The following is a 57671-nucleotide window of genomic DNA, read 5'->3' on the forward strand; positions in this document are numbered from 1 at the left end:
GGGCGGAGTCGGCCGACCCGGCGCTGAAAGTTTCGGCGTTCCGCAACCCCGGCGGCCCGACGGTCGTCGAGGTGCTCAACACCGGCTCGGAGGCCGTCACGTGGCACGGCGTACGCGGCAGGGCGGCCGCCTACGTCACCGACGGCACGCACGCGCTCGACCCCCTGCCCGTCGCCGGCCGGAGCGTGACGCTCCTGCCGCGCGCCCTCACCACGATCGTGATCGGAGATCACCGATGAGAGCACTCGCCCTCGCCCTGGTCCTGCTGCTGGCCCTGCCGGGCACGGCGTACGCCCAGGGCGGGCACGACCCGCGCGACCTGCGTGACCTGGCGCGTAAGAACGGCATCAGAATCGGCTCCGCGGTGGACGTGGCCGCGCTGCGGGCCGAGCCGGACTACCGGGCCGCGCTCAACCGCGAGTTCGACCACGTCACCGCCGAGAACGCGATGAAGTGGGAGTCGGTCGAGCCGGAGCGCGGCGTCCACACCTGGGACGACGCCGACGCGGTGGTGCGCAACGCCCGCCGCCACGGCCAGAAGGTACGCGGCCACACGCTGGTCTGGCACAACCAGCTCCCGGCCTGGCTGACGGCGGGCGTCGAGGACGGCTCGATCGGCGCGGCCGAGCTGCGGGAGATCCTGCGCGAGCACGTCACCGCGCAGGTCCGCCGCTACCGGGGCCAGATCCGGGCCTGGGACGTGGTCAACGAGGCGTTCGAGGACGACGGCACGATGCGGCAGAGCATCTGGCTCAAGCATCTGGGCCCGGGCTACATCGCCGACGCCTTCCGGTGGGCGCACCGGGCCGACCCGCACGCCAGGCTCTACCTGAACGACTACAACCTGGAGTGGAGCGTCCCCAAGATCGAGGCGACGCTGGCGCTGGTCAAGGAGCTGAAGGCGCAGCGGGTGCCGATCCACGGGATGGGCTTCCAGGGCCATCTGGGCATCCAGTACGGCTACCCGGGCGACTGGGCGAACGTGATGGGCCGCTTCGCCGAGCTCGGCCTGGAGATCGCGATCACCGAGCTGGACGTGCGGATGGAGCTGCCGGTGACGGCGGAGAAGCTGGCCACGCAGGCCGAGTATTACACCCGCGCGCTCACCGACTGCCTGAGCGTGCGGGCGTGCGAGGAGGTCACGGTGTGGGGCTTCACCGACCGGCACTCGTGGGTCCCCGAGTGGTTCGACGGGGAGGGCGCCCCGTGCCTGATGGACGAGAGCCTGGCCGGGAAGCCCGCCTACGACGCCCTGCTGGCGCTGGGGAAGGTCAGCGGCCGGTGAACTTGGGGGTGGACTTCTCGGCGAACGCGGACATGCCGATCTTGGCGTCGTCGGTCGCGAACAGGCCGGAGAACTGCAGCCGCTCGATCTCCAGGCCGGTGTCGAGGTCCACCTCCAGCCCCTGGTCGACGGCCTGCTTGGCGGCCCGCAGCGCGACGGTGGGGCCGCCGGTGAAGGTCGCGGCCCACTCGCGGGCGGCGCGGTAGACGTCGGCGTCGGGGACGACCCGGTCGACGAGGCCGATGGCCAGCGCCTCGGCCGCCGGGACGTGCCGGCCGCTGAAGATGAGGTCCTTGGCGCGGGCGGGGCCGACCAGGCGGGGCAGCCGCTGGGTGCCGCCGGCGCCGGGGATGATGCCGAGCTGGATCTCCGGCTGGCCGAGCTTGGCCGACTCGCCGGCCACCCGGAAGTCGGCGCACAGCGCCAGCTCGCAGCCGCCGCCGAGCGCGTAGCCGGTGATGGCGGCGATGACGGGCTTGCCGATGCGGGCCACGGCGGTGAAGCAGTCCTGGAGGGTGCGGGAGTGGGCGGCCATGTCGGCGTAGGACATGCCGGCCATCTCCTTGATGTCGGCCCCGGCGGCGAAGACGCGCTCGCCTCCGTAGAGGATGACGGCGTGCGCGTCGGGGTCGGCGTCGGCGATGCGCGCGGCCTCGGCGATCTCGCGCTGGACCTGGCCGTTGAGCGCGTTCATCTTGGGACGGTCAAGCGTGATCGTGGCGATCTGGTCGGCCACCTCGACACTCACGAAATCAGCCATGAGCCGACCCTACTAGTTAACGTCTGAAAAATTCCTTCGCAAAACTCTCGCCGAAGAAGGAAAATGTTGAGACGCTGACGGGGTTACAGCACCCCCCAGTCAAGGAGCGGTACATGCGCAGAGCGCTGGCGATCGCCGCGGTCGCCATTCTGCCCTTAGTCAACCTCACCGGCGCCCGCGCCGCCGCCGAACCGGACGACCGGCAGGCCGCCTTCGCGGCCGCGGCCGAGGAGTTCAAGGTTCCGCAGAGCGTGCTGCTGGGCGTCTCCTATCTGGAGTCACGCTGGGACGCCCACGCCGGCCAGCCCAGCAACGACGCCGGCTTCGGGCCCATGCACCTGACCGACGCGGCCGCGTACACCGGGACGAACCACCACCACGAGGAGGGCGCGGAGGACGCGCGCGGCGACGAGAGCAGGCCGCTGGTCGTCCCCGAGCACCAGACGGCGCCGGTGGAGATCCCCGCGTCGCTGCGCACGATGGAGAAGGCCGCCGAGCTCACCGGCGAGAGCCACGAGCGGCTCCGCACCGACCCGGCGGCCAACATCCGCGGCGGCGCGGCGCTGCTGGCCGAGTACCAGAAGGCGCTCGGCGCGCCGCTCAGCGACAATCCCGGCGAATGGTACGGCGCGGTCGCCCGGTACTCGGGGGCCGAGGAGGCCGAGGCCGCCAAGTTCTTCGCCGACGAGGTCTTCGCCACCATCGAGCAGGGCGAGCAGCGCGTCACCGACGACGGCCACCGGGTGAAGCTCGACCCGGTCCCCGGCCTGGACAAGGTCGAGAAGTGGCTGGAGAAGCTCGGCCTGCGCCCGCCGCGCCGCGACGGCGTCGAGTGCCCGCCCACGATCTCGTGCGAGTGGATCCCGGCCGCCTACGCCGAGCTGCCGCCCGACGACTACGGCAACCACGACCTGTCGAACCGGCCGCACAACCAGAAGGTCGACTACATCGTCATTCATGACATGGAGGGCTACTTCGGCCCGTCGATCGGCCTGGTCCAGCGGGCCACCTACGGCGCGAGCTGGCACTACTCGCTGCGCTCCTCCGACGGCCACATCGCCCAGCACATCAAGACCAAGGACGTCGGCTGGCAGGCGGGCAACTGGTACATCAACGCCAAGTCGATCGGCCTGGAGCACGAGGGCTTCCTCGCCGAGGGCAGCACCTGGTACACCGAGGCGATGTACCGCACGTCCGCCAAGCTCGTCCGCTACCTGGCGTTCAAGCACGGCGTGCCGCTCGACCGAGCGCACATCATCGGCCACGACAACGTGCCCGGCACGCTGCCGACCACCGTCCGCGGCATGCACGAGGACCCGGGGCCGTTCTGGGACTGGGCGCACTACTTCAAGCTGCTCGGCAAGCCGCTGCACCCGTTCGGCGGCCCCAACTCGGGCAGCGTCATGATCAGGCCCGACTTCGCCACGAACAAGCCGTACTTCTACGGCTGCGACCGCAAGAACCCCGAGGCCGCCTGCCCGCCGCTGCCCGCCGGCACGGTCTGGCTGCGCACCGAGCCGCGCGCCGACGCGCCGCTGATCAAGGACATCGGCAAGCACCCCACGGGCGAGTCGCTCTACAGCGTGTACGACCACAGCGCGCGGGCCAGCACCGGCCAGCGCTTCGCCGTCGCCGACCGGCAGGGCGACTGGACGGCCATCTGGTATCTCGGCCAGAAGGCGTGGTTCCACAACCCGGCCGCCGCGCCGACCGCCATCCCGTCGATGGGCCTCGTCGTGACGCCCAAGCCGGGCCTGGCCACGGTCCCGGTGTACGGCAGGGCGTACCCGGAGAAAGAGGCCTACCCCGAGGGCATCCCGTACCAGGCGGTGACGCCGCTGCAGTACACGTTCTCGGCGGGCGAGAAGTACACGCTGTCAGGCACGGCGGCGGCCGAGTACTACCGGGCCGTCACCTTCGACCCGGCCGGCCACACCGTGGTCCGCGGCAAGACGAAGTATCTGCAGATCCAGTTCGGGCACCGGGTGATGTTCGTCAAGGCTGACGACGTGCGGGTGACGCTCGCTTAGTGAACTCCTCGACGGCGCGCCTGGTGCTCGCGAGAGCCTCCTGTGAGGAGTCGAACGTGCGCTGGGCGACGCCGACGAAGACGCAGTCGACGACGAGGAGCTGGCTGATGCGGCTGGCCAGCGCGCCGGGCCTGAACTCGGTCTCGCGCCCGGCCGAGATCAGCACGTGCTCGGCCAGCTCCGCGATGGACGAGCGGGGGTTGTTGGTGATCGCGACCGTGGTCGCGCCCGCCTCCCCCGCCCTCGTCAGCGGCTCGATCACGTCGGGCGTCTCGCCCGAGGTGCTGATGCCGATCGCCACGTCGCCTTCCCGGAGCAGCACCGCGCTGGTCAGCGCCAGGTGGGCGTCCTGGAAGGCGTGGCTGGACAGGCCGATCCGCATCAGCTTCTGCGCCATGTCCTCGGCGACCAGGCCGGAGGCGCTCACCCCGTAGGCGTCGATCCGGCGGGCCCCGGCGATGGCGTCGACCACCAGGCCGAGCCGCTCGGAGGTGAGCTGGGCGACAGTGTCGTTGATCGCCTCGGTCTCGGCCCGCGCGACCTTCAGGATGACCTCCGACAGCGGGTCGTCGGGCGCGAGGTCACCGGGGACGAGCCGGTCGGGCTGGGCGGCGGCCGCCGCCAGGGCCAGGCGGAGCTGCGGGTAGCCGGCGAAGCCGAGCAGCCGGGCGGTGCGCACGATCGTCGCCTCGCTGGTGCCGGAGGCGGCCGACAGCTCGGTGATCGTGCTGCGCGCGACCGTCGCCGGATCCTCCAGGATCAGCCTGGCGACGGTGCGCGCGGCCGGGGTCAGGGACGGCAGCACGCCGCGGACCGTCGCCACCAGTGTGTCTGCCCGCAGGCCGTTCCCGCTGTCGTCCACAGTGCAGATTATGCCGCTGGTTCAGCACATTTCTACCGGGAGCCGCCCTACCGCAACGTCCCGTTGGTCATCCCGGCGGGCTCCTCCGGAACGGCGACCAGCCCCAGCTCCGCGCTGGCGGCCACCAGCGGGTGGTGGGGCACGACGCGCACCGTGTAGCCGAACGCGCCGGTGCGGTCGAGCGGGACCACGCCGGTGTAGTGGGCGCGGCCGTCGTCGTCGACGCCGTCGGCGGAAAGCGCCAGGTAGGCGGGGTGCAGCAGCTCGTCGTGCGGGCCGACCCGGCCGTAGGCGGCCTCCACGCGGACGTCGCCCGGCTCCAGGTCGCCCAGCGCGACCGTGGCGCGCAGCTCCAGCGACGCGCCGACCTCCGGCGTGTCACCCACGCCGGACGCCTCCACGTGCTCCACCCGCACGCCGGGCCAGCCCTTGGTCACCTTGAGCCGCCAGGCCGCGAACGCCTTGGCCGGCGCGTAGTGATCGGCGGACAGCTCGCGGGCGGCCCGCGCGGCCGGGGTGTAGAGGTCGACCACGTAGTCGCGCAGCATCCGCCCGGCGAGCACCTTGGGGCCGAGCGAGGTCAGCGTGTGCTTGACCATCTCCATCCACCGGCGTGGCAGCCCGTCGCCCGCCCGGTCGTAGAACCGGTCGGACACCTCGTGCTCGATCAGGTCGTAGAGGGCCGCCGCCTCCAGCTCGTCGCGCCGGTCGGGGTCGCTGACGCCGTCGGCCGTGGGGATCGCCCAGCCGTTGGTGCCGTCGTACCACTCGTCCCACCAGCCGTCGCGGATGGACAGGTTGAGGCCGCCGTTGAGCGCAGACTTCATGCCGGACGTGCCGGACGCCTCCAGCGGGCGCAGCGGGTTGTTGAGCCACACGTCGCAGCCCTGGGTCAGCAGCTGGCCCAGCGCCATGTCGTAGTCCGGCAGGAACACGATGCGGTGGCGCACCTCGGGCCGGTCGGCGAACTTGACGATCTGCTGGATCAGCTTCTTGCCGCCCTCGTCGGCCGGGTGCGCCTTGCCGGCGATCACGATCTGCACCGGCTTGTCGGGGTGGAGCAGCAGCTCGGTGAGCCGTTCGGCGTCGCGCAGCATGAGCGTGAGCCGCTTGTAGGACGGCACCCGGCGGGCGAACCCGATCGTCAGCACGTCGGGGTCGAGCACGTCGTCGATCCAGCCGAGCTCGGCAGGCGAGGCGCCGCGGTCGCGCCACGAGGCGCGCAGCCGCTCCCTGGCCCCTTCGACCAGGCGGCGGCGCAGCGTGCCCCGGATGTGCCAGATCTCCGCGTCGGAGATCTTCTGCACGCCCTCCCAGCCGCGCGCCCGCTCCAGCAGCGACGGCAGCTCGCGCCCGGCCAGCTCCATGAACTCGCGGCCCACCCAGGTCGGCGCGTGCACGCCGTTGGTGATCGAGCCGATCGGCACCTCGTCGACGTCGAAGCCGGGCCACAGGTTCTTGAACATCTCCCGGCTGACCTCGCCGTGCAGCTCGGAGACGCCGTTGACGCGCTGGGCCAGCCGCATGCCCATGACGGCCATGTTGAACCGGCTCGGGTCGGCCTCGGCGCCGAGCGCCAGGATGCGCTCGACGGGCACGGTCGGCCAGGCGTTGTCGCCGCCGAAGTGGCGGGCGATCATGTCGACGGGGAACCGGTCGATGCCCGCCGGGACCGGCGTGTGCGTGGTGAACACCGTGCCGGCCCGTACGGCCTCCAGCGCCTCGTCGAACGAGAGCCGCGCCTCGGTCAGCTCGCGGATGCGCTCCACGCCGAGGAAGCCGGCGTGGCCCTCGTTGGTGTGGAAGACCTCGGGGTCGGGGTGCCCGGTGATGCGGCAGTAGGCGCGGATGGCCCGCACGCCGCCCACGCCCAGCAGCAGCTCCTGCATCAGGCGGTGGTCGGTGCCGCCGCCGTAGAGGCGGTCGGTGATGTCGCGGGCGGCGCTGTCGTTCTCGGCCACGTCGGAGTCGAGCAGCAGCAGCGGCACCCGGCCGACCTGCGCCACCCACACCTGCGCGTGCAGCACCCGGCCGGCGGGCAGGCCGACGCGGACCTTGACCGGCGTGCCGTCGGCCTCCTTGAGCTGGCTCAGCGGCAGCCCGCCCGCGTCGAGCGACGGGTAGTGCTCCAGCTGCCAGCCCTCGGGCGAGAGCGACTGGGTGAAGTAGCCGTGGCGGTAGAGCAGCCCGACGGCCAGGATCGGCACGCCGAGGTCGCTGGCCGCCTTCAGGTGGTCGCCGGCCAGGATGCCGAGGCCGCCGGAGTACTGCGGCAGGGCGGCGGCGATCCCGTATTCAGGCGAGAAGTAGGCGATCGCCCGCGCGGCGTCGGGCAGGGTCTGGTACCAGCGGGGCGCGGTCATGTATTCGCGCAGGTCGTCGGCGGCGTCGGCGAGCCGGCGCTGGAAGCGGCGGTCGGCGGCCAGCTCGGCCAGCCGTTCGTGGCCGACGGCGCCCAGCAGCGCGACGGGATCGTGGCCGACCTGCTCCCAGAGTGCGGCGTCGACCTCGGCGAAGAGGTCCATCGTCTCCGGGTGCCACGACCAGCGCAGGTTGTGGACGAGCTCGCCGAGTGCGGCCAGCTCCGCGGGCAGGACGGTCCGGACGGTGAACCGGCGGATAGCTCTCACAATTTCGAACCCTATGGGCTAGGAGGGACCTCTGAGTCCTTCACCGGGAGGGAGGAACTTCAAACCCCTTCCAGGAGGAAGCATGAAGAGGGACTATTGGGGCAACTTCTTCCAATGTCAGTTCTCCCGGGGACACTCGGGGGTTCTATCCACTGCTGCCCGCAATTCCCATGCAAGGATCGTTCCTGCCACGGAAAGCCTCCGGCGGTACCGAGTGTGCCGTCGCAACCTTTGAATGCGATGATCGGACGAATTCCCATCACGGACATCTCCCCCGTCGTCGACTGCGGGCAGTGGCCCGCCAAGGCGGTCGCCGGCGAGACCTTCGAGGTCTCGGCGACCGTCTTCAGGGAAGGCCATGACGCCGTGGCCGCCGGGGTGGTGCTCACCTCGCCCGACGGCCGCCGCGAGCGGCTGAGACGGATGCGCGAGCTCGCCCCGGGCACCGACCGGTGGGCGGCCGACGTCTGCCTGCCCGCCGAGGGCGAGTGGCTGTTCCGCGTGGAGGCGTGGAGCGATCCCATCGCCACCTGGCTGCACGACGCGGAGATCAAGATCCCGCGTGGCATGGACACCGACCTGATGTGCGAGGAGGGCGCCCGGCTCTTCGAGCGCGCCGCCAGGGCGGTGCGCCAGGCCGACTGCCCGGGGCCGAACGGGACGGGCCACCCGGCGGTCCAGGCCCGCACGACCGGCACGGCCGCCCCGGGAACCACTGCGGGGACCATTGCAGGAACCACCGCGGGGGCCACCGCCGGGAACGGGGGCGCCAACGGCCGCAACGGGGCCAACGGCGGCAACGGGAGCAACGGGGGCAACGGCGACGGGGCCTGTGGGCACCGGGCCGCGCTGCTCGCGATCGCCTCGACGCTGCGCAACGAGGAGCTGGACCCGCGGGCCCGGCTGTCGATCGCGCAGTTGCCGGAGACGGCCGCGCTGCTGGCCGCCCACCCGCTGCGCGACCTGGTGACCAGGGCGAAGCAGCACCGGATCAGGGTGGACCGGCGCCGGGCGCTGTACGGGTCCTGGTACGAGTTCTTCCCGCGCTCCGAGGGCGCCGTGGTGAGCGACTCCGGCATCACCAAGTCCGGAAATTTCCAAACTGCCGCCAAGCGCCTGCCCGCCATCGCCAAGATGGGCTTCGACGTCGTCTATCTGCCGCCGATCCACCCGATCGGCCACACGTTCCGCAAGGGCCGCAACAACACGCTCAGCCCGGAGCCCGACGAGCCCGGCTCGCCGTGGGCGATCGGCTCGGAGGACGGCGGCCACGACGCGATCCACCCTGATCTGGGCACCATCGGCGATTTCGACGCGTTCGTCGCCAAGACCCGCGAGCTGGGCATGGAGATCGCGCTCGACTTCGCCCTGCAGTGCTCCCCGGACCACCCGTGGGTCAAGGAGCACCCCGAGTGGTTCACGATCCGGGCGGACGGGACGATCGCCTACGCCGAGAACCCGCCGAAGAAGTACCAGGACATCTACCCGCTGAACTTCGACAAGGACCCCGAGGGCATCTACGCCGAGGTCAAGCGGGTGCTGCGGCACTGGATGGACCACGGCGTGCGGATCTTCCGGGTGGACAACCCGCACACCAAGCCGGTGGCGTTCTGGGAGCGGCTGATGGCCGACGTGCACGCCACGGACCCCGACGTGCTCTTCCTGGCCGAGGCGTTCACCCGGCCGGCGATGCTGCAGACGCTGGCCAAGGTCGGCTTCCACCAGTCCTACACGTACTACACGTGGAAGAACTCCAAGTCCGACGTCGAGTCCTACCTGTCGGAGCTGGCCCACCAGACCTCGCGCTTCCTGCGGCCCAACCTGTTCGTCAACACGCCGGACATCCTGCACGAGTACCTGCAGCACGGCGGGCTGCCGGCGTTCAAGATCCGGGCCGTGCTCGCCGCGCTGGCCTCGCCGACGTGGGGCGTCTATTCGGGGTACGAACTCACGGAAAATGTCCCAGTACGCCCCGGTAGCGAGGAATACCTGGATAGTGAGAAATATCAGTACAGGCCGCGCGACTGGGCCACGGCCGAACGCGAGGGCCGCAGTCTTGCGCCTTTCATCACACAGCTGAATTTGTTCCGAAGAGCCCATCCGGCGCTCCAGGAATTGCGTAATCTACGGTTCCACATGGTCGACCAACCGGACATCATCTGCTTTTCCAAACGACTCCCGGGCGCCTATGACACGGCCACACGAAGGCACGGGCTGGGCGACGTCGTTCTGGCGGTGATCAATCTGGATCCGCACCACACCCATGAGGCCACGGTCGAACTCGACCTGCCCGCGATCGGTCTCGACTGGAACGCCGAGTTCGTCGTCGACGACGACCTGTCGGGCGAGTCGTACCGCTGGCGGCAGCGCAACTACGTGCGCCTCGACCCTCACATCCAGCCAGCCCACATTCTGACCGTACGGGCCTCGCCACGGTAGAACTGAATTCAGCGGGGAGTCTTCAACGTGTGTGAAAGCGCCTCCCTCATGAGCAACCCTGGGGGTCGCTCATGAGCTCCACACCCATTCCCAACTCCTTCGACGAGGAGAAGCCGCGCGATCCGCAATGGTACAAGCGCGCGGTGTTCTATGAGGTGCTGATCAGGGGTTTCGCCGATTCCAACGGCGACGGCACCGGCGACATCAAGGGCCTGATCGGCAAGCTCGACTATCTCCAGTGGCTCGGCGTCGACTGCCTGTGGCTGTTGCCGCTGTACGAGTCGCCGCTGCGCGACGGCGGTTATGACATCGCCGACTTCATGAAGATCCTGCCCGAGTTCGGGGATCTGGGAGACTTCGTGAAACTGGTCGACGAGGCGCACAAACGCGGCATGCGGGTCATCGCGGACCTCGTGATGAACCACACCAGCGACGCCCATCCCTGGTTCCAGGCTTCCCGCCACGACCCGGAGGGCCCGTTCGGCGACTTCTACGTCTGGTCGGACTCCGACAGCGCCTACTCCGACGCCCGCATCATCTTCATCGACACCGAGACCTCCAACTGGACCTACGACCCGGTGCGCGGCCAGTACTACTGGCACCGCTTCTTCCACCACCAGCCGGACCTCAACTACGAGAACCCGGACGTGCAGGACGCGATGCTGGAGGTGCTGCGCTTCTGGCTCGACCTGGGCATCGACGGCTTCCGCCTGGACGCGGTGCCCTACCTGTTCGAGGAGGAGGGCACCAACTGCGAGAACCTGCCGCGCACGCACGAATACCTCAAGCGGGTGCGCGCCGAGGTGGACCGGCTCTACCCGGACCGGGTGCTGCTGGCCGAGGCCAACCAGTGGCCGTCGGACGTGGTCGAGTACTTCGGCGACCCGGTCGGCGGCGGCGACGAGTGCCACATGGCCTTCCACTTCCCGCTGATGCCGCGCATCTTCATGGCCGTGCGCCGCGAGTCCCGCTATCCCATCTCCGAGATCCTGGCCCAGACGCCGAAGATCCCGGAGAACTGCCAGTGGGGGATCTTCCTGCGGAACCATGACGAGCTGACCCTCGAGATGGTGACCGACGAGGAACGCGACTACATGTACGCCGAGTACGCCAAGGACCCGCGCATGCGCGCCAACGTCGGCATCCGCCGCCGCCTGGCGCCGCTGCTGGAGAACGACCGCAACCAGATCGAGCTGTTCACGGCCCTGCTCCTGTCGCTGCCCGGCTCACCCGTCCTCTACTACGGCGACGAGATCGGCATGGGCGACAACATCTGGCTGGGCGACCGCGACGGCGTCCGCACGCCCATGCAGTGGGACCCCGACCGCAACGCGGGCTTCTCCGACTGCGACCCCGGCCGCCTCTACCTGCCGGTCATCATGGACCCGATCTACGGCTACCAGGGGCTCAACGTCGAGGCGCAGCAGAAGAACGCGGGCTCGCTGCTGCACTGGACCCGGCGCATGATCGAGATCCGCAAGCGCCACCCGGTCTTCGGCCTGGGCGAGTTCGCCGAGCTCAACTCCTCCAACCCGAGCGTGCTGGCGTTCGTCCGCGAGCTGGGCGACGACCGCATGCTCTGCGTGAACAACCTGTCCCGCTTCCCGCAGCCGGTGGAGCTGGACCTGCGCAGATTCGTCGGCGTCTCCCCGGTGGAGACGATGGGCGGGGTGCCATTCCCGGCAATTGGCGAACTTCCGTATCTTTTGACGCTTCCTGGGCATGGGTTCTACTGGTTCACCCTCCCGCCGGCCATCACCCAGGAGGAGTAAGACGTGCTGGATGAGCTCCTTGCCGCATGGATCAGCAGACAGCGCTGGTTCGGTGGCAAGGGGCGCCCGATCGACTCCCTGTCGATCGAGTCGGACGTCGTCATCCAGTCCGGCGACCCCAGCCTGCGCCACCTGATCGTCTCCGTGTGGCAGGACGGCTCCCGCGAGCGCTACCAGCTCCTGCTCGGGCTGCGCACCGAGCTGCCCGACACGCTCAACCACGCCCTCATCGGCCCGTACGCGACGGGCGGCGCCGAATGGTCGGCCTACGACGCGGTCCACGACAACGAGCTGACCCACTGGATGTTGGAGTCGATGGCGGGCGGCACGGGCCAGGACGGCGTGCGGTTCCGCCACCTGCCCGGCGTCGAGATCGACACCTCGCCGCGCAGCCTCGTGCTGGGGGCCGAGCAGTCCAACACCTCGCTGGTCTTCGGCGACGCGTACATCTGCAAGCTGTTCCGGCGGCTCATCCCCGGCGTGAACCCCGAGCTGGAGGTCGTCACCGCGCTGGCCGAGCGCGGCGCGCCGCACGTCGCCCAGCCGTACGGGTGGATCGAGACCGACCTGGACGGCACGCCCACCACGCTGGCCATCATGCAGGAGTTCCTGTCGAACTCCACCGACGGCTGGGACCTGGCGCTGACCAGCGTGCGCGACCTGTACAACTCGCTGTCGGGGATGTCGGCCGCCGACGCGGGCGGCGACTTCGCGGCCGAGGCGACCAGGCTCGGCGCGGCCACCGCCGCCGTCCACCGCGAGCTGGCCGCCGCCTTCCCCACCGGCGTGGTCGAGATGCACGAGGTCAAGCGGATGGCCGAGGGCTTCAGGCGCAGGCTCGGCCGGGCGGTCGCCGAGGTGCCCGAGCTGCGCCCGTACGTCGGCGTGCTGGAGGCCGCCTACCACCAGGTCGAGGAGCTGACCACCGAGGTGCCCGTGCAGCGGGTGCACGGCGACTACCACCTCGGCCAGGTGATGCGCACCACCACCGACTGGGTGGTGCTCGACTTCGAGGGCGAGCCCGGCCAGCCGCTGGCCGAGCGCCGCGCCCTGTCCTCGCCGCTGCGCGACGTGGCCGGGATGCTGCGCTCCTTCGACTACGCCGCCCGCCACCTGCTCGCCGGGCACTCCGAGGCCGAGAGGCTGGAGCCCAAGGCCGAGGAGTGGTCCGCCCGCAACCGGTCGGCGTTCCTCGACGGCTACCTCCAGGGCGGCGGCCTCATCACGCCCGGCGACGCCGCCCTGCTGCGGGCCTTCGAGCTGTCGAAGGCCGTCTACGAGGTCGTCTACGAGGCCCGCAACCGCCCCGCCTGGATCTCCATCCCGCTGGCGGCCTTCCGCCACTGACCGGGCCGCGCGGCCGGTCAGTCGTGGGCCGGGGCGGGAGTGTCGGCGCTGAGGGCGGGCACGTGGCGGAGCGCGGTGGCCGCCATGATCGCCGCCGCGAGGACGACGGCGGCTCCCGCGCCCGCCGCGACCGCCAGTCCCGAGCCGAACGCCTCCCTGGCCGCGTCGGCGAGGGCGGCGGCGACGGGACCGGGCTGGCCGGACGCGACGGCGATCGCGCCGCCGAGGGTGTCACCGGCCGCCTCGGCCGCCTCCGGCGACACCCCGTCCGGCACGGTGAGCCGCGCCGTGTAGACGGCCGCCGCGATGCTGCCGAAGATCGCCAGGCCGAGCGCGCCGCCGAACTCCTGGGCCGTCTCCGACAGGGCCGCCGCCGAGCCCGACCGCTCCGGCGGGGCGGAGCCGACGACCATGTCGGTGCCGAGCACGAGCAGCGGCGACGCGCCGAGGAAGAACAGCGTCTGCCCGGTCACCAGCGGCGCGAGACCCGGCTGGGTGAGCAGGAGCAGGCCGCCCGCGCCCAGCACGAGCCCGGCGGCGGCCACGTACCCGGGCCTGATGCGGCGCGCCAGCGGCGGCGCGGCCACGAAGCCCGCGACGACCGCCAGCGTGGACGGCAGCGTCCACAGCCCGGCCTCCAGCGGCGAGAGCCCGAGGACGAGCTGCATGTACTGGCCGGCGAGCAGGCCCAGGCCGGGGCCGACCAGGATGACGAGCATGAGGCTGGCCAGCGAGCCGCTGAAGCGGCGGTCGGCGAACAGCTTGAGGTCCAGCAGCGGCGCGGGGATCGTGCGCTGCCGCCGGATGAAGACCACGGCCAGCGCCAGGCCGGCGGCGAGGGCGAGGATCGCGAGCGGGCCCGGCTCACCGGCGGCCAGCTCCTTGACGCCGTAGGTGGCGGCGAGGGCGGCCACGACCGACAGCACGACGCTCACCAGGTCGAGCCGGCCCGGGTCGGGGGCGCGGTACTCGGGCAGCAGCAGCGGCCCGGCCACGAGCAGCACGGCCATCACCGGCACGCCCAGCAGGAACGCCGACCCCCACCAGAAGTTCTCCAGCAGCGCGCCGCCGACCAGCGGCCCGATCACCATGCCGCCGCTGAACCCGATCATCCAGAAGCTGATCGCGGTGGTCCGCTGGGCCGGGTCGTGGAACATGTTCCGGATCAGCGACAGCGTGGACGGCATCAGCGTGGCCCCGGCGACGCCGAGCAGCGCCCGCGCGGCGATGAGCACCTCGGCGCTCGGCGCGTAGGCGGCCAGCGCGGAGGCCACGGCGAACGCGCCCGCGCCGATCAGCAGCAGCTTCCGGCGGCCGATGCGGTCGCCGATCGTGCCCATCGTGATCAGGAACCCGGCTATGAGGAACCCGTAGATGTCATTGATCCACAACAGTTGCGCGCCGGTCGGGCGCAGGTCCTCGCTCAGGGCCGGGGCGGCCAGGTGGAGCACGCTCACGTCAATGGACAGCAACAGGGTCGGCAGGATGAGGACGCCGAGTCCGATCCACTCCCGCCGGCCGGCACGTTCTATGTTCATGCATGGAACGTTAAGAACTCAATTGCGCTTGAGGTCAAGTTCTCCCGGATAAACCCAAGATTCCGCACTTTCGGTGATTGTCTCGGTGAAAGCGGGCAGTGGCTGGGTTGGACGGTCGTCGTAGGGCAGGGTTGGGAGCATGCCGATGAGGACAGAGCTCGACCGCCTCGCGGGCGGGGCGCACCATGATCCGCACTCGGTGCTGGGCGCGCACCCGGTTCCGGGCGGGGTCACGTTCCGGGCGCTGCGCCCGCTGGCCGAACGGGTCAGGGTGGTGCTGGACGACGGCACGGCCCACGACCTGAAACACCAGGCCCACGGCGTGTTCGAGACCACGGTCCAGGGGCTGGACAAGGTGCCCGCCTACACGCTGAGCGTCCAGTACCCGGGTCACGACCCGCACGAGACGCGCGACCCGTACCGCCACTGGCCGACGCTGGGCGAGGTGGACCTGCACCTGATCGGCGAGGGACGCCACGAACGGCTGTGGGAGGTGCTCGGCGCGCGCGTGATGGAGCACCAGGACGTACGCGGCACCGCGTTCGCCGTGTGGGCCCCCAACGCGCGCGGTATCCGCGTCGTCGGCGACTTCAACCACTGGGACGGCACCGCCTACCCGATGCGCTCGCTGGGCCGTTCGGGCGTGTGGGAGCTGTTCATCCCCGGCCTGGAAGCGGGCGAACGGTACAAGTACCAGATCCTGGGCGCCGACGGCGTGTGGCGCGACAAGGCCGACCCGATGGCCCGCCGCACCGAGGTGCCGCCGCAGACCGCCTCTGTCGTCGAGGAGTCGCTCTACACCTGGGAGGACGACGCCTGGATGGCCGCGCGCGGCGACAAGCAGGCGCGCAGCGGCCCGATGAGCATCTACGAGGTCCACCTGGGCTCGTGGCGGCCCGGCCTGTCCTACCTGGAGCTGGCCGACCAGCTCTCCGAGTACGTGGCCGACATGGGCTTCACCCACGTGGAGCTGCTGCCGGTGGCCGAGCACCCGTTCGGCGGCTCCTGGGGCTACCAGGTGACCTCCTACTACGCGCCGACGGCCCGCTTCGGCACGCCCGACGAGTTCCGCAGGTTCGTCGACCGGATGCACCAGCGCGGCATCGGCGTGCTGCTCGACTGGGTGCCCGCGCACTTCCCGATGGACGACTGGGCGCTGGCCCGCTTCGACGGCACGCCGCTGTACGAGCACGCCGACCCGGCCAGGGGCGAGCACCCCGACTGGGGCACGTACGTGTTCGACTTCGGCCGCAGGGAGGTGCGCAACTTCCTCGTGGCCAACGCCCTCTACTGGCTGAAGGAGTTCCACATCGACGGGCTGCGGGTGGACGCCGTGGCCTCGATGCTCTACCTGGACTACTCGCGGCGCGAGGGCGAGTGGACGCCGAACGTCTACGGCGGGCGCGAGAACCTGGACGCCGTCGAGTTCATCAAGGAGATGAACGCGGTCTGCTACCGGGAGGCGCCCGGCATCACGACCGTGGCCGAGGAGTCGACCGCGTGGCCGGGCGTGTCACGGCCGGCGCACCTGGGCGGGCTCGGGTTCGGCTTCAAGTGGAACATGGGCTGGATGCACGACACGCTGGAGTATCTCCGGCACGAGCCGGTCTTCCGGCAGTATCACCACCACCAGATGACGTTCTCCCTGATCTACGCCTATTCGGAGAACTACGTGCTGCCGCTCTCGCACGACGAGGTGGTGCACGGCAAGGGCTCGCTCATGGGCAAGATGCCCGGCGACGAGTGGCAGCGGTTCGCGCAGTTGCGGGCGCTGCTGGCGTTCATGTGGGCGCATCCGGGCAAGCAGCTGCTGTTCATGGGCGGGGAGTTCGGCCAGGGCTCGGAGTGGTCGGAGGAGCGCGGGCTCGACTGGTGGGTGCTGGAGTTCGACGGGCACCAGGGCGTGCAGCGGCTGGTGCGCGACCTCAACCGGCTCTACCGCGACACGCCCGCGCTGTGGGAGCAGGACTCGACGCCCGACGGGTTCCGGTGGATCGACGCCGACGACGCCCCGGGCAACACGTTCTCGTTCCTGCGCTACGCGGCCGACGGGTCCGCGGTGGCGTGCGTGGTCAACTTCAGCGGCGGGCCGCACGAGAGCTACCGGCTGGGCCTGCCGTACGGCGGGGAGTGGACGGAGGCGGTCAACACCGACGCCTACGAGTACTGGGGCAGCGGCGTCGGCAACATGGGCGCGATCGAGGCTGTCGAGGATCCCTGTCATGGGCTGCCCTACTCGACGACGTTGCGGGTTCCGCCGCTGGGAGCTGTCTGGTTGACGAAGCCCGCCTGAAAGTCTGGTGAGAAAGGGGCTCCGGCCCTATATCTGGGGGATAAATCGCCCTAAACTCCGAGATCATCCCTTCTCGGAGGACGCCGGTGCGATTTCGCCCCCTGATCGTGTGCTCGCTCGTGCTCGCGCTGCTGCCCGCGGCGCCCGCCCTCGCCGCCGATCCGACGGCCGCACCGGTCCCGACCGCCGCCCCCAGCCCCGCTCCCAGCCCCGCTCCGAGCACCCCTGAGGAGAAGGTCGAGGAAGGGTTAGGCGTCGACGGCGGCACCGTGCGGGCCATCGTCGAGCTCACCCAGCCGATCCCCGCCCCGATCTCCGAGATCGGCAACGCCGAGGTGCTGCTGCAGCCCGAACACCAGCCGTTCGTGGTCGTCGAGGGCACCGCCGAGGAGCTCGCCGCGCTCGCCGAGGACCCCAAGGTCACCTCGATCCGCCGCGACCGCGCCTACCCGCCGTCGCTCGTCTCCAGCCTCCCCCAGATCGGCGCCGACAAGGCGCACGCCGCCGGCTTCACCGGCAGCGGGCAGAACGTCGTCGTCCTGGACACCGGCATCGACCCCGATCACCAGGCCTTCGCCGGCCGCATCACCGCCGAGGCCTGCTTCTCCGCCGTCGACCAGGGCGTCAAGTCGCTCTGCCCGAACGGCCAGACCAGCCAGACCGGCCCCCGCGCCGCCGACGCCACGACCGCCAACTGCCTGGCGGGCGGCGTGAACCTGTGCGACCACGGCACCCACGTGGCCGGCATCGCCGCCGGCACCGGCGGCGTCGCGCCCGGCGCCGGGATCATCGCCGTCCAGGTGTTCAGCCGCGTCGAGGACATGGACGTGTGCGGCGAGCCCGTCTGCCTGCTGGCCTTCGAGTCGTCGCTGCGGCTGGCCATGGACCACGTGGCGTCGCTGACCGCCCCGATCGCCGCCGTCAACCTCAGCCTGGGCGGCATGCCGTCCGAGACCTCCTGCGACACCAGCGAGGAAGGCCAGGTCCTCAAGCCGAAGATCGACGCGCTGCTGGCCAAGGGCATCGCGACCGTGGTCGCCGCCGGCAACGAGTACTTCGAGGGCGCCTCCTACCCCGCCTGCATCACCTCCGCCGTGGCCGTGGGCGCCAACGACGACGGCGACGCCATCGCCGACTTCTCCAACCGGGGCGCACTGCTCGACCTGTTCGCGCCCGGCGTGGACATCGAGTCGGCGGTGCCGGGCAACCAGACGACCGTCTACAGCGGCACCTCGATGGCCACCCCGCACGTCGCCGGGGCGCTGGCCCTGATGAAGGCCGCCTCGCCGCAGACGCCCATGCCGGAGCTGATCGACAAGCTCAAGACGACCGGCAGGCCGTACGTCTACCAGGCCAACGGCGTCCAGGTGCGCACGCCGCGCCTGGACCTGGCGGCGGCGCTCGCCGGGGCGGCCCCGCAGCCGGAGATCAGCCAGAACCCGCCGGCGCTCCCCGGCGGCCCGGGTGACCCCGACTCGCCCGACCCCGGCACCGATCCCGAGCCGGAGCCGACCGGCAGCGGCCCGACGCCCCAGCCCGACCCGGTGGACCCGGACCCGACCCCGGTCCCGCTGCCGACCGTCACGGTCACGGTGACGATCACCGCCACCCCGAAGGCGCCCGCGACCGTCTGCACGCGCGGGACCTCGGCCAAGCCGATGACCACCAAGCAGTGGGCCGTGGAGGTCTACCGGGGCACCGGCTCGATCGACGACGCCACCCTGACCTGCTACCTCAAGCTCGCGCACAAGGCCAGCAAGGTCTTCCCCGAGCTGACCAAGGCGTCGTCGCTGGGCAAGGCGTACCGGGTGCTCAAGGCGAGCAGGACGGCCAAGCAGCGGCTCGACAGCGCCCTGCTCACCGGCTGGCTCAACTGGGCGCACGGGATGAACAACACCAAGGTCCTCAACTCCTCCGAGAAGGTGCGGCTCTCCGCGAAGTCCACGAGCACCGCGCTCAAGAAGGCGGCCGCGAACGTCCTCAAGACTCGTTAATCACTCGGGAAACCCCGACATCACGCGCCCCAGGTGCGGGCATCTGTCCCGCCGTGAGACGAATGCTCCTGGTGGCTGCGGCCACGACCTCGGCCTTGCTCGCCGCGACGGCCGCCGGGCAGGCCGACACCGGTGACCCGGTGATCAGCCCGGCGCTGATCGCCCAGCTCGACACGCACCAGAAGGTGCGCTCGATCGTCGAGGTCAAACCCGGGCAGAGCGTCACCGCCGTCGCCGGCGACGTCGAGAAGGGCTCCTCCTCCGCCCGGGTGCTGGAGTCCACCGAGTCGCCCACGTTCTTCGTCGCCGAACTCGACGCCGACGCGCTCGCCCTCCTCAGGAAGGACGCCCGGGTCAAGGCCGTGTACGAGGATGCGCTCAGCAAGCCGTTCCTGGCCGAGACCACCAAGGTGATCGGCGCCGACCGGGCCCACGCCGCCGGCTGGACCGGCAAGGGCGCCACCGTCGCCGTCCTCGACACCGGGATCGACCGCGACCACCCGTTCCTGGCCGGCCGGATCGTGGACGAGGCGTGCTTCTCCACCTCCGACGCGGCGAGCCAGGCCGTCTCCCTCTGCCCCAACGGGCAGGCCAACCAGACCGGGCCCGGAGCCGCCGACGCCGAGACCCGCCAGTGCCTGGACGGCGGCGCCAACCGGTGCGACCACGGCACCCACGTCGCCGGCATCGCCGCGGGCAAGCTCGTCGCGGGCGCCCCCGCCAACGGCGTCGCCCCCGAAGCGGGCACCCTGCCCATCCAGGTCTTCTCCCGCATCAACAGCGCCGTCGCCTGCGGCACCACCCGGGTGCCGTGCTTCCTGAGCTACACCTCCGACCAGAAACTCGCCCTCGAATACGTCGCCAGGGTCGCCAAGGAACGCAACGTGGCCGCCGTCAACATGAGCCTCGGCGGCGGCGGGCCGCACCGGCGGCACTGCGACGCCGACCCCGGCGCGGGCGCGCTCAAACCGCAGTTCGACCAGCTCATGGCCCTCGGCGCGGCCCCCGTCGTCGCCGCCGGCAACGACGGCTGGACCGACGCCGTCGCCTCCCCCGCCTGCGTCTCCACCGCCGTCACCGTCGGCGCCACCGACGACGCCGACCGCATGGCGCCCTTCTCCAACCGGGGAGTGCTGCTCGACCTGCTCGCCCCCGGCGCCGACGTCACCGCCTCCGTGCCCGACGACGCGTACGGGCTGATGAGCGGCACGTCCATGGCCGCGCCCCACGTCGCCGGCAGCTTCGCGCTGCTGAAGCAGGCGTACCCGAACCTGACCGCCGCCCAGGCGCTGCAACGGCTCCAGACCACCGGCCTGCGCATCGACACCACCGCCCGCGTCGACGCCGCGGCCGCCACCACCGGCACACCTCAAGTGTGAGCGCACGCCCGGCTCCTGCCGCTTAGGGTGGCTTTCATGGACGCAGGCAAGGCGATCAGCGAAACCGTCGGCAAGCTCCGTCAGCGGCGCACCGCGCCCTTGGTGCTGGAGCTGGACCTCACCGAAGGCGTGATCGAGGGGCCGCCCGCGGACCCCCTCGCCGCGGTGCTGTCCATGCGCAAGCCACGCCTGTCCGACGTGCTCGCCGGGCTCAAGCGCGCCCGGCAGGACTCCCGCGTCAAGGCCCTCATCGTGAAGATCGGCGGCAACCCGCTCGGCCTGGCCACCGTCCAGGAGCTGCGCCAGGCCGTCGTCCGCTTCCGCGCCTCCGGCAAGCTGACCGTGGCCTTCGGCGAGACGTTCGGCGAGTTCGGCAGCGGCACCGTGCCCTACTACCTGGCCAGCGCCTTCGAACGCGTCTACCTCCAGCCCAGCGGCGACGTCGGGCTCACCGGCATCGCCCTGGAACAACGGTTCGTCAAGGGCGCGCTCACCAAGCTCGGCGTCGGCTACGAGATGGGCCAGCGGCACGAGTACAAGACCGCCGCCAACACCTTCACCCACGACCACATGACCGAGCCGCACCGCGAGTCGGTCGGCCGGATCGTCGAATCCGTCACCGGCCAGCTCACCGCCGGCATCGCCGACGGCCGCCGCCTCGACCCCGCCAAGGTGCGCGAGCTGTTCGACCAGGGCCCGTTCATCGGCGCCGAAGCCCTCCAGGCCGGGCTGGTCGACGGCCTGGCCTACCGCGACGAGGTGTACGACGAGGTCAAGCGCGCCGCCGGCGACGAGGCCCACCTCCTGTACGTCTCCCGTTACGCCAAGGGCGCAGCCGTCCGCAAACTGCCCAACCCGACCGCCGACGGCATCGCGCTCATCCACGGCATGGGCCAGATCCGCACCGGCCGCTCCGGCCGCAGCCCGCTCGGCGGCAGCGGCGCCATGGGCTCCGACACGATCAGCGCCGCGCTGCGGGCCGCCCGGCGCGACGACCACGTCAAGGCCGTCGTGTTCCGCGTCGACAGCCCCGGCGGCTCGTACGTCGCCTCCGACACCGTCTGGCGCGAGGTCGTGCTCACCCGCAAGGTCAAGCCGATCATCGTCTCCATGGGCGACCTCGCCGCGTCCGGCGGCTACTTCGTCTCCATGGCCGCCGACGTCATCGTCGCCCAGCCCGGCACCCTTACCGGCTCCATCGGCGTCTTCGGCGGCAAGCCCGTACTGTCGGAGCTGCTCGAACGCATCGGCGTCACCTCCGAGACGGTCGCCGAAGGCGCCAACGCCGGCATGTTCTCCACCTCGCGCGGCTTCTCCCCCGAGCAGTGGGAACGGGTCAACGCCTGGCTCGACCGCATCTACGACGACTTCGTGGGCAAGGTCGCCGAAGGCCGCTCCCTCACCCGCGAACGGGCCCACGAACTCGCCCGCGGCCGCGTCTGGACCGGCGGCGACGCCCGCGACAACGGCCTCGTCGACGAGCTCGGCGGGCTGGAGGACGCACTGGCCCTGGCCAGGAAGCGGGCCGGGCTCACCGACGACGCGCCCGTACGCACCTACCCCCGGCTCAACCCGCTCGAGCGGCTGCGCGGGCCCGACTCCAGCGAGGACCGGGCGGCGGCGCTCACCCGGGTGCGGCTCGACGCCTGGGGGCCGCTGGCGCGGCTGTCGGCGGAGCTGGGGCTGCCCGCCGGGGGGCCGCTGTCGTTGCCGGGCTGGTACGTCATCCGCTGACGGCGAGGGCCTCACCGGTGGCGCGCTGCGCGCGTGGCCGGTTCGGGCCGTGTCTCCAGGGGGAGCCGAGCTCCCCCTGACCCCCTGGGCAAGGGGCCTCCGGCCCCCTGCACCCCCGAGCGTGAGGCGGTTTCCGCAGGCCCGGCAGTGCGCCGCCCGTCAGAGCGGGTTCCGCAGCCGTGGCCAAGGAGCGGCAAGGCATCCGGCGTCGAACCCACGGGCAACCGGACCTGGCAGATCAGCCCAGGGCCCGGTATCGCCCTCGGAGCCGGACCAGTGGGTGCAGGGACGGGGTGACGTACGAGACGGCGAGGACCTGGGCGATGAAGAGCGTGTGGTCACCCGCCGGCACCACCTGGACGGTCTCGGCCTCCAGGGCGGCGACGCCGTCCTCCAGCACCAGGGCGTCCGAGTGCGGTCCGCGGTGGTGGGGCGCGCCGGCGACGAGGTGGCGGGCGCTGGGCCTACCGGGGGCGGCGAAGCGGCTGGCCATGGCGGCCTGGCCGGAGGAGAGCAGGGAGCACGCCCAGCGGTCCTGGCGGCACAGCACCTCGCTGAGGTAGCCGCCGCTGGACAGGCTGATCAGGACGAGCGGCGGCGCCAGGGAGACCGACAGCAGCGCCGAGATCGTCACGCCCAGGTCGTCGCGGCCGTCGCGGACGGTGACGACCGCGACGCCGCCGGCGAGCTGGGCCATGGCCTCGGTGAACTCGCTCACGGCGAGGGCCTCAGGGGAGAGGCCCCCGCCGGGCGGGTCAGCCGAGGCCGTTCGCGCTCAGCCATTCCTTGGCCACCGTGGCGGGCTCGTCCTTGTTGACGGCGATCTTCTGCATCATGTCCAGCAGCGAGTCGGTCGTCAGCTTGGCGGAGATCGCGTTGAGGGTGGTGCGCACCGTGTCGGTGGCTCCGGCCTTGTTCAGGAGCGGGGTCACGTTCTGGGCGGGGAAGATGTTCTTGGTGTCCTGGAGCGGCACCAGGTTGTTGGCGGTGATCTTCGGGTCGGTGGAGAACACGTTGCCGACCTGGATGGAGCCGTCCTTGATGGCGTCGGCCGTGGCCGGGCCGGTGGGCTTCCACTGCTTGAACTCGATGCCGTAGACCTCCTTGAAGGGGGCCTCCCAGCGCTTCTTGAACTCCGGCGGACCGCCCACGATCATGTCCTTCGACACCTTGGCCAGGTCTTCCATCGTGTTGACGGACTGCTTGGACTGGGTGTCCTTGCTGATCGACAGCGTGTCCTTGTCCTCGGCCGGGGAGGACTCGAGCACTTCGAGCTCGGCGGGGAGCTTCTCCTTCAGCGCGGCGTTGACCTCTTCGGTGGTCGCGGCCTTGTTCTGCTGGTCGATGAAGGCCAGCAGGTTGCCGTTGTACTCGGGCACCAGCGTCAGGCCGCCGCTCTTGACCTGGTCGTAGACGACCTCGCGGCTGCCGATGCGGGGCTTCTCCTCGACCGTCACGCCCTTGGCCTCCAGCGCCTGGGCGTAGATGGAGCCGAGCAGCACGCTCTCGTCGAAGTCGAAGGAGCCGATCACGACGGTCCCCCCGCCGCCGCCGGTGGCGGAGCCCGTGGGCGCCGCGCTCGTGGTGTCGAGCGGGTTGCCCCCGCCGCCGCCACCACCGCAGGCCGTCAAGGTGAGCGCCGCGGACAGGACGACCGCCGCGGTGCTGAACATGCGTCTCATTAAAATGTCCCCTTCTTGCGGGAGGTAGTACGAAAAATCAACGTGTCTTCAGTCGTTGGCTCACCCCCGGGGAGACCGTCACCCTCTGCGCGAGGGTGAACGCGATCTGCACCACGAGCGCGAACAGCACAATCAACACTGAACCCCCGACGACGCTCGCGTAATCCTTCGTCGCGAACCCGTCGATCACGAACCTGCCCAGACCGCCCAGCCCCGTGTAGGCGGCGACGGTCGTGGTGGCGACCACCTGGATCGCCGAGAGCCTGAGCCCGAGGAGGATGAGCGGCAGCGCGACCGGCACCAGCACCCGCCCGAGCACCTGGCCGCCGCGCAGCCCCATCCCGTACGCCGCGTCGCGCAGCTCGGGGTCCACTCCCCTGATGCCCTCGAACGTGTTGACCAGGATCGGCGGCACGGCCAGCAGCACCAGCGGGATGATCACCGGCCAGATCGACGCGGTGCCGAGCAGCAGCACGAACAGCACCAGCAGGCCGAGCGTCGGCAGCGCCCTGGCCAGGTTGGCCGAGACGACCACGAGCACCCCGCCCCGGCCGGTGTGGCCGATGAGCAGCCCGATCGGCACCGCGACCAGCATCGCCAGCGCGAGCGCCAGGGCCGAGAACTCCAGGTGTTCGAGCAGCCGTACGGGGATGCCGTCGAAGCCCGTCCACCGGGCGGGGTCGCCGAAGAAGTCGATCAGCCAGTTCACGACGCCCCCCTCGCCCGCACCCACGGGGTGAGCAGCCGCTGGGCCAGGAGCAGCAGCCCGTCGGCGATGAGCGCCAGCGCCACGATGAGCACGATGCCGACGACGACCGGCGGCAGGAACGGGTTCTGGTAGGCCCGGGTGAACAGCATGCCGAGACCGCCCTCACCGATCAGCGCGCCCACGCTCACCAGGCTGATGCTGGAGACCGCGACGACCCGCAGCCCGGCGATCACCACGGGCGCGGCGATGGGCAGCTCGACCTGCACCAGCCGGCGCAGCGGCGTGAAGCCCATGGCCACCGCCGACTGGCGGACGTGCGGAGGCACCGAGCCGATGCCGTCGACCACGGCCGGGATGAGCACGGCCATGGCGTAGAAGGTCAGCGGGACGATCACGGTGATCGGTGACAGCCCGGTGACCGAGATCAGCAGCATGAACAGCGGCAGCGACGGCAGCGCGTAGATCACGTTGAAGATGCCGGCCGTCGGCTGGTAGAGCCACCGCCATCGGACGCTGGCCAGCCCCAGCGGCAGGGCCAGCGCGAGCCCCAGCACGATCGGCACCAGCGACATGAGCAGGTGGTCGCCGAGCAGGTCCCTGATGCTGCCGACCCGCCCGGTGTCCCAGTTGCGCGCGATCCACTCCCAGAGTGAGGGCGGGCCGTCACCCATGGGCGGCCTCCGCCAGCGCCTCGTCCAGCGCCTCCCTCGTGGCCACGCCGACCACCTCGCCCCGCTCGTCCACGGCCACCGCGGTGCCCGACGGCGACAGCAGCGCCGCGTCGAGCGCGGTGCGCAGCGAGTCGGTGCCGAACACGAACGTGCCGGCGCCCTCGGGGGCGGGCAGGTCGGTGCGCAGCCGCAGCCCCTCGGTGGAGACGAACTGCAGCCGCCGGATGCCCCGGTCGCGGCCCAGGAACTCGCGGACGAAGTCGTCGGCCGGCTCCGACAGCAGCGTCTTCGGGGCGGCGAGCTGCGCCAGCTTCCCGCCCACCCGCAGCACCGCGACCTGGTCGCCGAGCTTGATGGCCTCGTCGATGTCGTGGGTGACGAACACGATCGTCTTGTTCAGCTCCGACTGCAGCCGCAGCAGCTCGTCCTGGAGGCTGGTGCGGACCACCGGGTCGACGGCGCTGAACGGCTCGTCCATCAGCAGCACCGGCGGATCGGCGGCCAGCGCCCTGGCCACGCCCACCCGCTGCTGCTGCCCGCCGGAGAGCTGGAAGGGGTAGCGGCCGGCCAGCCCCGGGTCGAGCCCGACGCGCTCCAGCAGCTCCATGGCCCTGTCGCGGGCCTTCCTGCGGTCCCAGCCGAGCAGGTAGGGCACGGTGGCGACGTTGTCCAGGATCTTGCGATGCGGGAACAGGCCGGCCTGCTGGATCACGTACCCGATGCCGCGCCGCAGCGTCGGCGGGTCGATGTCCTGGACCGGCTCCCCGTCGAGCAGGATGCGCCCTTCGGTGGCGTCGATCATCCTGTTGATCATCCGCAGTGACGTCGTCTTCCCGCAGCCCGACGGGCCGACGAACACGGTGATCTCGCCCGTGGGCGCCTCAAGGCTGAGGCGGTCCACGGCTACCGTTCCGTCTGGGTAGCGTTTGGTGACAGCGTCGAATGTGATCACGCGCGACCTTCCGCTTCGTGGCAGGGCCGCAGCCCCCCTGCCACGACCGCCGCATGATCTAACGGCAACCACCCTACGGCGATTGAACGTGGTCTGTCCCATCGGGAGGAGGTTAAGCGGTTCACTGACCTGCGATTCCGTACGAATTCGTGATCTGGTAGTGCGCCGGCCTGGGTGGAGTTGGCATGATTGCCTCCACATGCACAGACGCCGCACCCTCACCCGCAGCGTCCGCTTTTCCCAGTAAGAGGATCCGGTCACGTGACACACCCGCTCACCGGTCAGCACTCCCGCACCGAGCTGATCGCAGAGCTCTACGACCGTCACGCCGCCGGGCTGTTCGCGTACTGCGCGGACCAGCTCGGCGACCCTGGCTCCGCGGCAGACGTCGTGGCGACCGTGCTCGCCGCCGTGCCGTCGCAGCCGCCCCCGCGTGCCGCCCTGTACGCCTACGCCCGGCGCGAGATCTTCCGGCGTGACGTCGTCTACGCGCCGCCCGTCGTCGACCCGCTCATCGACCCGGCCTCGGCGCTGGTCGAGCGGGCGCTGCGCGAGCTGCGTCCGGCGCAGCGCGAGGTGCTCGTGCTGGTCCAGGTGTGCGGGCTCAACCGGGAGGAGCTCGCCTGGGTGCTCGACGTGGCGCCCGACACCGCCGAGGAGCTGGCGGTCAGCGTGGCGCACCGGTTCACGCAGGCGCTCGGGCTGGCGCTGGCCGGCGCCGGCGGCCGCGTGTCCAAGCCGGTCGCCGACGTCTACGGCGCGCTCGCCGTCGCGCCGCTGCGCGACGTGCTCGGCCGCCTGCCGTGGCAGACGCCGCCGGCGGCGCTGCGCGTCCACTTCGCGGGATCCCGTACGGCCGAGCCGGCGCCGATGTTCGTCAAGCCGCGCTGGCCCGTGCCGCCGACCTGGCCGCTGCCGCTGGGCGCCGCCGACCCGGCGAGCACCACGGGGATCTTCCCGACCGAGCTGCTCGCGCCGCCGTCGCCGTCGCGGATGCCCGACCACGAGGCCACCACGGCGCCGATGCCCAGGCTGCGTGACCCGCTGGCGCCCTCGCCCGAGCGCACCGGCCGGCCGACGACCTTCCGCGCCTTCGAGGCGGCCCCGCCCGCCCCGTCCGGCCTGTCCACCCCGTTCTCCGCCTTCGAGGCCCGCCGCCCCATCGGCGGCGCGCCCGCCAAGGACCTGCTCGGGAGGGATGTACCCGCCAAGGGCGCGCCGCAGGCGCGGCTGGAGCGGCCGTTCGTCATGCCCGCGCCGGTCCCGGCGGACGTGCTGGACGACGAGCCGGTGACCCAGGACCTGCCCGCCGTCACCGACGCCCGCGCCCCGCGCGAGGCCGGGCCGCTGTTCACGCCCCGGGCGCAGCCGAAGGAGCCGGTCTACCGGATGCCGCTGCCGCCGGAGCCGCCCGCCGCGCCGGACGCTCTCCCGGCGAGCACGACGGAGCCGGAGCAGGACTCGGCGAGCGAGCCGCAGGCCAGGCCCGCGCCGGCCCCGCGACGGACGCCGGCCCCACGGAGGGCGTCCGGATCGGGCAAGGCCGCCCGGCGGCCCAAGGGGAAGAAGCGCCGCAGGCACCACGACTGGGCCTGGGAGCTCACCGGCTTCCTGATCTGCGTGGTCATCGCGATGATCGTGTTCTTCTCCGTCCCGATGATCGTCAGCCCGTGATCACATGGTGTTGACGATCAGCCCGATGTGCGTGAAGTAGTTCAGCGCCCCGAACAGCGCGAACACCACCCCGGCCACCAGCCAGCACACGCCCGTCACCGTCGCCGCGGGCCCGCCACGGGCCCGCAGCGCGAACGGGAACACCACGGCCCCGATGCCCACCAGCACGTACAGCCCGGAGATGAACGTCGCCTCCAGCATCGGCATGTCCGCGAACGCCCCGGAGATCGGCTCCTGCGGCGGCGCGGCGAACAGCGTGTACGTCCACCCGGCGGCGGCGATGCCGAAGCAGGCCAGCCCCATCGCGAAGGCGAACAGCGAGATCGGCCCCGCCACCCGCGCCACGTGCTCGCGCCGGTCCGCGGCCCCCTGGGGCGGCGTCCAGCGCTTCCACAGGTAGAGGGCGGCGGCCAGCAGCATCGCGCCGAACGCGAGCGACGGCTCGCCGAAGATGATGTTGTCGAACGGGAACCCCTGCCCGGCGAGCGGCCAGGTGAGCGTCATGTGCAGCCCGGTGAGCGCCAGCAGCGCGCCGAGCACGCCGAACGCCAGCGCCCACCCGTCGACGTGCTCCATCGGGTCGCCGCGCAGCAGCTTCCTGCCGAACCAGACCACGAGCACCAGCCCCACGCCCGCCGCGACGGCCATGATCGTGTTGTACGTGGGCATCTTCGTCCAGTCGATCTTCAACTCCGGCTGGACCAGCAAATATCCGACCATGCCCGCATGACTACCCTGGGTGATCAATCCGACACGCCGGACAGGATCAGCCCGCTGGTCGGCACCCCCGTTCCGGCCGTCACCAGCACGTTCCGCACGCCGTCCACCTGGTTGGCGGCGGTGCCGCGGAGCTGGCGCACGGCTTCGGCGATGCCGTTCATGCCGTGGATGTACGCCTCGCCGAGCTGCCCGCCGTGCGGGTTGACCGGCAGCCGCCCGCCGAGCTCGATGCCGCCGTCGCGCACGTACGCGGCGGCCTCGCCGCGCCCGCAGAACCCCAGCTCCTCCAGCTGCGTCAGGACGAACGGGGTGAAGTGGTCGTACAGGATCGCGGTCTGGATGTCGGCGGGCGTCAGCCCGGACGTCTCCCACAACTGCCTGCCGACCACTGACATCTCCGGCAGGCCGGTCATGTCGTCGCGGTAGTAGCTCGTCATCATCATCTGCCCGGCGCCGGAGCCCTGGGCGGCGGCGGTGACGACGGCCGGGGTGCGGCGCAGGTCACGGGCGCGCCCGGCGGTGGTGACGACGAGCGCCACCGCGCCGTCGCTCTCCTGGCAGCAGTCGAGCAGCCGCAGCGGCTCGGCGATCCACCGCGATGCCTGGTGGTCGGCCAGCGTGATCGGCCTGCCGTGGAACCAGGCCGCCGGGTTCGTCGCCGCGTGCCGGCGCATGGCCACCGCCACCCGGCCCAGGTCCTCGGACGTGGCGCCGTAGGCGTGCAGGTAGCGGCGGGCGAACATGGCCACCCACGCGGCGGGCGTCACCAGCCCGTACGGCACGTGCCAGCTCATCTCCATGCCCTGCGAGGACTGCTGCCCGGCGAGCCCCGCGTCCGGCCGGCCGAACCGGCGGCCCGAGCGCTCGTTGAAGGCCCGGTAGCAGACGACCGCGCGGGCCGCCCCCGTCGTGACGGCCATGGCCGCGTGCGCCACGGTCGCGCAGGCCGCGCCGCCGCCGTAGTCGACGCGGGAGAAGAAGCTCAGGTCGCCGATGCCCACCTCGCGGGCGACGGCGATCTCCTGGTTGGCGTCCTGCGTGAAGGTGACCAGGCCGTCGACCTCGGCCGGGGACAGCCCGGCGTCGTCCAGCGCCGCGAGCACCGCCTCGGCCGCCAGCCGCAGCTCAGAACGGCCGGAGTCCTTGCTGAACTCGGTCGCGCCGATGCCCGCGATCGCCGCGTCCAGGCGCGTCACGGCCGCACCTCCGGCAGCAGCAGGGTGACGGTCCCGGTGGCGTGGTCGCCGAGGCTGACCCTGCCCGTGACCCCCACCGTGACCTCGCCGTCCGCGAGCGCGGTGACGCCGCCCCGGAAGCTCAGCCGGTCACCCGCGTAGGCGGGCACGCCGAGCTTCACGTCGATCCGCCTGATCACGGCCTCCGGCCCGGCCCAGTCGGTCACGTACCGCTCGACCAGTCCCATCGTGGTCAGGATGTTGAGGAAGATGTCCTTCGCCCCCTGCCCCCTGGCGACCTGGACGTCGTGATGGACAGGGGTGAAGTCCATCGTGGCCAGCGCGGTGGAGACGACCATCGTGGGCGTGAGGTCGAGCGACAGCTCGGGCAGCGCCGCGCCCACCTCGACCTGATCTCGCGTCAGCATCACGGCTCCCCGGGCGTCCAGACGGGCAGGTCCAGCTCGTCGTCCATCGTCCGGTACGCGACCCGTACCGGCATGCCGACCGCCACCGACTCCGGCGGGCAGTCGACCACGTTCCCCACGATCCGCACCCCTTCGGGCAGCTCCACGACCGCCACCACGAACGGCGTCTCGCGGCCCGGAACCGGCGGATGGTGGTGGACCACGTAGCTGTAGACGACGCCCTCGCCGCGCGCCACCACGTGGGCGCGGTTCACCGAATGGCAGCGCGGGCACATCGGGCCCGGCGGGTGACGCAGCTCGCCGCAGTCGGCGCAGCTCTGGACCCGCAGCTCGCCGCGCCGCACGCCGTCCCAGAAGAACGCGGTGTCACGGTTCACCGAGGGCCGCAGCGGGTACGGCTCGGCCCGCTTCTCCGGCGGCCGGAACTTCAGCACCCGGAACAGCATCTCGGCCACCGGCTCTCCCTCGCCGGCGTACCAGGTGACGACCCAGGTCGCGAAGAACCCCTCGCCGAGCGCGGTCCGCTTGGGCCCGGCCAGGCCGGTGAAGCGGGTGGCGGGCGTCAGCAGCTCGCCGACGCGCGCGTAACGGTGGTAGGTCTGCTCGCAGTTGGTCGCCACGACGCCCGTGTAACCGGCCGCGTCCAGCGCGCCCATCATGACGCTCACCGGCGAGCTGTCGCCGGGCGCCGGCGCGGTCATCGTCCATACCTGCGCCATCGCGGGCGGGGCCAGGCCCCTGTCCAGGTAGACCGGGTTGCGGTCGCCCATCGCGGCCAGCCAGTGGCGGATCATCGGCACGTTCACCGGGTCGTCGGCCGGGGCCCCGGCCAGCTCGCCCAGCGCCGCCTGCTTGGCTGCCAGGTCCAGCAGCTCCTCGCCGGTCATCGGGGCGGCCTCGGCAGGCTCAGGCCGAGCATCGCGATCAGCTCCCGCTGCACCTCGTTGACGCCGCCGCCGAACGTCAGCACCACCGCGCCCTTGACCGCCCGGTCCGTCCGCTCGATCAGCTCGGCCGTCTCCGGATCGGCCGGGTCGCCGTGGCGGGCCAGCACGTCGCCGAGCAGCCGACCGGCCTCCTGCATGCGCTCCGAGCCGTAGACCTTGGTGGCCGACGCGTCGGGGGCGCCCAGCCAGCCCAGGTCCATGTTGGCCGCGACCTGCCAGTTCAGCAGCTCGTTGGTGCGGAACCAGGCGCGCACCCGGCCGAGCGCGCGCCGTACGTCGGGCTCGTCCGCCAGCCCCGCGCGGCGGGCCCAGGTCAGGAAGCGGTCGTAGGTCTGGCCGAGGTTCCCGGCGGGGCCGAGCGTGACGCGCTCGTGGTTGAGCTGGTTGACGATCAGGTCCCAGCCCTTGTCCACCTCGCCCACCACCAGGTCCACGGGCACCCGCACGTCCGTGTAGTAGGTGGAGTTGGTGTGGTGGCGGCCGTCCATCGTGACGATCGGCGTCCAGGAGAAGCCCGGGTCGTCCGTCGGGACGATCATCATGGTGATGCCCTTGTGCTTCCTGGCCTCCGGGTTCGTGCGGGCGGCGAGCCAGACGTACTGGGCGTGGTGCGCGCCGCTGGTGAAGATCTTCTGCCCGTTGACGACGTAGTGGTCGCCGTCGAGCACCGCGGTCGTGCGCAGCGCGGCCAGGTCGGTGCCCGCCTCCGGCTCGCTGTAGCCGATGGCGAAATGGCACTCGCCGGCCAGGATGCTCGGCAGGAACCGCTCCTTCTGCTCCTCCGTGCCGTACTGCATGAGCGTCGGGCCGACCGTCTGAAGGGTGATGATCGGGTACGGGATTCCGGCGCGGGCGATCTCGTTGGCGAAGATCTGCTGTTCGAGCGGGCCGTGGCCGCCTCCGCCGTACTCCTTCGGCCAGCCGAGACCCAGCTTGCCGTCACGGCCGAGGCGGCGGCAGTGCTCCAGGTACGCCTCGCCGAACGGGTCCTCGGCCAGCTTCGCCCGGTCCTCGGGGGTGAGGCAGCCGGCGAAGTACTCCCGCAGCTCGTCGCGGAGGCGGCGCTGCTCGGGGGTCAGGTCGATGTGCATCAGGCGAGCCCTCCGATCAGGTCGAGCTGGGCGTCGGCGCCGCCGAGCAGGTGCGTCAGGTGCTTGGCCTGGGCGAAGTAGCGGTGCAGCGGGTAGGTGACGTCCAGGCCGAGGCCGCCGTGCAGGTGCTGGCAGGTGTACAGCGCCCGCGCCGCCTCGTCGGCGTGCAGCGCGGCCACGGCCAGGTCCTCCTCGGCGGGCAGCCCGGCGTCCAGCCGCCAGGCGCCCGACCACATGGCCACGTCCAGTGCCCGGCCGGTGATGTAGACGTCGGCGATCTGCATGGTGACGGCCTGGAACTCGGCGAGCGCGCGGCCGAACTGCTTCCTGGTCCTGATGTGGGCGGTGGTCAGCTCCAGCGCGCCGGCCAGCACGCCGCTCGCCTGCGCCGTGACCGCCGCGGTGAACAGCCGCCGCACGTCGCCGGCCGCCTCCGGGCCGCCGACCCGCTCGGCGGGGCAGCGCTCCAGCGTGATCGTGGCGGCGGGCTCGCCGGTGGAGGTGAACTCGGGGGCGGCGGGCGGCGCGTGAACCAGGAACAGCCCCTGGTCGGCGGTGACCAGCACGTCGCCGCCGGGATGGGTGACCCCGGACTTGCGGCCTGTCAGGAACCAGCCCGCGGCCAGGTCGGCGGGCGCCCGCTCGGCGATGGTCACGGGCGGCGCGGTCAGCGGGCGGCCCGGCTCCCGGATCGCCACCGAGGCGGGGGTCTCGCCGGACAGGCGGCGCTGCTGCCCGGGGCTGCCGTGCCGGCTCGCGGCCAGCGTGCTGACCAGCGTCTCGCGTAACGGGCCCGGCGCGGCCCTGGCGCCCAGCTCGCGCAGCACGACCGCCATCTCGACCGGCCCCAGCCCGGCGCCGCCCGCGTGCTCGGGCACGCAGATCGCCGTCAGGCCCGCCTCGCGCAGCGCGCCCCACAGCCGGGCCGCATCCTGCCCGTCCTCCCTGGCCAGCAGCTCCGCGGTGAGGGTACGCAGGTCCCGCTGGGTCTCGTCGAGGTTGAAGTCCATGCACCACCACCAAGCGCTCGGTCGGTAGAATGGCAAACTAGAACGGATTCTAATATCTGTCCAGAGGGGGCCCATTTCGACAAGTCCAGATATAGCCGTGTAACGCCAAAGACATGCATCTATACGGCTTGTTAGTGACTGGCGAGTAACAAGCCGGGTTATCGAGAAATCAGATAACGTGTTCTCATGCGCACTCCGCAGGCGGACGTCGCCACGCCCCCCGCCGACCCCGAGGGGCCGACGGAGCACCACCCCGCGCCCGGCGGCAACAGCGCCCGCTCACGCAGCCAGCACCAGCGCCGCAAGCGCATCGTCCAGGCCGCCGCGGCCCTCGCCTCGCGCGGCGGCGTCGAGGCGATGCAGATGCGCACGGTCGCCGAGCGGGCCGGCGTCGCCCTCGGCACCCTCTATCGCTACTTCCCGTCCAAGATGGACCTGGTCGTGGCCGTGGTCGGCGAGGAGATCGACCTCCTCGAAAGCAGCATCCAGCGCCGCCCGCCGAGCTCCCCCACCCCGTCCGGCCGCGCCGTCGACGTGCTGATGCGCGCCACCCGCGGCCTCATGCGCGAGCCCGAGCTGGCCGACGCCCTCATCAGGTCGCTGATCCTGGCCGAGGTCGAGACCCCGTTCGGCGACCGCATGACCGGCCTGCTGCTGCGCGTCTCGGCCGGCGGCCTCGACCCGGCGCGGGCGTCGGAGGAGCAGCTCGCCCTGGCCGGCTCCCTGTCGAGCATCTGGGTCCAGGAGCTGCTGGAGATGCTGCGCGGCCGGCGCACCTACGACCAGATCCAGCGCCGCATCGAGATCGCCTCCGACCGCCTGCTGAACGACCTCTGACCTGCCCTTTCGCGCAGAAGAGGCGATCTGTCGGTGGCGTCGTCTATACAGGGGGTATGAGCGACAAGCCGTCCAACGAGGACTTCCTCCGGCAGGCTGACCCGATGCGCCGGGAGCTGCTCGCGCACTGTTATCGCATGATGGGGTCGGTGCACGACGCGGAGGATCTCGTCCAGGAGACCTATCTGCGTGCCTGGCGGGCCTACGACGGGTTCGAGGGGCGCTCGTCCCTGCGCACGTGGCTCTATCGCATCGCCACCACCCAGTGCCTGACCGCGCTCGACAGCCGGGGCCGCCGCCCGATGCCCACGGGCCTGGGCGCGCCCGCCACCGAGCCGAGCGCGCCGCTGGTGCAGCGGGGCGAGGTGCCGTGGCTGGAGCCGGTGCCCGACGGGATGGTGGGCGCGGGCGGCGACGACCCGGCCGCGATCGTCACCTCGCGCGAGAGCATCCGGCTCGCGCTCGTCGCGGCCCTGCAGCACCTGCCGCCGCGCCAGCGCGCGGTGCTGATCCTGCGCGACGTGCTCAAGTGGCGCGCGGCCGAGGTCGCCGAGGCGCTCGAGACCACGACCACCGCCGTCAACAGCATCCTGCAGCGGGCCCGCACCCAGCTCGCACAGGTCGCGCCCAGCCTCGACGACCGCCCGCAGCCGCTGACGCCCGAGCAGAGCGAGCTGCTCGACCGCTACGTGGCCGCGTTCGAGAGCTACGACATCAAGACCATCGTCGACATGTTCACCAAGGAGGCGATCTGGGAGATGCCGCCCTTCGAGGGGTGGTATCAGGGGCCCGACGCGATCGTCGAGCTCGTCGAGACCCAGTGCCCGGCCCAGGCGCCGGGCGATCTGCGGCTGGTGCCGGTGCGGGCCAACGGCCAGCCGGCGTTCGCCCTGTACTTCCGGGAGGCCGACGGCTACCGGCGCTTCTCGCTGCTGGTGATCGACTTCGACGGCCCGCTGATCAGCCATGTGGCGATGTTCTTCGACCTGGCGCTGTTCGAGCTGTTCGAGCTGCCGGAGAGCCTGCCCGCCGGGACTTTCGCGGCCAACTAGAACCGGTTACAGTCGCCACCAGAGCATCGTTCTGGAGGTGGCTGTGGGCACACCCGTGATCGTCGAGGCCGTACGCACGCCGATCGGCAAGCGCGGCGGCTGGCTGGCCGGCCACAAACCGCAGCAGGTGCTGGCCACGGCGCTGAACGGCCTGCTTGCCCGCTCCGGCCTCGATCCCGCCGCGGTCGAGCAGGTGTTCGCCGGCTGCGTGACGCAGGCCGGTGAGCAGGGCGGTCACGTCGGGCGGCACGCCTGGCTCTACGCCGGGCTGCCCTACCAGGCGGGCGTCACGACCGTCGACGCGCAGTGCGGCTCCTCGCAGCAGGCCGTGCACCTGGCGGCGGCGATGGTGCGCGCCGGGGTGATCGACGTGGGCGTGGGCTGCGGGGTTGAGGTGATGAGCCGGGCGCCGCTCGGCAGCAACGTGTTACCGGCCCAGCCCCGGCCCGACGACTGGAGCATCGACCTGCCCGACCAGTTCACCGCGGCCGAGCGGATCGCCCGGCGGCGCGGGCTCACGCGCGAGCGGCTCGACTGGTTCGGCGCGCGGTCGCAGCGGCTCGCGGCGCGGGCCTGGGCGGGCGGCCGGTTCGCCCGGGAGATCGTGCCCGTCGGCGAGGTCAGCCGCGACCAGGGGCTGCGCGAGACCACCGTCGAGGGCCTGGCCGCGCTCAAGCCGGTCCAGGGCGAGGGCACGCTGCACACCGCCGGGACCTCCTCGCAGATCTCCGACGGGGCCGCCGCCGTGCTGGTGATGAGCGAGGAGGCCGCGGCCAGGCACGGGCTGCGCCCGAGGGCGCGGATCCTGGCCCAGGCGCTCGTCGGCGCGGAACCGTACTTCCATCTGGACGGGCCCGTGGACGCGACGGCGAAGGCGCTCGCGGCGGCCGGCATGGCGGTGGGCGACATCGACAGGTTCGAGGTGAACGAGGCGTTCGCGTCGGTGGTGCTGTCGTGGGCGAGCGTGCACCAGCCGGACTTCGACCGCGTCAACGTCAACGGCGGCGCGATCGCGCTCGGCCACCCGGTCGGCGCGACCGGCGCGCGGCTGATCACCACGGCGCTGCACGAGCTGGAGCGCTCGGACTCGGCGACGGCCCTGGTCACGATGTGCGCGGGCGGCGCGCTGGCCACGGCCACGATCCTTGAGCGGATCACGTGACGGGACGGATCCCGAAAAATCATTCCCATCCACCCGCCCCCGCACCCACACTCGACGAAGACCACGCACGCACGACGGGGGCCACTCCAATGACACGAACGCGGCGCAGGCCGTTCACCGAACAGCGCACCCAGGACCTCGGCGGCGGGGTATGGAGCGTGCCCGTGCCGATCCCCGGCAACCCGCTCGGCTACACGCTCGTGTACGCCGTCGAGTCGCCCAACGGCCCCCTGCTCGTCGACGCGGGCTGGAACCACCCCGACGCCTGGGCGGCGCTGCGTGACGGGCTGGCCGCCGCCGGCATGGCCGTGGCCGACGTCAGCGGCGTGGTCGTCACCCACTTCCACCCCGACCACGCCGGGCTCGCCGGGCAGGTCAGGCAGGAGTCGGGCGCCTGGATCGCGATGCACGAGGCCGACGCGGCGCTGGTCGCGATGATGCACGGGCTGGCCCGCGACGAGCACCGGGACTTCCAGGCCGAGATGCTGCGGCGGGCCGGCGCGGACCCGGAGGCGGTCGCGGCGGCGTCCGGCGGCAGGGGCGAGCCGCCCGCACGGCCGGACCGGGAGCTGCGCGACGGCGACCTGATCGACCTGCCCGGCCGGAAGCTGCGGGCCGTGCACACGCCGGGCCACACCCCTGGCCACGTCTGCCTGCACCTGGAGGACGCAGACCGGCTGTTCACCGGCGATCACGTCCTGCCCGGCATCACCCCGCACATCGGGATCTACCCCTTCGACCGGGACGACGTCGACCCGCTGGGCGACTTCCTGGACTCGCTGCACCGGGTGGGCGAGCTCGGCCCGCTCGACGCCCTGCCCGCCCACGAGTGGACTTTTCCGGATGTGGCGGCACGGGCGGCCCAGATCCGCGATCATCACGAGGAGAAGCTCGAACGACTCCACGCCCAGCTCCGCGACCGGTCCGAGCCGCCGACCATCTGGGAGACCGCCGCCATGATGACCTGGAACCGGCCCTGGTCCGACCTGCCGCCGATGCTGCGCGGCCTGGCCGCCGGTGAGGCCGCCGCCCACCTGCGCACGCTGGAGGCCCGCGGCGCGATCCGCCGCGTTCCCGGCGACGGCGCCGTACGGTTCCAAGCCCTAGACTCCTAGACATCCGATGTCCAGGGGGAAGATCGTGGCGGTCACCGACGCGGCCATCGACCGGATCAAGCAGATGATCCTCTCCGGCGAGCTGGCCCCCGGCGACCGGCTGCCCAAGGAGGCCGACCTGGCCGAGCGCCTCGGCCTGTCACGCAACTCGCTGCGCGAGGCCGTCCGGGCGCTGGCCCTGATCAACGTCCTGGACGTGCGGCAGGGCGACGGCACCTACGTGACCAGCCTGGAGCCCCGGCTGCTGCTCGACACCCTGTCGTTCGTGCTCGACCTGCACCGCGACGACACCGTCATCCAGTTCTTCGAGGTGCGCCGCATCCTCGAACCCGCCGCCACCGCGCTGGCCGCCGAGCTGATGACCGACGAGGAGGTCGGCGAGCTGCGCGCCGTCCTGGAGGCGCTGCCCGCAGATCCGACCATTGAGGAGCTCGTCGCCAACGACCTGGAGTTCCACCACCGCATCGCGCGCGGGTCGGGCAACAGTGTGCTGTGCTCGTTCGTCGAGAGCCTGTCCGGGCCCACCACCAGGGCCCGGATCTGGCGCGGCCTCACCCAGGAAGGCGCCCTGGACCGGACGCGCGAGCAGCACGCGGCCATCTACGAGGCCATCGCCGCCCGCCAGGCCGACGTGGCCCGGTCCTGGGCCACGGTCCACATAGCGGGCGTCGAATCCTGGCTGCGCAAGGCCCTGCCCTAGGGGCATGGCCCAGTGGCCGGGCTCCGGGCTAGTGGGCGGCCCGGCCCTTGAGGCTCAGGCCGGTCGGGAAGCTCGGCACCTTGCCGACCTCGTTCGACGCGATGACCTCCTCGACGCCCGGCATCGGGATCATCTGCCAGCGGCCCCACTCGGAGAAGCGAGTGTCGACCCTCTTCAGCCACGCGCCCTTGGGCGAGTAGTTGGTCGTCACGAAGCGCTGGATCACCCCGGAGGAGTTGGTCCAGAGCTGCCACTTGATCTTCGACTTGGCCTTGGCCTTCGACTTGACCCCGTCCACGTCCACGGCGTAGTGGTCGCGTGCCACCTTGTTCAGCTCGGCGTAGGTCACGTCACCCTGGAAGTGGTAGCCGCCCGAGACGGCCTTGCCCTTCGCGCCCTTCAGCGTGACCTGGAGGCTCGCCGGGTCGAACACGTCGATCGTCTGCTGCGTGGTCCAGAACTCGGGCGCGACCTGGCCCTTCGGGTAGCGGTAGGCGACCCAGTTCTTGTCCTTGGGCAGCGGGACGTCGGAGGTCGTGTAGAGGGCGTCGCCGCCGGCCACGGCCTCCGTCTCGTCCTCGGGGTCGGTGGCGTTCACGTCGCGCACGGTCAGGTACGCGGCCACGGGCCCGCGGGTGCCGAACTGGATGCCGCCCTGCCGCCGGGTCGGCGGATCGGCGTCACGCAGGCGCGCGACCTCGGTGAAGTCGACGCCCCGCTCGGCGCGGAACTGCTTCTTCATCGCCTGCACCGGGTCGGGCGCGGCGGCACTCTGCGCGGAGGCGGCAGTGGGGGCCAGCGTGAAACTCGCGGCGGCCACCAGAACGATCCATCGTCTCATCGGGGGGTTCATCCTTATCGGGAAGTGCGGAACGGGCCGAGATCGAAGCCGGGCTCGTCATAGGGCTGGTCCAAGAGCTCGCGCCAGGACATGACCTCGTCGGCCGGCGGCAGGGGTATGGTCATCCGCTGCCCCCACCCGGAGTAGCGGGTGTCGGCGCCGCCGCCGAGCCGGTTGCTCATCAGGCGGGTGACCAGGCCCCGCTTGTCGGTCCAGAGCCGCCAGGAGATCTTCCGCTCGGCGAGCCCGCCGGCGACGTCCCCGCCGAACTGGGCGGCGTAGTGCTCCGGGGCCGCCTTGACGAGGTCGCCGTACGTCACGGCCCCCTGATAGAGGTGACCGCCCGGCACGCTCTTGACCTTGGCGCCCTTGAGGATCGCCTTCAGGATCGCCGGATCGAGCGGGTTGATCGTCTGGCTGCTGAGGACCAGGCCGGGCACCGGGGTGACCTTGGTGCCCTTGTCGGGTTCGAACACGACCCACTTCTTGCCCGGGGGCAGATCCGGCGAGGAGAGATGGAGCTGACCAGGCGTCATGATCAGCTCTACCTCGGTCCCCGGCTCCTCGCCCTTCTTCTGAACGGCGGAGAACGTCATGTACGAGGCGACGGGCCCGCTCGCACCGAACTGGATCCCGCCCTTGGCGCGGACCCGGGTCACCGATGCGTCGCCCGTCATGCGGGACACCTCGGTGAAGGTGACGCCGCGTTCGGCGCGGAACTGCCTCTTCAGGGCCTGTACGGGGTCCGGCGGCGCGGGCTGCGCGGCGGCGGCGTCCGGTGCCAGCGCGACCAGTGCGGCGACCGCCAGGACGATCCAGCGTCTCATTGCACGTCTTCATCCTCATGGGGGGAAATGCGGATAGATCATCCTTGCAGAGCCATAACCGGGTAGGAGCCATTTGTGGCCGACAAACTTCACAAATACCGGAGCAAACGCGACGCCAGCCGCACCCCCGAACCCGTCCCCCAGGACGCGCCACGCCCCCAGGACGGTGACGCGTTCGTCATCCAGGAGCACCACGCCCGTTCCCTGCACTGGGATCTGCGCCTGGAACGCGACGGCGTGCTCGTCTCGTGGGCCGTCCCCAAGGGCCTGCCGCCCGACCCCGGCACCAACCATCTGGCCGTCCACACCGAGGACCACCCGATGGAGTACCTCACCTTCCACGGCGAGATCCCCAAGGGCGAGTACGGCGGCGGCACGATGACGATCTGGGACCGGGGCACGTACGAGACGGAGAAGTGGTCGGAGCGGGAGGTCAAGATCGTCTTGCACGGGGAGCGGGCGGAGGGCAGGTTCGTGCTGTTCCGGACGGACGGCAAGAACTGGATGATCCACCGCATGGACCCGCCCGTGACCGACCCGTTCCCCGACGTGGCGCCGATGCTGCCAGTCCGGCGCAAGGCGCCGCCGCGCGACGCCGCCGCGTACGCCTTCGAGTTCGCCTGGGGCGGGCGGCGGCTGCTCGTCCCGATCCAGGGCGGGCGCACGGACGCGGCCAGGGAGCACCCGTGGCTGCGCCCGCTCGCGGAGTCGTTCGGCAGCCGCACGGCGGTGCTGGACGGCGAGCTGACCACGCTCGCGGGCGCGGAGGTGCTGGTCTTCTACGACCTGCTGTACGACGACGGGCACGCGCTGGTGGATCGCCCGTACCGGGAGCGGCGGGCGGCGCTGGAGGCGCTCGGCCTGTCGGGCGCCCGCTGGCAGACCGCCCCCTCCTGGCCGGGTGAGGCGGCCCCGGTCCGGCAGGCGGCCCGCGAGCAGGGGCTGCCGGGCGTCGTCGGCAAGCGCCTGGACTCCCCCTACGAGCCCGGCGAGTCGGCGGCCTGGGTCTTCGTCCCCTCCTGACGCCGGACCAGGACGGCGAAGGCGAGGGCGACCAGCAGCGCGCTCACCCACAGCGGCGAGCGGAACCCGTGGCCGGCGCCGATGGCCAGGCCGCCCAGCCAGGGGCCGAGCGCCGCGCCGACGTTGAACGCCGCCGTGGCGAACGCGCCGCCCAGCTTCGGCGCGCCCGCCGCCGCGTACAGGACCTGGGAGATCAGCGTCGAGCCGACGGCGAACGCGAGCGTGCCCTGGGTGAGCACGAGCACCACCGTCGCCACCGGGCTCCCGGCGGCCAGCGCGAACACCACCCACCCGGCCAGCAGGCACGCGCCGCCGGCCGTCAGCAGCCGTGCGGGCCGCGTGTCGGCCAGGCGACCGGCGGCGGTCACGCCCGCGAACGACCCGGCCCCGAACAGCGCCAGCGCGACCGGCACCCAGGCCGCCCCCAGCCCGGCGACCTCGGTGACCACCGGCGCCAGGTACGTGTAGGCGCAGAAGGTCGCCCCGTTGACCAGCGCGCCGAGCAGCAACGTCACCCGCAGCCGCCCGTCACGCAGCACCCGCAGCTCCTCGCGCGCCCCCGAGGAGGCCGAGTCCGCGCGGGTCGCGGGCACGGCCCGCAGGATCGCCACGAAGGCGGGGACCGACACCAGGGCCACCGCCCAGAACGCCGAGCGCCACCCCCACACCTGGCCGAGCAGCGCCCCGGCGGGCACCCCCGCGACGCAGGCGACGGTGACGCCGCCGAGCAGGACGGCGGTGGCCCGGCCCTTGGCGTCCGGCGCGACCATGCCGGTCGCCGCCGACAGCGCCACGGCCAGGAACCCGGCGTTGGCCAGCGCCCCGGCCACCCGGGTGAGCAGCAGCACGTCGAAGCTCGTGGTGACCGCGCCGAGCACGTGCACGAGCGTGAAGATCGCGAGGAACGCCAGCAGCGCCCGCCGCCGGGGCCAGCGCAGGCTGAGGATCGCCATCAGCGGCGCGCCGACGATCATGCCGACGGCGAAGGCCGTGGTCAGCTGACCGGCGGCGGGAATGGAGACGCCCAGCTCCTGGGCGATGCCCGGCACCAGACCGGACAGCATGAACTCGGACGTGCCCATGGCGAACACGGCGAGGCCAAGCAGGTATACGACGAAAGGCATGAAGAGGCTCCGCACCCAGAGGAAGATCGGCAGGACATGCGGCAGCGGTGATCCGGAGCTCTCACTCGTGACAGGAACGGCGAAAGGCCACCGGACGACCGGTGGCTAGTGTCTTGACGCCTCTGGGCTGGACATGCCGGGCAACCTAGCAGGGCCGCCCCGGTGGGGCCAACCGGTTTTTCGGATGGGCGATACTCGCCAGATGCTGATTTCCGAGATATCGCCCGACAGAGCCCTCTTCGACGTGCAGCGTGCCGCCTATGCCGTCGAGGCGGAGCTCATCGGCGACGACCGCATCCCGCCCCTGCGCGAAAGCCTGGACGACCTGCTGGCCCAGCCGCTGCGCTGGCTCGGCGCGCTGGACGGGGAGCGGCTGCTGGGGGCGATCGCCTGGACGGAGAGCGACGAGGAGGTGGACGTGGACCGGCTCGTGGTCGATCCGGCGGCGCACCGGCGCGGCATCGGCCGAGCCCTGGTCACCGAGGTCATCGCCAGGGCGGGCGAGCGGCGGATCGTGGTGTCGACCGGGCGGGACAACGTACCGGCCCGGACTCTGTACGAGAAGCTGGGATTCGTCCTGAAGAGTGAGTTCGAGCCGATCCCCGGGCTGTGGGTCGTCGGCTACGCGCGCTGAAGGTCCGCCCACAGGGCGTCCGGCACCGGGCGCCGCCACAGGGCGGCGTTGGCGCGCACCTCCTCCGGCGAGCGCGCACCCAGCACCACGGCGGCGACCGCAGGGTGGCGCAGCGGAAAAGCCATCGCCGCCTGCGGCAGCGTCACCCCGTGCGCCTCGCACACGCGGGCCAGCCGGGTGGCGCGGGCGACCAGCCCGGCCGGGGCGGGCCGGTAGTCGTAGGCGCCCGACGGGGTGTGGGTCGCCAGCAGGCCGCTGTTGAAGACGCCCGCCGCCAGCACCGGGGTGCCGCGCGCCGCGCACTCCTCCAGCAGCGGCAGCCCCGACCGGTCGAGCAGCGTGTAGCGGCCGGCCAGCATCACCACGTCCACGTCCGTCTCCCGGACGAACCGCAGCGGCGCCCGCCACTGGTTCATGCCGACGCCGACGGCCTTGACCACGCCCTGCGCGCGCAGCTCGGCCAGCGCCGGGTACGCCTCGTCGAGCGCCTGCTCCAGGTGGTCGTCCGGGTCGTGGATGAGCGCCAGATCCACGTACGGGCGTCCGAGCCTGGACAGGGAGTCGTCCAGGGAGCGCAGCACGCCGTCACGCGAGAAGTCCCACCGCCGCTCGAAGGCGGCGGGGACGTCGAAGCCCTCGTCGTCGACGCCGCCGCGGCCGGACGGGACGAGCAGGCGGCCGACCTTGGTCGACAGCACGTAGCCGGTGCGGCCCGCCAGCGCGGCGCCGAGGCGGCGCTCCGACAGGCCGAGCCCGTAGTGCGGCGCGGTGTCGAACAGGCGCACGCCGCTGTCCCACGCGGCCTCGACCGTGGCCCGCGCCTGCTCGTCACCCACCGCCTCGTACAGGTTGCCGATGGGCGCGGCGCCGAACCCGAACCGCGGCAGCTCGATCACCTGAGCTCCTGGACCGGCCCGCCGGGCCGGAGCCGCAGCCCCTGCATGCCGCCGTCGACCGCGAGCGCCGTCCCGGTGGTGGCGCCGGCGTCCGGGCCGGCCAGGTACGCGATCGCCGCCGCGACCTCCTCCGCGCTGACCAGGCGGCCCATCGGCTGCCTGGCGCGCAGCGCCGCCCGTTCCGCCTCGGGGTCGTCGGCGGCGTCGAGCAGCCGGGCGACCCACGGCGTGTCGGCGGTGCCCGGATTGACGCAGTTGACCCGGATGCCCTCGCGGACGTGGTCGGCCGCCATGGCGAGGGTCAGCGACTGCACCGCGCCCTTGGTCGCGCTGTAGAGGGCGCGGCCGGGCAGCCCGGCGGTGGCCGCCACGGAGCACGTGTTGACGATCGAGGCGTGCGCCGACCGGCGCAGGTACGGCAGCGCCGCGCGGGCCACCCGGACCATGCCGAACACGTTGACGTCGAACACCCGCCGCCACTCGGCGTCGTCGTTGTCCTCGACCGTGCCCTGCGCGCCGATGCCCGCGTTGTTGACCAGGATGTCGATGCCGCCCAGGCGCTCGGCCGCCTCCGCGACGGCCCGGCGTACCTGCTCGTCGTCGGTCACGTCGGCCTTGACGCCGACGAACGGCTCGCCGGGCGGGTCCAGGTCGAGGCAGGCGACGCGCATGCCGCGCCCGGCTAACAGGGTGGCGGTGGCCAGGCCGATGCCTGAGCCGCCTCCGGTGACGACGGCTTTGAGCGTCATGCGTCCCTCCAGACCGCGCCGCCCGGGTAGGTGTGGGCGGCGACCGACTCGGCGTGCATCGCGGCGCTGAACCCGGGCGCCGCAGGGGCCCGGTAGCGGCCGTTCTCGATCACCACCGGGTCGGTGAAGTGCTCGTGCAGGTGGTCCACGTACTCGATCACCCGCCCGTCCATGGTGCCGCTGACAGCCACGTAGTCGAACATGGCCAGGTGCTGCACCAGCTCGCACAGCCCGACGCCGCCCGCGTGCGGGCACACCGGCACGCCGAACCTGGCCGCGAGCAGCAGGATCGCGAGGTTCTCCGGCAGCCCGCCGACCCGGGCGGCGTCGATCTGCAGGTAGGAGATCGCGCCGGCCTGGAGGAGCTGCTTGAAGATGATCCGGTTCTGGACGTGCTCGCCGGTGGCGACCGGCACGGGGCTGACGCCCTCGGCGATCGCCGCGTGGCCGAGCACGTCGTCGGGGCTGGTCGGCTCCTCCACCCAGTGCGGGGCGTACGGCTTGAGCGCGGTCACCCAGTCGATGGCCGTCCCGACGTCCCAGCGCTGGTTGGCGTCGATCGCGATGGGGAAGTCCGGGCCGCACACCTCGCGGGCCACCTTGAGCCGGCGCACATCGTCGGCCAGGTCGGCGCCGACCTTGAGCTTGATCTGGCCGAAGCCCTGGTCGAGGGCCTCCCGGCAGAGGCGGCGCAGCTTGTCGTCGGGGTAGCCGAGCCAGCCGGGCGAGGTGGTGTAGGCGGGGTAGCCGTCGGCCCGGAGGCGTGCGATCCGCCTGGCCTTCCCCTTTTCCGCCTTTTTCAGGATTTCGAGTGCTTGGCCGGGTGTCAGGGCGTCGCTGAGATAGCGGAAGTCGATCAACGCGACGATCTCCTCGGGCGGCATCTCCGACAGCAGCAGCCAGACCGGCTTGCCCGCCCGCCTGGCCTTCAGGTCCCACAGCGCGTTGACCACGGCGGAGATCGCCATGTGCATGACGCCCTTCTCCGGCCCCAGCCAGCGAAGCTGCGAGTCGTAGACCATCTCCCTGTAGAGCGCGCCCAGGTCCTCGGCGTCCCGGCCGATCACGTACGGCCTGAGCGCGCCGATCGCCGCCGTCTGCACGTCGTTGCCGCGCCCGATCGTGAAGGCGAACCCGTGCCCCTCGAACCCGTCGTCCGTCCGCAGCACCACGTAGGCGGCCGAGTAATCAGGGTCGGGGTTCATCGCGTCGGAGCCGTCCAGCTCCCGCGAGGTGGGGAAGCGCACGTCGTGCGTCTCCATCCCGACGATCCGGTACGAGCCTCCCGCGCCCATGCCACCCCGCACCCATCGGATGTCTGTACCGCCATGCTGATCCCGCCCTCGGGCGCTGTCAAGGACCGGACCCTGGGCTTCCGGCAGACATCGGATCACCCCCTCCCCGCGCCGCACCCGCTCCTTGACGGTCGTACAGTGCCGTAATAGAACACGTTTCAGTACGGCTTCCTGTACCAAGCGCTTGATAAGAGGGTGAACCGGGTGCACATCGACCTTGTCGACCAGGACCGCTACGCCACCGCAGGACCGCCCCACGAGCAGTTCGCCTGGCTGCGCGCCCACGACCCCGTGCACTGGCACGAGGGCGAACCGGGCTTCTGGGCCGTCACCCGCCACGAGGACGTCGTGCACGTGTCGCGGCACTCCGACCTGTTCTCCTCGTCGCGGCGGCTGGCCCTGTTCAACGAGATGCCCGAGGAACAGCGGGCACTGCAACGCCTGATGATGCTCAACCAGGACCCGCCCGACCACACCCGGCGCCGCTCGCTCGTCAACCGCGGCTTCACCCCCCGGACCATCGGCGCCCTCGAACAACACATCCGCGACATCTGCGACGACCTGCTCGACAAGTGCGGCACCGAAGCCGACTTCGTCACCGAAGTCGCCGCCCCTCTCCCGCTCTACGTCATCTGCGAGCTCCTCGGCGCCCCCGTCACCGACCGCGACAAGCTCTTCAGCTGGTCCAACCGCATGATCGGCGCCCAGGACCCCGACTACGCCGACACCCCTGAGGAAGGCGCCGCCGCCGCGGCCGAGGTCTACGCCTACGCCAACCAGCTCGCCGCCCAGCGCCGCGCCAACCCCAGGGACGACATCGTCACCAAGCTCATCCAGCCGGACGACAGCGGCGAGACCCTCGACGAGAACGAGTTCGACCTGTTCGTCCTGCTCCTCGTCGTCGCCGGCAACGAGACCACCCGCAACGCGGCCTCCGGCGGCATGCTCGCCCTCTTCGACCACCCCGACCAGTGGAACCGCCTCGTCGCCGACCCCACGCTCGCCCGCACCGCCGCCGACGAGATCGTCCGCTGGGTCTCCCCCGTCAACCTCTTCCGCCGCACCTCCACCGCCGACCAGATGCTCGGCGACCGGCAGATCAAGGAAGACGACAAGGTCGTGGTCTTCTACTCCTCCGCCAACCGCGACACCGCCGTCTTCCCCGACGCCGAGACGTTCGACATCGGCCGCGACCCCAACCCGCACATCGGCTTCGGCGGCGGCGGCGCCCACTTCTGCCTCGGCAACCACCTCGCCAAGCTGGAGCTCCGCATCCTCTTCGAGCAGCTCGCCCGCCGCTACCCCCGCCTCACCCAGACCGGCGAGGCCCGCCGCCTGCGCTCGAACTTCATCAACGGCATCAAGGAACTCCCGGTCAAACTCGCCTAGCCGGCCGGAACACGGCCGCCGCCCGGAGGGGCGGGCCCGAGCCCGCTCCTCCTCAGGGCGCCCTCAACCGATCAAGGGTCCGGCCTCAGTCCCGCCTCGCGGGCAGGCTCGGCCGCTCGTCCGTCCAGCCCGACCCGGCCTCAGTCACGCCGCGCCGGCAGGCTCGGGCGCTCGTCCGTCCAGCCGATCGCCTGGAACGAGGTGGAGTAGCGCAACTCCACCTGCCGCCCGTCGGCGAGATCGGTGGTGTGCCTCCGCACCTCGGCGAGGAGCAGCCCGCTGCCCGGATCGACCACGAGCTGAACCCGGGCGAACACGCCCGGCTCGATCTCCTCCCGGTAGCCGAGCGCCTGCCCGCGCCGCCCCTGCGGGTCCGTCACCTCCCCCTCGGCCCGGATACCGGGCAGGGACGCCAGGATCCGGTACGCGGACGCGCGCACCTCGGGCGACGCCGGCAGCCGGCTGATGATCTCCACACAGTCGCGCAGGAGGATGTGCGCCCTCGCCTCCTTCACGTCCACCCCGGATCCGGCCAGGTCCAGCCGGCCGATGCCCTCTTCCAGGTAGCTCCGGAGCTTCCCGGGGTCGCTCGGCAGCGCCCGTACCTGCTTCCAGGTCAGCGGCCCCCCGATCAGGTGACCGGCCGTGCCCTTCCACTTGCCGTACAGCCGTTCGGCGGACCGCTCCCCCGCCGCCGTCCTCAGCGGCCGGGACGGGACGGAGAACAGGTTGTCCGTCCTCATGTCCTCGGGATAACGCCAGCTCGCGGGCGCCCCGGCGGCCCGCCACGCCTGCTCGTCCCGCGCGGTCGCTGGCTTGACCCCGAGATCCTGCCGGATGCGCCAGCTCTGCAGCTCCGGCCGTACCGCCAGCCACGTCTCCAGGGACCGGCTGCCCTCCAGCATGTAACCGCGCGTGGGATCGGGCAGCATCCACCGCGAGACGGTCGTGGTGCGCCAGTAGTCACCGCTCGCCGGGGCCCGCTCCGTGGCGACGGCCGCGGCCAGCAGGATCTGCTGAGCGGTCGACCCGCCGGCCGGAGCCGACAGCGACGCGCTCGGCTGCGGCACTCCCGGCTGGGACTCGCCCGGCTGGGGCACGACGGAGATCGTTCCGCCGGACAGCATCGCGGGGACCACGACCCCCGCCGCCACGGCGGCCGCGGCCACGCCGAGCAGCGCGCGACCGGGAGCGCGCAGACGCCTCCGCCGTTGTTCGGGCACGCGCTCCAGCGACACGACCTCGGCCAGCAGCGCGTCCGCCCCCGGAGTGGACACCCGGCCGGCCAGCTCCTCGTCCAGCACGCGCGCCCGGCCCTTGAAGATCTCGTCGTTGTTCACCCTGACTCCTTCTCGATGAGCGTCCGCGACACGAACCCGGCGGCCGACGGGCGGGTCTTCTCCAGGGCCTTGGCGAAGCGCTTGCGGGCCCGGTGCAGGCGGATCCGGACAGCGTTGCGGGAGCAGCCCAGCACCGTGGCGATCTCCCCGGGGTCGAGCTCCTCCCAGAGCGCCAGGGCCAGCAGCTCCCGATCACCGTCGGCCAGCATGCCCATCGCCTCGGCCACGCCGTCCTGCCCACCGGACGGGTGTACGGGCGGGGCGTAGAGGCGTTCGAGCTCGGCGGTCAACTCGGCGTGCCGGGTCAGCCTGCGCCGCTCGCTGCGGCGATGATTGGCCAGAACCCGGCGGGCCACGCCGTACAGCCACAGCCTGCCCGCCTCGCCGTCGGGCAACTCGCTCATCCGCCGCCAGGCGACCACATAGGTCTCGGCCACGACATCGGCGGCGTCCTCCGGCGAGGCGCACCGCCGCACGGCATACCCGAGGATCTGCTCATATGTTCGCCGGTACACCGCCTCGAACCGGGACCGGTCGTCTCGTTCACTCACGCGTCATCCTCGTCAGGCCTTCCGAACGCTGCTGGCTTCCACCCCCTACGTGTCCGCGCCGACCACCAGAATTTCACCCACCCCCGCCCCACCGGCCTCACCCACCCGACCACCCCCACAACCTGGGTGACCCCAGAGCCAAGGGCCCGCGAGCCGAACCCGCCCCACCGCACCGGCCGACCAACCCGGGGGGCGTACGGAGACGGGCTCTGGAACGACGGGGCCTGGGAAAGGCGGGCCCTGAGAGCGGGCCTGGAGGGTGAGACCCGGTGGATGCGGCCCCGAAGGCCGCAGCCGGGCACCGAGCCTGCCGACCGGCCCTGAGGGCGGGACCCTACCGACCCTCTGGGGCCCTGCCCACCAGCCCTGGACACGGGGCCCTGGGGAGGGCGCCCGCGCCGCCCTGGAACGGGGGCCTGGGGACGGGGCCTGGGGACGGAGGTCTGGGGACGGAGGTCTGGGGACGGAGGTCTGGGAACGGGGGTCTGGGGACGGGGCGTACGGAGACGGACTCTGGAACAAACGGGGACCTAGACGACGGGAGCCTGGAGGACGGGGCCTGAGCACCGGCCCCTTGGGGACGGCCCAGCGGGCCGCCGGGTTGGGGCGGGCTTGGAGCGCCGATCCCAGAGGCAGCGCCCCGGGGGCGCAGACCGGAGGGCGCGGACCCGAGACGCGGCCCCAGGGCGCGAGCCCGGCGAGCGGGAGCCCCGAAGTCCCGGCCCCGAGGGCGGGATCTGAGGGCCGCACTCACGCACCGGACCCCGGAGTGCCGGGGCCTGAGGAGCGGCGGACGGCGGCGCCTACGCGGCGGAGGGGCCGAAGGTCCGAAGGTCCCGAGGCACCGAAGGGCCGGAGCCGAAGGAGCCGAAGGGGCCGGAGCCGAAGGGAGGCTGAGGGCCGGAGGGACCGGAGTCCGGAGTCCGGAGGGCGGAGGGCGGAGGGCGGAGGGCGGAGGGCGGGCGTTCGGGGAGGGAAAGCGGTGCGGCCATCGCGGGGAGACCTTCGGACAGCAGCGGTAGGACGAAGGAAGGAGGGGGCGATGGCCGCAGTCACATTGTGACGCCTGGGGGTGGCCCCGCGAAGCCGTTCAGCCACATTGACCTGCGAATATTCCCTCTGGCAGTGGTGAACGGGCGGCATTGGCGGGGTTTGCCCCGGCGCAACCGGCGTCACTCCCGACGGGGGGTGTAGTAGCGGCGGCGTTGGTGGGGCAGGGCGGGGCGGCGGCGGAGGGCGCGGATGCGGGACAGGATGCGGATCGTCTCGTCGGGGGTGGGCCGCCAGCCTCGTTCGATGAGGGCGTTGGCGACGTTCTCCAGCAGGTCGGCGCTGTGGGCGGGGATGACGTCGCGGCCGACGACGATGATGCGCCAGCCGTGGTGGCGGAGCTCGTCGCGCCGGGTCTCGTCGTGGCGCCGGTCGGCCGGAGTGGTGTGGTGGGCGCGGCCGTCGTACTCGACGGCGAGCCGGTGCGGCTCCCAGCCGAGGTCGAGGTAGGCGGTGCGGCCTTCGGGGAGGGGGACGCGGATCTGGGTGGCGGGTCTGGGGAGACCGCCGTCTACGAGGATGACCCGCAGCCAGCTCTCCCTGGGTGAGGCGGCGCCCCGGTCGGTGAGGGAGAGCAGGCCGTGGACGCGGTCGGACGGGGAGCGCCGCCACACGGCGTCGAGGTCGACCCCGGCGCGCAGGAACCGGTCCAGCAGGGCGACGGCGTCGAGCCTGGGCAGGTGGGCGGCGCAGTCGAGGGCGGTGCGCTCCGGGGTGGTGACGCGGACGCCGTCGTGCTCGGTGATGTCGCGGGCGGGCAGGCGCGTCACGTGGGTGACGCAGCCGGGGATGGCCACGTGGGCAGGGGCGATGACCTCGACGGGCCAGGCCGCCTCGGGGGTGGCGGTGCTCAGCGGGTGCAGGCCCCAGATGTGCGCGGCCGTCTGGCGGCACGCCACGGCCCGGGGGACGGCACGGGTGACGCGGCGGGCGCGGTCGAGCAGGGATCCGGCATCCCTACGAGGGACGGTGCCGTGGTCCCTACGGAAGGCAGAGGGGCGGGGGCCAGGGGCGTTCACGAGCACCATGATGGGCCGGACCAGGACGCCCCCCGAGGCCAGAACGCGGTTCTGTGGATAACCCCGGGAGGCAACCTCCAAGCCCAGGCCGTCAGCTCACCCAGAGGGGCTGCCAGGCCGGGATCTCGTGGTAGCGGCGCAGTTCGGCGAGCCCCGACAGGTTGCCCGCCCAGGCGGCGTACGGCGGCCGGTCGAAGCCGCTCTGCACCATCGTCAGCCGGGTCCGCCCCTCGCTGCCCTCCAGCTCCCAGGAGCTGATCCCCACGGGCCCCCAGTCGACGGTGAGGCGCTGCTCCGGCTCCAGCTCCAGGACCTTGGCCGGGTGCGGGTCGTTGTCGAATCCGCCCATGGCGTAGCGCCCGCCGACGTGCGGCTCGATCTCGATCGGGTAGCCGAACCAGCGCGTGACGGCCTCGCTGTCGATCAGCGACTCGAACACCGCCGACGGCGCGGCGTCGATCGTCACGGTGGCGCGCAGGTCGTCGGAGGTGAAGTCGACCTTGGGCGTGAGCTCGCGGCCCTCGAAGTGCTCGGCCAGGTTGGCCAGCGCGAGGCACCAGTAGGTCTGGAGCACGCCCCGGATGCTGCTCTCCGTCATGGCCTCGCGGTAGTCGAAGTGGGTCTGCGAGACGGTGACGATCGTGCTGTCGGGCGTCTCCTCCTCGACGGACAGCTCGGCCGTGGTCTCGACGCCGTCGAGGGTCCAGGCGACGCGTACGGTGTCGTCGTCGGCGTGGAGCAGGCGCTGGTGGGGCGCGTCGCCCTCGGGCGTGTGGCGCCCCCAGAAGGCGTAGCGCTCGGGCAGTGAGACCTCGGCGTGCTCGGCCAGCCACACGCGCAGCAGCGCCGGATCGGTCAGGGCGTTGCGGACCTCCTTGACCGGGGCCTGGACTCGGGCACGGAGGATCATCGGCTCACTCATCGTCGTCTTCCTTGGGATAGCAGGCCACGGCGAGCTTGAAGGCGTCGCCTTCAGCTCCGCCGTAGCGGGTGAAAAGGTCTCGCAGGGTGTTCTGGAGGTCGTTGAGGAATTCCTGCCGGTTCTCTGGACGTACGCGGATCTCGCCCGACAGGCCGATCGACGGGAGCTCCGGCGCGGACCTGTCGAGGGCGGCGATGTCGGCCTGGACCTCCTCCATCAGGTCGAGGAGGTAGCCGAGGCTCAGCTCGTCGCGGGCCTTGGCCAGGCCGATGCGGCCGACCAGGCGCGGCGACAGCCAGTAGGAGCGGGCGCCGGCCTGGTAGATGCCTTCGTTGATGCCCCGGACCTTGCGCTCCGACACCAGGTCGACCAGCCCGGCGTCGACGAGGCGTTTGACGTGGTAGTAGACCCGCTGAGGCGTCTGGCCGAGCCGGGCGGCGACCTCGGTGCAGGTGCGCGGCTCGGCGAGTTGCCGCAGCACTTCCACGCGCTGCGGCTTGAGCAGGGCCTCCGCCTGCTCGATCGCTTCCAGGTACAGGACGTCTCTCATTGCAAAAACCACTCTTTACGTAAAAAACTTGTTTGTCAATAGGGCACGCGGGAGCGCGGGGTGGTTCCGGGAGGGCACTACGGCCAGGAACTCTCCTGGTCCGGGTCGCCACCGTCGGTCAGCAGCCGCAGGTCGGACTCGACCATCATGGCCACGAGCTCGTCGAACGAGACCGTCGGCTCCCAGCCGAGCTGCACCCGGGCCTTCTTCGGGTCGGCGCAGAGCAGATCCACCTCGGCGGGGCGGTGCAGGGAGCTGTCGGTGACGACGTAGCGCTCCCAGTCGAGCCCGGCCGCGGCGAACGCCGCCTCGGCCAGCTCGCGCACCGACTTCATGTGGCCGGTGCCGATGACGTAGTCCTCGGGCGTGCCGGCCTGCAGCATCAGGTGCATGGCCCGGACGTAGTCGCCGGCGAAGCCCCAGTCGCGCCGGGCCTCCAGGTTGCCCAGGCGCAGCTCGGCGGCGAGGCCGAGCTTGATCCGCGCCACGCCGAGCGAGACCTTGCGGGTGACGAACTCGGCGCCCCGGCGCGGCGACTCGTGGTTGAACAGGATGCCGGAGACGGCGAACATGCCGTAGGACTCGCGGTAGTTCTGCGTGAGGAAGTGGCCGTACGTCTTGGCCACGCCGTAGGGCGAGCGCGGGTGGAAGGCGGTGGCCTCGTTCTGCGGCGTCTCGGCGACCTGGCCGAACATCTCGGAGGACGAAGCCTGATAAAAGCGGATCTGTCCGGAGTCCCGCGACCCTCGCGACACGCCCGAGCACACCCGGATCGCCTCCAGCATGCGCAGCACGCCCATCCCGGTGACCTCGGCGGTCAGCTCGGCCTGCTCCCAGGACATCGGCACGAACGAGATCGCGCCCAGGTTGTAGACCTCGTCGGGCTGAACGCGTTCCACCGCCGAGATGAGCGAACCCTGGTCGAGCAGGTCGCCGCGCACCACCTGGACGTCGGCCAGCAGCTTGCGGATCCGCGACAGCCGCGGGTTGGCCTGGCCGCGGGCCAGCCCCCACACCTCGTATCCCTGGCCGAGCAGGTGCTCCGCCAAGTAGGAACCGTCCTGGCCGGTGATGCCGGTGATCAGAGCGCGCCTGGCCAACGGGTCCTCCAACTGTGCCGCCGCATCCATTGGGATGGAATGTACTGCCATGCCCATGACCGCTCACCTAGAACACGTTCCACCGAACCACGCTCGGTCACGGCAACGTCGCAGTTCGCACGGCCTGTCGAAGCCGTTGTGAACAATTCCAGATGACCTACCGAATGGTAGCCTTCTCGGACTAAGGTCATCTTTCACGGTACACGCCCTTCCACGGGGCCTACCGGGCAGGAGAAAGGGGTGTCCGTGAGCGACTCGCTGCGGATCGCGCTGCTGTCCTACCGCAGCAAGCCCACCTGTGGTGGCCAAGGCGTGTACCTCCGCCACCTGACACGCGAGCTGGTCGCGCTCGGCCACCACGTCGAGGTGTTCTCCGGACCGCCCTACCCCGAGCTCGACGAGGGCGTCATCCTGCGCGAGGTGCCCAGCCTCGACCTCTACCGCGACGAGGACCCGTTCCGCACGCCCAAGCTCGCCGAGTACCGCGACTGGATCGACGTGCTGGAGGTCGGCACCATGTGGACGGCCGGCTTCCCCGAGCCGCTGACGTTCACGCTGCGCGCCCACCGCGAGCTGAAGAAGCGCGTCGGCGACTTCGACGTCGTCCAGGACAACCAGACGCTCGGCTACGGCCTGCTCGGCATCCAGAAGCTGTTCCCGGTGGTCGGCACCATCCACCACCCGATCAGCGTCGACCGGCGCATCGAGCTGGAGGCGGCCAAGGGCGCCAAGAAGCTGACCATGCGCCGCTGGTACGGGTTCGTGAAGATGCAGGCCAAGGTCGCGCCCCGGCTGAACCCGATCCTGACCGTCAGCGAGTCGTCGCTGGCCGACATCCACCGCGACTTCAACGTGCCGCAGGCCAACATGCGCCTGATCCCGCTCGGCGTCGACACCCGCTACTTCCACCCGCGCCCGGACAAGCCCCGGCGCAAGGGCTCGATCGTGGCCGTGGCCAGCGCCGACTCCCCGATGAAGGGCGTCTCGACGCTGCTGCGGGCGGTCGCCAAGCTCGCCACCGAGCGCGACGTCAACCTGACCGTCGTCAGCAAGCCGACCCCCGGCGGGCCGACCGAGCAGCTCGTGAAGGAGCTGTCGCTGGAGGACCGGGTCCGGTTCCTGCACGGCATCTCCGACGACGAGCTGGGCGAGCTGATCGCCACCTCGGAGATCTCGGTCGTGCCTTCGCTGTACGAGGGCTTCTCGCTGCCGGCCGTCGAGCACATGGCGTGCGCCACGCCGCTGGTCGCCAGCCGCACCGGGGCGCTGCCCGAGGTGGTCGGCGACGCCGCCGTGCAGGTGACGCCGGGCGACCCGGAGGAGCTGGCCGCCGTGCTGCGCCGCCTGCACGACTCGCCCGAGGAGCGCGAGCGCGTCGGCAAGGCCGGCTACGACCGGGTCATGGAGCGCTACACCTGGACCGTCGTCGCGAAGAAGACCGTCGAGGCCTACCGCGAGGCCATCGCGGCCCGTCGTACCCGCTGACCTGCAAGGGAGATTCGCCCAGTGCTCACCGTGGACTTCGACCGCCTGCCCGTCGGGCCCGGCGTGCGCGTGCTCGACCTCGGCTGCGGCGGCGGCAGGCACGCCTTCGAGGTGTTGCGCCGCGGCGCCGACGTGGTCGCGTTCGACATGGACCAGGCCGAGCTCGACAGCGTGGCGGCCATGTTCGTGGCCATGGACAAGGCGGGCGAGGTGCCGCTGGGGGCCTCCGGCGAGACCGTCCAGGGCACCGCGCTGGACATGCCGTTCGAGGACGGCGGGTTCGACCGGGTCATCGCGGCCGAGGTGCTGGAGCACATCCCCGACGACATGGCGGCCATGCGGGAGATCTTCCGGGTGCTCAAGCCGGGCGGCACCGCCGCGATCACCGTGCCGAGCTTCCTGCCCGAGCGGATCTGCTGGGCGCTGGACGAGGACTACCACACGGCCCCCGGCGGGCACGTGCGCATCTACACGCTGGCGGAGCTGTCGGCCAAGCTGAAGGCCACCGGGTTCGTCATCGGCCCGCACCACCACGCCCACGGCCTGCACGCGCCCTACTGGTGGATCAAGTGCGCGGTCGGCGTCAACAACGACGACCACCCGCTCGCCAAGGCGTACCACGAGCTGCTGGTGTGGGACATCATGAAGCGCCCGGCCGCCACCCGCATCGCCGAGGCCCTGCTCAACCCGGTCATCGGCAAGAGCGTCGTGCTCTACGTCAGGAAGCCCGAGGCGTGATCCCGCGCGAGCAGGTCGTCCGCACGGCCGAGAGCATCGCGGCGATCCAGCAGGACGACGGCGGCGTGCCGTGGCCGGAGGGACACGTCGACGCGTGGAACCACGTCGAGTGCCTGATGGCCATGACGGTGGCCGGGCTCGCCGGCCCGGTCGCGCGCGGCTACGACTGGCTGGCGCGCCACCAGCGCGAGGACGGCTCGTGGCCGATGAAGGTCACCGGCGGCGCGGCCGTCGAGCACGGCGGCGAGTCCAACCACGCCGCGTACGTCGCGGTCGGGCTCTGGCACCACCTGCTCGTGAACGGCGACGAGGACTTCGCGCGGGAGCGCTGGCCGATGGTCAAGGCAGCGCTCGACTACGTGGCCGGGCTGCAGACCGGGCGCGGCGAGATCGTGTGGGAGCGCGACGCGCACGGCAGGGCGGCCGACTACGCGCTGCTGACCGGCTGCTCCTCGATCCACCAGGGCCTGCGCTGCGGGGTGCGGCTCGGCGACCGGCTGGGCGACCCGCAGCCGCACTGGGAGCTGGCCGCCGACCGGCTGGCGCACGTGCTGGCCGCCCACCCGGAGGCGTTCGCCGACAAGAGCCGCTTCTCGATGGACTGGTACTACCCGGTGCTCGGCGGCGCGGTGCGCGGCGCGCAGGCGATGGAGCTGCTGGAGCGGGAGTGGGGCACGTTCGTGGTGCCGGGGCTCGGCATCCGCTGCGTGTCGGACCAGCCGTGGGTGACCGGGGCGGAGACGTGTGAGCTGGTGCTGGCGCTGGACGCGGCCGGCGACCGTGACCGGGCCGCGACGCTGTTCGCCGACATGCAGCACCTGCGGCACGAGGACGGCTCGTACTGGACGGGCTGGCAGTTCGCCAACCGCAAGCACTTCCCGCACGAGCGGTCCGGCTACACGGCCGCCGCCGTCGTGCTCGCCGCCGACGCCCTGTCGGGCCTCACGGGCGGCTCGGGCCTCTTCCGCGACGTCGCCGCCACCTCGCCCGCGCCCGTGCGCGCCGACGTCTGCGGCTGCACCCCCGCCCGCGCCTGACTTTCCCGTACGAGCCGCGTTCCGAGGCCGCAAGGGGTTTTGCCGATCCTTTGCCCGGACAAGCCGAGCGGTTGCGGGCAATGGCGTATTGCGGTTACTAGGTTCGTGGGTGGCCGTACGAGGCGTCTTCGGGGGAAGCGTGGGCGACACGGGCACAACAACGTTCTTGGAGCAGGTCGGGACCGAGCCGACGCCGGCGCAGGTGCGCGGGTGGCGGAGGTATCTGATGAAGGATGCCTGCGAATCCGATCTGAGCAGGCGGAGGTTCCGGCTGACGCGGGGACCTTCCCGGACGGTCATCGAGAATGCCGAAAAGTCATATGTCTTCGGCTTCAATGCCGTTATTTCGGAGGAAATCGAGAGGATCGAGGATCTGCCGCACGACCAGCGGGCCTTCGCCTACGAAGGCGCCGGGGCCGCGTGCGCGGTGCTCGATCTGATCACACTGACCCGGGGCCGGCGCCTTCGCGAGCTACTGGCCGGCCCCGCCGCACATCACCCGTTCGCCGCCCACCTGGGCGCGGGCCGCGGCCACGCGCTGCTGCGGCTGCGCCCGGTCCGCGCCGGACGCCGGGCGCACCCGCTGCTGCGCTGGCTGGCCGTCGACGGGTTCGGGTTCGGGTGGAGCATGGCCAGGGCGGACCGGATGGTGGGCGAGCGCGCCATGCCCGACCTGCTCTCCCGGGCCCACTGCGCGCTCTTCGACCAGGGGCTCGGCAGGCTGCTGTGGTATCACGACTGCGCCTCGCCCGACGACGTGGCCGCGAGGGTGGCCTCGTACCCGGCGATCCGGCGGGCGGCGCTGTGGAGCGGCGTCGGCTTCGCGGCGGCCTACACGGGCGGCGCGGAGGCCGACGAGCTGTGGTGGCTCACCGACCACGCGGGCGCCGACGGCTTCCGCCCGCACCTGGCGCAGGGCTGCGCGTTCGCGGTGGCCGCCAGGGCGCAGGCGGGCCCGCTGCCCGACCACGTGGCGCAGGCGGTGCCGATCCTCACCGGCGGCGAGCCCGAGGAGGCCGCCGCGTGGGCCGACACCGCGCTGATGATCCTGGGCCACGACCCGCACACCCACGAGGACTACCAGGCCTGGCAGGCGCACACGCGCCGCCTCTG

The 57671-nt window shown here is 71.8% G+C and carries 50 protein-coding genes (2 of these 50 cut by a window edge); 23 read left to right on the plus strand and 27 right to left on the minus strand.

Going from position 1 to position 57671, the window contains the following annotated elements; genetic code table 11:
• Together ACBI99_RS03190 and ACBI99_RS03195 are read left to right on the plus strand one after the other, a co-directional pair.
• On the plus strand, positions 1-239 hold the final stretch of the coding sequence (locus tag ACBI99_RS03190) for a glycoside hydrolase (protein ID WP_219501016.1). It extends 1105 nt beyond the left edge of the window; the window shows 239 of its 1344 coding nt (coding positions 1106-1344); its start codon lies beyond the left edge, outside the window; it ends in the stop codon at positions 237-239.
• Positions 236-1285, plus strand: a complete 1050-nt coding sequence (locus ACBI99_RS03195) for an endo-1,4-beta-xylanase (protein WP_375071628.1) — start codon at positions 236-238, stop codon at positions 1283-1285. The genes ACBI99_RS03190 and ACBI99_RS03195 overlap by 4 nt, the downstream gene beginning before the upstream one ends.
• Here ACBI99_RS03195 and ACBI99_RS03200 read toward each other — a convergent pair.
• Positions 1272-2045, minus strand: a complete 774-nt coding sequence (locus ACBI99_RS03200) for an enoyl-CoA hydratase/isomerase family protein (RefSeq protein WP_219501013.1) — start codon at positions 2043-2045, stop codon at positions 1272-1274. The two genes, ACBI99_RS03195 and ACBI99_RS03200, sit on opposite strands and share 14 nt — an antisense overlap.
• 113 nt (positions 2046-2158) lie before the next feature.
• On the opposite strand from ACBI99_RS03200, the gene ACBI99_RS03205 reads away from it, so the two are divergent.
• Positions 2159-4075 (plus strand): N-acetylmuramoyl-L-alanine amidase, encoded by a 1917-nt coding sequence (locus tag ACBI99_RS03205; RefSeq protein ID WP_219501011.1) that lies wholly within the window; start codon positions 2159-2161, stop codon positions 4073-4075.
• Here the strand turns inward: ACBI99_RS03205 and ACBI99_RS03210 are convergent.
• Together ACBI99_RS03210 and glgP are read right to left on the minus strand one after the other, a co-directional pair.
• A complete protein-coding gene (locus ACBI99_RS03210; protein ID WP_219501009.1) occupies positions 4041-4937 on the minus strand; it encodes a MurR/RpiR family transcriptional regulator in 897 nt (298 codons plus the stop codon). The two genes, ACBI99_RS03205 and ACBI99_RS03210, sit on opposite strands and share 35 nt — an antisense overlap.
• A 47-nt stretch (positions 4938-4984) precedes the next feature.
• Positions 4985-7567, minus strand: coding sequence for an alpha-glucan family phosphorylase (gene glgP / locus ACBI99_RS03215; protein WP_219501007.1), 2583 nt, complete (start codon positions 7565-7567; stop codon positions 4985-4987).
• 240 nt (positions 7568-7807) lie between these two features.
• Between glgP and ACBI99_RS03220 the strand changes: the two genes are divergently transcribed.
• From ACBI99_RS03220 to ACBI99_RS03230, 3 genes are all read left to right on the plus strand, one after another.
• Entirely contained in the window at positions 7808-10006 is a 2199-nt protein-coding gene (locus ACBI99_RS03220) for an alpha-1,4-glucan--maltose-1-phosphate maltosyltransferase (protein WP_375071629.1), read from the plus strand.
• A 71-nt stretch (positions 10007-10077) separates the two neighbouring features.
• Complete coding sequence (gene treS, locus ACBI99_RS03225) at positions 10078-11778, plus strand: maltose alpha-D-glucosyltransferase (protein WP_219501002.1); 1701 nt, start codon at positions 10078-10080, stop codon at positions 11776-11778.
• Between the two features lie 3 nt (positions 11779-11781).
• The gene (locus ACBI99_RS03230; protein ID WP_219501000.1) at positions 11782-13125 is read left to right on the plus strand and encodes a phosphotransferase; all 1344 of its coding nucleotides are present in this window, start codon (positions 11782-11784) and stop codon (positions 13123-13125) included.
• A gap of 17 nt (positions 13126-13142) precedes the next feature.
• Here the strand turns inward: ACBI99_RS03230 and ACBI99_RS03235 are convergent, their stop codons facing one another.
• A complete protein-coding gene (locus tag ACBI99_RS03235) occupies positions 13143-14663 on the minus strand; it encodes an MFS transporter (RefSeq protein WP_219500993.1) in 1521 nt (506 codons plus the stop codon).
• Between the two features lie 145 nt (positions 14664-14808).
• On the opposite strand from ACBI99_RS03235, the gene glgB reads away from it, so the two are divergent.
• From glgB to sppA, 4 genes are all read left to right on the plus strand, one after another.
• Positions 14809-16956 carry a 1,4-alpha-glucan branching protein GlgB gene (glgB, locus tag ACBI99_RS03240; RefSeq protein WP_357590340.1) on the plus strand — a complete coding sequence of 716 codons (2148 nt, stop codon included), beginning with the start codon at positions 14809-14811 and terminating at the stop codon, positions 16954-16956.
• A gap of 86 nt (positions 16957-17042) precedes the next feature.
• Entirely contained in the window at positions 17043-18950 is a 1908-nt protein-coding gene (locus ACBI99_RS03245) for a S8 family serine peptidase (RefSeq protein WP_375071630.1), read from the plus strand.
• A gap of 62 nt (positions 18951-19012) precedes the next feature.
• Positions 19013-20329: a S8 family serine peptidase gene (locus tag ACBI99_RS03250; RefSeq protein WP_375071678.1), complete on the plus strand. Its 1317-nt coding sequence runs from the start codon at positions 19013-19015 to the stop codon at positions 20327-20329.
• Positions 20330-20365: 36 nt separating this feature from the next.
• A complete protein-coding gene (sppA, locus tag ACBI99_RS03255) occupies positions 20366-22063 on the plus strand; it encodes a signal peptide peptidase SppA (protein ID WP_375071631.1) in 1698 nt (565 codons plus the stop codon).
• 238 nt (positions 22064-22301) lie between these two features.
• On the opposite strand, the gene ACBI99_RS03260 is transcribed toward sppA, so the two are convergent.
• The 5 genes from ACBI99_RS03260 to ACBI99_RS03280 are packed head-to-tail and all read right to left on the minus strand — an operon-like array spanning position 22302 to position 26077.
• The gene (locus ACBI99_RS03260) at positions 22302-22781 is read right to left on the minus strand and encodes a flavin reductase family protein (protein ID WP_375071632.1); all 480 of its coding nucleotides are present in this window, start codon (positions 22779-22781) and stop codon (positions 22302-22304) included.
• A 37-nt stretch (positions 22782-22818) separates the two neighbouring features.
• The gene (locus ACBI99_RS03265) at positions 22819-23736 is read right to left on the minus strand and encodes an ABC transporter substrate-binding protein (protein WP_357590302.1); all 918 of its coding nucleotides are present in this window, start codon (positions 23734-23736) and stop codon (positions 22819-22821) included.
• 46 nt (positions 23737-23782) lie between these two features.
• On the minus strand, positions 23783-24454 hold the full coding sequence (locus tag ACBI99_RS03270; protein WP_219500985.1) for an ABC transporter permease: 672 nt from the start codon (positions 24452-24454) through the stop codon (positions 23783-23785).
• Positions 24451-25125 (minus strand): ABC transporter permease, encoded by a 675-nt coding sequence (locus tag ACBI99_RS03275; RefSeq protein ID WP_375071633.1) that lies wholly within the window; start codon positions 25123-25125, stop codon positions 24451-24453. Before ACBI99_RS03275 ends, ACBI99_RS03270 begins: the two co-directional genes overlap by 4 nt.
• Positions 25118-26077 (minus strand): ABC transporter ATP-binding protein, encoded by a 960-nt coding sequence (locus ACBI99_RS03280; protein ID WP_219500982.1) that lies wholly within the window; start codon positions 26075-26077, stop codon positions 25118-25120. Before ACBI99_RS03280 ends, ACBI99_RS03275 begins: the two co-directional genes overlap by 8 nt.
• A gap of 261 nt (positions 26078-26338) precedes the next feature.
• On the opposite strand from ACBI99_RS03280, the gene ACBI99_RS03285 reads away from it, so the two are divergent.
• Positions 26339-27751, plus strand: coding sequence for an RNA polymerase sigma factor (locus ACBI99_RS03285; protein WP_219500980.1), 1413 nt, complete (start codon positions 26339-26341; stop codon positions 27749-27751).
• On the opposite strand, the gene ACBI99_RS03290 is transcribed toward ACBI99_RS03285, so the two are convergent.
• From ACBI99_RS03290 to ACBI99_RS03315, 6 genes are read right to left on the minus strand one after another with little or no spacing between them, the layout of a single operon-like run.
• Entirely contained in the window at positions 27752-28471 is a 720-nt protein-coding gene (locus tag ACBI99_RS03290) for a DUF981 family protein (protein WP_219500979.1), read from the minus strand.
• A 23-nt stretch (positions 28472-28494) separates the two neighbouring features.
• Positions 28495-29658, minus strand: a complete 1164-nt coding sequence (locus tag ACBI99_RS03295) for a lipid-transfer protein (RefSeq protein WP_219501204.1) — start codon at positions 29656-29658, stop codon at positions 28495-28497.
• A 5-nt stretch (positions 29659-29663) separates the two neighbouring features.
• A complete protein-coding gene (locus ACBI99_RS03300; protein ID WP_375071634.1) occupies positions 29664-30074 on the minus strand; it encodes a MaoC/PaaZ C-terminal domain-containing protein in 411 nt (136 codons plus the stop codon).
• A complete protein-coding gene (locus tag ACBI99_RS03305; protein ID WP_375071635.1) occupies positions 30074-30961 on the minus strand; it encodes a bifunctional MaoC family dehydratase N-terminal/OB-fold nucleic acid binding domain-containing protein in 888 nt (295 codons plus the stop codon). Before ACBI99_RS03305 ends, ACBI99_RS03300 begins: the two co-directional genes overlap by 1 nt.
• Complete coding sequence (locus tag ACBI99_RS03310; protein WP_357590298.1) at positions 30958-32112, minus strand: acyl-CoA dehydrogenase family protein; 1155 nt, start codon at positions 32110-32112, stop codon at positions 30958-30960. The genes ACBI99_RS03305 and ACBI99_RS03310 overlap by 4 nt, the downstream gene beginning before the upstream one ends.
• Complete coding sequence (locus ACBI99_RS03315; protein ID WP_375071636.1) at positions 32112-33122, minus strand: acyl-CoA dehydrogenase family protein; 1011 nt, start codon at positions 33120-33122, stop codon at positions 32112-32114. The genes ACBI99_RS03310 and ACBI99_RS03315 overlap by 1 nt, the downstream gene beginning before the upstream one ends.
• Before the next feature lie 186 nt (positions 33123-33308).
• Between ACBI99_RS03315 and ACBI99_RS03320 the strand changes: the two genes are divergently transcribed.
• The 5 genes from ACBI99_RS03320 (at position 33309) to ACBI99_RS03340 (ending at position 37988) form a co-directional block, all read left to right on the plus strand.
• Positions 33309-33959: a TetR family transcriptional regulator gene (locus ACBI99_RS03320; RefSeq protein WP_357590294.1), complete on the plus strand. Its 651-nt coding sequence runs from the start codon at positions 33309-33311 to the stop codon at positions 33957-33959.
• Between the two features lie 56 nt (positions 33960-34015).
• Complete coding sequence (locus ACBI99_RS03325; protein WP_357590292.1) at positions 34016-35011, plus strand: sigma-70 family RNA polymerase sigma factor; 996 nt, start codon at positions 34016-34018, stop codon at positions 35009-35011.
• A 43-nt stretch (positions 35012-35054) separates the two neighbouring features.
• On the plus strand, positions 35055-36173 hold the full coding sequence (locus tag ACBI99_RS03330) for a steroid 3-ketoacyl-CoA thiolase (RefSeq protein ID WP_219501200.1): 1119 nt from the start codon (positions 35055-35057) through the stop codon (positions 36171-36173).
• An 89-nt stretch (positions 36174-36262) separates the two neighbouring features.
• Positions 36263-37288, plus strand: a complete 1026-nt coding sequence (locus tag ACBI99_RS03335) for an MBL fold metallo-hydrolase (protein WP_219500956.1) — start codon at positions 36263-36265, stop codon at positions 37286-37288.
• 7 nt (positions 37289-37295) lie between these two features.
• Complete coding sequence (locus ACBI99_RS03340; RefSeq protein WP_246644117.1) at positions 37296-37988, plus strand: FadR/GntR family transcriptional regulator; 693 nt, start codon at positions 37296-37298, stop codon at positions 37986-37988.
• A gap of 28 nt (positions 37989-38016) precedes the next feature.
• Here the strand turns inward: ACBI99_RS03340 and ACBI99_RS03345 are convergent, their stop codons facing one another.
• Together ACBI99_RS03345 and ACBI99_RS03350 are read right to left on the minus strand one after the other, a co-directional pair.
• Positions 38017-38829 (minus strand): hypothetical protein, encoded by an 813-nt coding sequence (locus tag ACBI99_RS03345; protein WP_357590289.1) that lies wholly within the window; start codon positions 38827-38829, stop codon positions 38017-38019.
• A 14-nt stretch (positions 38830-38843) separates the two neighbouring features.
• On the minus strand, positions 38844-39656 hold the full coding sequence (locus ACBI99_RS03350) for a hypothetical protein (protein WP_375071637.1): 813 nt from the start codon (positions 39654-39656) through the stop codon (positions 38844-38846).
• 75 nt (positions 39657-39731) lie between these two features.
• Between ACBI99_RS03350 and ACBI99_RS03355 the strand changes: the two genes are divergently transcribed.
• The gene (locus tag ACBI99_RS03355; protein WP_219500950.1) at positions 39732-40679 is read left to right on the plus strand and encodes a DNA polymerase ligase N-terminal domain-containing protein; all 948 of its coding nucleotides are present in this window, start codon (positions 39732-39734) and stop codon (positions 40677-40679) included.
• On the opposite strand, the gene ACBI99_RS03360 is transcribed toward ACBI99_RS03355, so the two are convergent.
• Positions 40634-41803, minus strand: a complete 1170-nt coding sequence (locus ACBI99_RS03360) for a Cmx/CmrA family chloramphenicol efflux MFS transporter (protein ID WP_219500948.1) — start codon at positions 41801-41803, stop codon at positions 40634-40636. The genes ACBI99_RS03355 and ACBI99_RS03360 overlap by 46 nt on opposite strands.
• A 202-nt stretch (positions 41804-42005) precedes the next feature.
• Between ACBI99_RS03360 and ACBI99_RS03365 the strand changes: the two genes are divergently transcribed.
• On the plus strand, positions 42006-42437 hold the full coding sequence (locus tag ACBI99_RS03365; RefSeq protein ID WP_219500947.1) for an N-acetyltransferase: 432 nt from the start codon (positions 42006-42008) through the stop codon (positions 42435-42437).
• On the opposite strand, the gene ACBI99_RS03370 is transcribed toward ACBI99_RS03365, so the two are convergent.
• The 3 genes from ACBI99_RS03370 to ACBI99_RS03380 are packed head-to-tail and all read right to left on the minus strand — an operon-like array spanning position 42425 to position 45377.
• A complete protein-coding gene (locus tag ACBI99_RS03370; RefSeq protein WP_375071638.1) occupies positions 42425-43333 on the minus strand; it encodes an aldo/keto reductase in 909 nt (302 codons plus the stop codon). The genes ACBI99_RS03365 and ACBI99_RS03370 overlap by 13 nt on opposite strands.
• Positions 43330-44082, minus strand: a complete 753-nt coding sequence (locus ACBI99_RS03375; RefSeq protein ID WP_219500944.1) for an SDR family NAD(P)-dependent oxidoreductase — start codon at positions 44080-44082, stop codon at positions 43330-43332. The genes ACBI99_RS03370 and ACBI99_RS03375 overlap by 4 nt, the downstream gene beginning before the upstream one ends.
• Complete coding sequence (locus tag ACBI99_RS03380) at positions 44079-45377, minus strand: L-fuconate dehydratase (protein WP_375071639.1); 1299 nt, start codon at positions 45375-45377, stop codon at positions 44079-44081. Before ACBI99_RS03380 ends, ACBI99_RS03375 begins: the two co-directional genes overlap by 4 nt.
• A 204-nt stretch (positions 45378-45581) precedes the next feature.
• Here ACBI99_RS03380 and ACBI99_RS03385 point away from each other — a divergent pair, with 204 nt between their 5' ends.
• On the plus strand, positions 45582-46766 hold the full coding sequence (locus ACBI99_RS03385) for a cytochrome P450 (protein ID WP_375071640.1): 1185 nt from the start codon (positions 45582-45584) through the stop codon (positions 46764-46766).
• A 140-nt stretch (positions 46767-46906) separates the two neighbouring features.
• Here ACBI99_RS03385 and ACBI99_RS03390 read toward each other — a convergent pair whose 3' ends face one another.
• The 6 genes from ACBI99_RS03390 to ACBI99_RS03415 form a co-directional block, all read right to left on the minus strand.
• A complete protein-coding gene (locus ACBI99_RS03390) occupies positions 46907-48106 on the minus strand; it encodes a CU044_5270 family protein (protein ID WP_357590277.1) in 1200 nt (399 codons plus the stop codon).
• Positions 48103-48657, minus strand: coding sequence for an RNA polymerase sigma factor (locus ACBI99_RS03395; RefSeq protein WP_219500937.1), 555 nt, complete (start codon positions 48655-48657; stop codon positions 48103-48105). Before ACBI99_RS03395 ends, ACBI99_RS03390 begins: the two co-directional genes overlap by 4 nt.
• A 1172-nt stretch (positions 48658-49829) precedes the next feature.
• Entirely contained in the window at positions 49830-50726 is an 897-nt protein-coding gene (locus tag ACBI99_RS03400; RefSeq protein WP_375071641.1) for a hypothetical protein, read from the minus strand.
• Between the two features lie 91 nt (positions 50727-50817).
• Complete coding sequence (locus ACBI99_RS03405; RefSeq protein WP_357590273.1) at positions 50818-51648, minus strand: SRPBCC family protein; 831 nt, start codon at positions 51646-51648, stop codon at positions 50818-50820.
• Positions 51641-52198 carry a helix-turn-helix domain-containing protein gene (locus ACBI99_RS03410; RefSeq protein WP_357590272.1) on the minus strand — a complete coding sequence of 186 codons (558 nt, stop codon included), beginning with the start codon at positions 52196-52198 and terminating at the stop codon, positions 51641-51643. The genes ACBI99_RS03405 and ACBI99_RS03410 overlap by 8 nt, the downstream gene beginning before the upstream one ends.
• Before the next feature lie 77 nt (positions 52199-52275).
• Positions 52276-53298, minus strand: coding sequence for a GDP-mannose 4,6-dehydratase (locus tag ACBI99_RS03415; RefSeq protein ID WP_246644112.1), 1023 nt, complete (start codon positions 53296-53298; stop codon positions 52276-52278).
• Positions 53299-53538: 240 nt separating this feature from the next.
• On the opposite strand from ACBI99_RS03415, the gene ACBI99_RS03420 reads away from it, so the two are divergent.
• The 4 genes from ACBI99_RS03420 to ACBI99_RS03435 all read left to right on the plus strand — a co-directional run.
• Complete coding sequence (locus ACBI99_RS03420; RefSeq protein ID WP_219500928.1) at positions 53539-54783, plus strand: glycosyltransferase family 4 protein; 1245 nt, start codon at positions 53539-53541, stop codon at positions 54781-54783.
• A 21-nt stretch (positions 54784-54804) separates the two neighbouring features.
• Positions 54805-55521 carry a class I SAM-dependent methyltransferase gene (locus tag ACBI99_RS03425; RefSeq protein WP_219500925.1) on the plus strand — a complete coding sequence of 239 codons (717 nt, stop codon included), beginning with the start codon at positions 54805-54807 and terminating at the stop codon, positions 55519-55521.
• Positions 55518-56558, plus strand: coding sequence for a prenyltransferase (locus ACBI99_RS03430; RefSeq protein ID WP_219500923.1), 1041 nt, complete (start codon positions 55518-55520; stop codon positions 56556-56558). The genes ACBI99_RS03425 and ACBI99_RS03430 overlap by 4 nt, the downstream gene beginning before the upstream one ends.
• Before the next feature lie 226 nt (positions 56559-56784).
• On the plus strand, positions 56785-57671 hold the 5' portion of the coding sequence (locus ACBI99_RS03435; protein ID WP_375071642.1) for a DUF1702 family protein. Its footprint extends 22 nt past the window's final position; 887 of the gene's 909 nt are visible here — the first part of the coding sequence; the start codon lies at positions 56785-56787; its stop codon lies off the right edge, out of view.

The sequence above is a fragment of the Nonomuraea sp. ATR24 genome (assembly GCF_041950485.1).
In the GTDB taxonomy this organism is placed as follows: Bacteria; Actinomycetota; Actinomycetes; order Streptosporangiales; family Streptosporangiaceae; genus Nonomuraea; species Nonomuraea ceibae.

What these genes read in the sequence shown, in the direction of transcription:
- ACBI99_RS03195 (WP_375071628.1), top strand. Translation starts at nt 236, where the DNA reads ATGAGAGCACTCGCCCTCGCCCTGGTCCTGCTGCTGGCCCTGCCGGGC.
- ACBI99_RS03200 (WP_219501013.1), bottom strand. Translation starts at nt 2,045, where the DNA reads ATGGCTGATTTCGTGAGTGTCGAGGTGGCCGACCAGATCGCCACGATC.
- ACBI99_RS03205 (WP_219501011.1), top strand. Translation starts at nt 2,159, where the DNA reads ATGCGCAGAGCGCTGGCGATCGCCGCGGTCGCCATTCTGCCCTTAGTC.
- ACBI99_RS03220 (WP_375071629.1), top strand. Translation starts at nt 7,808, where the DNA reads ATGATCGGACGAATTCCCATCACGGACATCTCCCCCGTCGTCGACTGC.
- treS (WP_219501002.1), top strand. Translation starts at nt 10,078, where the DNA reads ATGAGCTCCACACCCATTCCCAACTCCTTCGACGAGGAGAAGCCGCGC.
- ACBI99_RS03235 (WP_219500993.1), bottom strand. Translation starts at nt 14,663, where the DNA reads ATGAACATAGAACGTGCCGGCCGGCGGGAGTGGATCGGACTCGGCGTC.
- glgB (WP_357590340.1), top strand. Translation starts at nt 14,809, where the DNA reads ATGAGGACAGAGCTCGACCGCCTCGCGGGCGGGGCGCACCATGATCCG.
- ACBI99_RS03250 (WP_375071678.1), top strand. Translation starts at nt 19,013, where the DNA reads ATGCTCCTGGTGGCTGCGGCCACGACCTCGGCCTTGCTCGCCGCGACG.
- sppA (WP_375071631.1), top strand. Translation starts at nt 20,366, where the DNA reads ATGGACGCAGGCAAGGCGATCAGCGAAACCGTCGGCAAGCTCCGTCAG.
- ACBI99_RS03265 (WP_357590302.1), bottom strand. Translation starts at nt 23,736, where the DNA reads ATGTTCAGCACCGCGGCGGTCGTCCTGTCCGCGGCGCTCACCTTGACG.
- ACBI99_RS03275 (WP_375071633.1), bottom strand. Translation starts at nt 25,125, where the DNA reads ATGGGTGACGGCCCGCCCTCACTCTGGGAGTGGATCGCGCGCAACTGG.
- ACBI99_RS03290 (WP_219500979.1), bottom strand. Translation starts at nt 28,471, where the DNA reads ATGGTCGGATATTTGCTGGTCCAGCCGGAGTTGAAGATCGACTGGACG.
- ACBI99_RS03300 (WP_375071634.1), bottom strand. Translation starts at nt 30,074, where the DNA reads ATGCTGACGCGAGATCAGGTCGAGGTGGGCGCGGCGCTGCCCGAGCTG.
- ACBI99_RS03305 (WP_375071635.1), bottom strand. Translation starts at nt 30,961, where the DNA reads ATGACCGGCGAGGAGCTGCTGGACCTGGCAGCCAAGCAGGCGGCGCTG.
- ACBI99_RS03310 (WP_357590298.1), bottom strand. Translation starts at nt 32,112, where the DNA reads ATGCACATCGACCTGACCCCCGAGCAGCGCCGCCTCCGCGACGAGCTG.
- ACBI99_RS03315 (WP_375071636.1), bottom strand. Translation starts at nt 33,122, where the DNA reads ATGGACTTCAACCTCGACGAGACCCAGCGGGACCTGCGTACCCTCACC.
- ACBI99_RS03320 (WP_357590294.1), top strand. Translation starts at nt 33,309, where the DNA reads ATGCGCACTCCGCAGGCGGACGTCGCCACGCCCCCCGCCGACCCCGAG.
- ACBI99_RS03325 (WP_357590292.1), top strand. Translation starts at nt 34,016, where the DNA reads ATGAGCGACAAGCCGTCCAACGAGGACTTCCTCCGGCAGGCTGACCCG.
- ACBI99_RS03335 (WP_219500956.1), top strand. Translation starts at nt 36,263, where the DNA reads ATGACACGAACGCGGCGCAGGCCGTTCACCGAACAGCGCACCCAGGAC.
- ACBI99_RS03340 (WP_246644117.1), top strand. Translation starts at nt 37,296, where the DNA reads ATGTCCAGGGGGAAGATCGTGGCGGTCACCGACGCGGCCATCGACCGG.
- ACBI99_RS03345 (WP_357590289.1), bottom strand. Translation starts at nt 38,829, where the DNA reads ATGAGACGATGGATCGTTCTGGTGGCCGCCGCGAGTTTCACGCTGGCC.
- ACBI99_RS03350 (WP_375071637.1), bottom strand. Translation starts at nt 39,656, where the DNA reads ATGAGACGCTGGATCGTCCTGGCGGTCGCCGCACTGGTCGCGCTGGCA.
- ACBI99_RS03360 (WP_219500948.1), bottom strand. Translation starts at nt 41,803, where the DNA reads ATGCCTTTCGTCGTATACCTGCTTGGCCTCGCCGTGTTCGCCATGGGC.
- ACBI99_RS03365 (WP_219500947.1), top strand. Translation starts at nt 42,006, where the DNA reads ATGCTGATTTCCGAGATATCGCCCGACAGAGCCCTCTTCGACGTGCAG.
- ACBI99_RS03375 (WP_219500944.1), bottom strand. Translation starts at nt 44,082, where the DNA reads ATGACGCTCAAAGCCGTCGTCACCGGAGGCGGCTCAGGCATCGGCCTG.
- ACBI99_RS03380 (WP_375071639.1), bottom strand. Translation starts at nt 45,377, where the DNA reads ATGGGCGCGGGAGGCTCGTACCGGATCGTCGGGATGGAGACGCACGAC.
- ACBI99_RS03405 (WP_357590273.1), bottom strand. Translation starts at nt 51,648, where the DNA reads ATGAGTGAGCCGATGATCCTCCGTGCCCGAGTCCAGGCCCCGGTCAAG.
- ACBI99_RS03410 (WP_357590272.1), bottom strand. Translation starts at nt 52,198, where the DNA reads ATGAGAGACGTCCTGTACCTGGAAGCGATCGAGCAGGCGGAGGCCCTG.